Below are 57,671 nucleotides of genomic sequence, written 5' to 3'. Positions count from 1 at the left end.
CGTCGATGTGGTCGGCGAGCTTGCCCAGCGTCGGGCTCTGGTAGAGGTCGGCGACCGCGATGCTGGGGTGCTTCTCGCGGATCTTGGACACCAGTTGCGCGGCGGACAGGCTGCCGCCGCCGTTGGCGAAGAAGTCGGCCTTCGGACTGCTCACCGACACCCCGAGCAGGTCCCGCCACAGCTCGGCGAGCCAGCGCTGGGTATCGGTCAGGGCCGCCGTGTCGACGTCGGAGGTGTCCAGGTCCAGCGGCCACGGCAGCGCGTTGCGGTCCACCTTGCCGGAGGTCCGCGTGGGCAGCGTGTCCACTACGGCGATCAGCGGGACCAGCGCCGCGGGCAGCTCAGCGCGCAACCGCTCGATAGCGACATCCGCGTCGAAGCCGTCGGAGACGACGACATAACCGACCAGGAGCTGGTTACCGGCCGAGGTAGTGCGAACGGCGGCAGCCGCGCCTGCCACGTACGGCAGGGACTGCAGCGCCGCGTCGACCTCACCCAGCTCGATACGCCGACCGCCGAGCTTGATCTGCTCGTCCGCCCGGCCCAGGAACAGCAGCCCCGCCGACTCCGCCTTGACCATGTCGCCGCTGCGGTACGCGCGGTCCCACGACAGCGCGGGCAGCGGCGCGAACTTCTCGGCGTCCTTCACCGGATCGAGGTACCTGGCCAGACCGGCGCCGCCGATCACCAGTTGCCCGACCTCGCCCATCGGCACCAGCTCGCCCGCCTCGTCGACGACGGCCAGCTCCCAGCCGTCCAGCGGCAGCCCGATCCGCACCGGGCCCTCGCCGGTCAACTGGGCGCCGCAGGCCACCACGGTCGCCTCGGTCGGGCCGTAGGTGTTCCACACCTCGCGGCCCTCGATGGCCAGCCGCTCGGCCAGCTCAGGCGGGCACGCTTCGCCGCCGAAGATCAGCAGCCGGACGTCGTCGAGCGCGTCGGCAGGCCACAGCGCGGCCAGCGTCGGCACCGTGGACACGACGGTGATGCCCTTCTCCACCAGCCACGGCCCCAGGTCGACCCCGGTGCGCACCAGCGCGCGCGGCGCGGGCACCAGGCAGGCCCCGTTGCGCCAGGCCAGCCACATCTCCTCGCAGGAGGCGTCGAAGGCGACCGACAGGCCCGCCAGCACCCGGTCGTCCGGGTTGATCGGCTCGTCGGCCAGGAAGAGGTCGGCCTCGGCGTCCACGAACGCGGCCGCGCTGCGGTGGCTGACCGCCACGCCCTTCGGCTTGCCGGTCGACCCCGAGGTGAAGATGATCCAGGCGTCGTCCTCCAGGCCGGGGGTGCCCGGCAGCCCGACCGGGCTGCTCCGGTGGGTGACCGAGCGGCCACCGCCGAGCACGGCGCAAGCGTTTGCCTCGCCGAAGACCAGGTCCGCCCGCTCGTCCGGGTCGTCGAAGTCGACCGGCACGTAGGCCGCGCCCGCGACCAGGGTGGCCAGGATCGACACGTACAGGTCGGCGGTGCCGGACGGGACCCGCACACCGACCCGGTCGCCCCGGCCGACCCCGGCCAGGGTGAGGGTGGCGGCCAGCGCGTCGACCTCGGCCAGCAGCGCGCGGTAGCTCAGCACGGTGGTGCCGTCGTCGAGGGCGTCGGCGTCCGGGTGGCGCGCGGCGGTCGAGCGGAGGACGTCGACCAGGGTGCGCGGGGCGCTCTCCGGTCCGGCGCGGAACACGGCGAGCCCGCGCGCGGCGGCCTCGGCCAGCGGATCGATAGCGGTCAGCAGAGGGGTCGGGTGGTGGACCATCGTCATCGCGGCGAACGCATTTCTCACCTTTTCGGTGTGTCCCTGTGGGCGGTTCCTGCGGTCACGGGCCTCAACGGCACCCGCGACCAGAGCACGTTACCGGTCATGTCATCGACCTGTCTCGTCGATCTCTTACCCACGTGTCGCGGTTCACATCCTTGTGTACCAACGGTTTTGCTATCGAGATCAGATATCACCCACCGATAAGTACAGCATTTTGGCTTCTTGTGCTGCGGATTTGATCAGACTTGGCTCGCGATATCGAGGCACGATATTGTGGACCGATGGATGTGGTCCGGGAGTTCGCCAACGGGGCGCTGCGGCTGCGGGTGCTCAGGTACGCGGCGGCCGAGGAGGTGCACGGGGCCTGGCTGACCGAGGAACTGGCCGCGCGTGGGCATCGGGTGTCGCCCGGCACGCTGTACCCGCTGCTGCACCGGCTGCAGGAGGCCGGTCTGCTCAAGTCGCGCACCGAGGTGGTCGACGGCAGGCGGATCCGCCGCTACCGGACCACCAAACGGGGGAAGCGCGTGCTCGCCGACTGCCGCGTCGTGCTCACCGAGTTGGCCGAGGACATGGCCTGAGCGCCGACCGGGTGACCTGGGGCACACTGCCTGGGTGACTCCGGTCGACCCGCTGCCCGGTCTCGTCGGCTTCGCCGCCGCGTTGCGAGCCGCCGGGGTGGCCTGCGGCCCGGATCGCGTCCAGGCCTACCTCGCCGCGGTTGAGCTCGTCGACCTCGCCGACGTGAGTCAGGTGTACTGGGCAGGCAGGCTCACCTTGTGCGCGGAGCCGGACGACCTACCGCGCTACGACAACGCCTTCCACGCGTGGTTCACCGGCGACACGCCGCGTGCGCCGAGACCCACCAAGGAGACACGCCCCCAGCGCGGCCACATCGCGTCTCTCTCACCCACAAGTGCCGGTACGGGTGACAACGCCATGCACGTCGACCGCTTGGCCAGCTCGCAAGAGGTCCTACGCCACCGGGACATCGCTGATCTCACCGCCGCCGAGCGCGCGCACCTGCGCGAGATGATCGACCTCTTGCGCCCCGAACCACCCCTACGCGCGGCCGTTCGGTGGCGACCGGCTCCACGCGGTCGGATCGATGACCGGCGCACCCTGCGGCTGATGCGGGCCACCGGCGGCGAACCCATGCGGCTCGCGCGCAAGCGCCGCGCCAGGAAGCCCCGTCGAGTCGTCCTGCTGATTGACGTGTCGGGCTCGATGGCCTCTTACGCCGACGCGCTCCTACGGTTCGCCCACGCCATGGCTCGCCGGTCGCCCACCGAGATGTTCACCCTCGGAACCCGCCTGACCAGGCTCACGCGGCAACTCCGTCAACGCGATCCGGAACTCGCCCTGGCAGCCGCCGCGCGAGCCGTCCCCGATTACGCGGGTGGGACCAGACTCGGTGAGACCCTGAGGACCTTCCTGGACCGTTGGGGTCAACGGGGTGTTGCCAGGCAAGCTGTTGTTGTGCTGTTTTCCGACGGGTGGGAGCGCGGCGACACCACGCTGCTCGGGACGCAGATGGCCCGGTTGAGCAGGCTCGCCCACCGGGTCCTGTGGGTGAACCCGCACGCGGGATCGCCGGTGTACCAACCCGTCCAGTCCGGCATCGCGGTAGCGCTACCGCACATCGACAGCTTGCTCGCGGGCCACAGCGTGGCCACACTCGATCTCCTGCTCCGGGAGGTACGCCGTGCGTGACGTGCTCGACGAGGTGCTTCGCCGCTACCAGGCGGGTGAATCCGTGGCCGTCGGCACCGTCGTCGCCACCTTCTCGTCCGCCCCACGTGCGCCCGGCGCCGCCATGGTTGTCGCCACCGATGGCACCGTCACCGGCAGTGTCTCCGGCGGGTGCGTCGAGGGAGCGGTGTACGAACTCGGCCAGGAAGTCCTCGCCAGTGGGCGGCCGGTGCTGCAGCGCTACGGGGTCAGCGACGACGACGCCTTCGCGGTCGGCCTGACCTGCGGCGGGATCATCGACATCTACGTCGAACGGGTCGACCGCGCGTCGTTCCCCGACTTCGAGCTGCTCGCCGAGTCGGTGCGCGGCGAGGTCCCGGTCGCCGTCGCCACCGTCGTCGCTCACCCTGATCCGGACCGCCTCGGCAAACGGGTACTGGTCTGGTCGGACCGGCACACGGGTGGCACCGGCTCCGACCGGATCGACGCCGCGATCGTGGACGACGCGCGCGGCCTGCTCGCCACCGGGCGCACCGCGATGATCGGCTACGGCCCGGACGGCGAACGCCGCGGCGAGGGCATGGGCGTGTTCGTGACCTCGTTCGAGCCGCCGCCCCGGATGCTCGTCTTCGGCGCGATCGACTTCGCCGCCGCGATGGCCCGGATGGGTGCCTACCTGGGCTACCGGGTCACCGTGTGCGACGCGCGGCCGGTCTTCGCGACCACCAGCCGGTTCCCCAGCGCGCACGAGGTCGTCGTCGACTGGCCCCACCGCTACCTGGAACGCGAACTCGCCGAGGACAGGGTGGACGAGCGCACCGTGGTCGCCGTACTCACCCACGACCCCAAGTTCGACATCCCCGTCCTGCGGGTAGCACTGCGCAGCCGCCTGGGCTACGTCGGTGCCATGGGTTCCCGTCGCACCCACGCGGACCGGCTGGAGCGGCTGCGCGAGGCGGGCCTGTCCGAGGCCGAGCTCGGCGCGCTCGCCTCGCCGATCGGCCTCGACCTCGGCGCGCGCACCCCGGAGGAGACGGCCGTGTCGATCGCGGCGGAGATCATCGCGACCCGCTGGGGCGGCGGCGGCCAGCGGCTGTCCGTCCTTTCCGGACGCATCCACGGCTAGTCCTGTCGAGCCTGTTGACGGCTCCGACCTGGGTATTTCGTCCATTGGCGACCGAGTTGTCCACAGGCGGGCGGATCGGGCTTGTCCGGATCGGCCAACGAGGGCAGGCTGGTTGTGAGCCCGATCACGGATGCGGGCTCGTCAGGGCGGAACCGAGCGAGGGCTGGGAGGCAGGATGCGCATCACCGTCACTGTCGACGGGACCACCTACCGCGATGAGGTGGCGCCACGCCAACTGCTGGTCCACCACCTGCGGGAGGCGATCGGCAAGACCGGGACCGTCGTCGGCTGCGACACGAGCAACTGCGGCGCCTGCACCGTGCACCTCGACGGGCAGAGCGTGAAGTCGTGCTCGGTGCTCGCCGTGCAGGCCGACGGCGCCGAGATCACCACCGTCGAGGGGCTGGCCCGCGACGGCGTGCTGCACCCGCTGCAGCAGGCCTTCCACGACAACCACGCCCTGCAGTGCGGCTTCTGCACCCCGGGGATGATCATGCAGTCGATCGACCTGCTCGCCGACAACCCCGATCCGGACGAGCAGGCGGTGCGGCACGGCCTCAAGGGCAACCTGTGCCGCTGCACCGGCTACCAGAACATCGTCCGCGCGGTCCTGGACGCCGCCCAGCGGCTGCGCCCGGACCCGGCTCCGACCGGGGCCACCGAAGCCACCGAGGCCACTGCGACCCCCGGTGAACTGGTCGGGGGTGAGCGGTGACCGCCACCATCGAGCCCGAGGTCGGCCGGGCCAGGCCGCGCAAGGAGGACGCGCGGCTGGTCACCGGCCGCACCCGGTGGACCGACAACCTCACCGTCCCCGGCCTGCTGCACCTGGCCTTCCTGCGCAGCCCGGTCGCGCACGCCAAGATCACCTCGATCGACGTCGAGGCCGCCCGACGCGCGCCCGGGGTGGTCGCGGTCTTCACCGGCCGCGACATCGCCGACGCGCAGGGCAGCCTGCCGTGCGCCTGGCCGGTCACCGCCGACCAGGTGGCGCCCGCCGCGCCGTCCCTGGCTGTCGACCAGGTCAACTTCGCGGGTGAGGCGGTGGCCGTCGTCGTCGCCCGGGGCAAGGCCGAGGCGCACGACGCGCTGGAGGCCATCGACGTCGACTACGACGAGCTCCCCGTCGTGCTCGACCTGCGGGCCGCCATCGCCGAGGACGCCGACGTGGTCCACCCGGATCTGGGCACCAACCGGTCCGCGCACTGGGTGTTCGACTCGGCCGAGGCGGGCACCGGCGGCGATGTCGAGCAGGCCATCGCCGAGGCCGAGGTGCTCATCGAGCGCACCTACCGGCAGCAGCGGCTCATCCCGGCGTTCATGGAACCCCGGTCCGTGCTGGTCGATCCCACCGGGGAGCAGACCACCGTCTGGTCGGCCACCCAGATCCCGCACATCCTGCGGCTCATGCTCGCGCTGACCACCGGCGTCCCCGAGCACAAGCTGCGCGTCATCGCCCCCGACGTCGGCGGCGGGTTCGGCGGCAAGCTCCAGGTCACCCCCGAGGAAGTCGTCGCCCTGGTGGTGGCCACCCGGCTGGGCAAACCGGTGAAGTGGACCGAGTCCCGCTCGGAGTCGCTGCTGTCCGCGCACCACGGCCGCGACCAGCTCCAGCGGCTCACCCTGGCCGCCCGCCGGGACGGCACCGTCACCGGCCTCAAGGTCGACCTGCTCGCCGACATGGGCGCCTACCTGCGATTGGTCACCCCGGGCGTGCCGATCCTGGGCGCGTTCATGTTCAACGCCATCTACAAGTTCCCGGCCTACCGGTTCGCCTGCACCAACGTGTTCACCACCAAGACCCCCACCGACGCCTACCGGGGCGCGGGCAGGCCGGAGGCCACCTTCGCCATCGAACGGCTGATGGACGAGCTGGCCGCCGAGCTCGGCCGCGACCCGATCGAGCTGCGCGAGCAGAACTGGATCAAGCACGACGAGTTCCCGTTCACCACCGTCTGCGGCCTGGAGTACGACTCGGGCAACTACGAGGCCGCCACCGCCCGCGCCAAGGAACTGTTCGGCTACGACGAACTGCGCGCCGAGCAGCGCGAGCGCCGCGACCGGGGCGACTCGGTCCAGCTCGGCATCGGTACCTCCACCTTCACCGAGATGTGCGGCCTGGCCCCGTCCCGGGTGCTCGGCTCGCTCTCGTACGGGGCGGGCGGCTGGGAGCACGCCGCGATCCGGATGTTGCCCAGCGGCAAGGTCGAGGTGGTCACCGGGTCGTCCGCGCACGGCCAGGGCCACGAGACGGCGTGGAGCCAGATCGTCGCCGACCAGCTCGGCGTGCCGTTCGAGGACGTCGAGGTCCTGCACGGCGACACCCAGTCCTCGCCCAAGGGCCTCGACACATACGGCTCCCGCTCGCTCACCGTGGGCGCCATGGCGGTGCTCAAGGCGGGCGAGAAGGTCATCCGCAAGGCCCGCCGGGTGGCCGCGCACATGATGGAGTGCGCCGAGGACGACCTGGAGTTCACCGGCGGCCGGTTCACCGTGCGCGGCACCGAGCGGTCCACCGGCATCACCGAGGTCGCGCTGGCCGTGTTCGCCGCGCACGACCTGCCGGACGGGGTCGAGCCGTCGCTGGACTCGGCGGCCACCTTCGACCCGGACAACTTCTCCTTCCCGCACGGCACCCACCTGTGCGCGGTCGAGGTCGACACAGAGACCGGGTTCGTCAAGATCCGCAAGTACGTCTGCGTCGACGACGTTGGCGTCGTGGTCAACCCGGTCATCGTCGAGGGCCAGGTCCACGGTGGACTGGCGCAGGGCATCGCCCAGGCGCTCTACGAGGAGGCCGTGCACGACGAGAGCGGCACGTTGACAACGGGAACGTTCGCCGACTACCTGCTCCCGTCCGCGGTGGACCTGCCGCACTTCGACACCGACCGCACCGAGACGCCGTCGACCACCAACCAGCTCGGCGTGAAGGGCGTCGGCGAGGCGGGCACCATCGCCTCGACCCCGGCCGTGGTCAACGCCGTGGTCGACGCGGTGCGCCACTTCGGAGTCGACGACATCCAGATGCCATGCACCCCCATGCGAGTCTGGACAGCGATCAACGGCGGCCCCACCGACGCGGGTGGCCCCGGGGGCGAGGCAGGCGGCGGACTCGGCTCCATCGACTCGACCGGAGGTGCCCTGTGATCCCGGCGGCGTTCGACTACACCGCACCGTCCACTGTGGAGGATGCGGTCCGCGCACTCGCCGAATCGGGTGAGGATGCCAAGGTGATCGCGGGTGGGCAGAGCCTGATTCCGGTGCTGCGCATGCGATTGGCCGCCCCGACCACCCTCGTCGACATCGGCCGCGTCCCCGAGTTGCGTGGTATCCGCGACGATGGTGACGAGCTGGTGATCGGTGCGACCACCACCCACTACGAGGTGCAGCGCGATCCGCTGGTCCGCGTGCACGCGCCGCTGCTGCGGGCCGCCACCGACACGGTCGCCGACCCGCAGGTCCGCCACCGCGGCACCTTTGGTGGCGCGCTCGTCCACGCCGACCCGGCGGGCGACCTGCTCGCCCCAACCCTCGCCCTGGACGCCGAACTGGTCCTGCACGGCCCGGCGGGCCGCCGCACCGTCGCCGCGGCGGACTTCTTCACCGACTACTTCACCACCGCGCTCCGCCAGGACGAACTCCTGGTGGCGGTGCGGATTCCCAAGCACACCGGCTGGGGCGCGCACTACGAGAAGTTCAGCCGGGTCGCCCAGGCCTGGTCGATCGTGGCCGTCGCGGTCGCCGTCCGCGTTGAGGGTGGGGTGATCGCCGAGGCCAGGGTGGCGTTGACGAACATGTCCGCGGTGCCGGTCCGCGCGGACGCGGTCGAGCGGGCCCTGGTCGGCAGCCCGGCCACCGCGGAGTCGATCAAGGCGGCCGCCGCGCACGCCGCCGAGGGCACCAGCCCCACCGCGGACGGCGACGCCGATGTCGCCTACCGCCAACACCTGGCCCGCGTGCTCACCTCGCGCGCCGTCACCGCCGCCGTCGGCGCGTAGGAGGTCGATGTGAAACTGGAACACCGGTTCACCGTCCCCGCCCGGGTCGGCGAGGTCTGGGCCGCCCTGCTCGACCCGCACCGGGTGGCGCCGTGCCTGCCCGGCGCCACCCTTACCGAGGTCACCGGCGACACCTTCGAGGGCACCGTGAAGGTCAAGCTCGGCCCGATCTCCCTGCTGTACAAGGGGAACGGCCAGTTCCTCGAACGCGACGACGACGCGCACAAGCTCGTCATCAAGGCCTCCGGCAAGGACTCCCGCGGCAACGGCACCGCCGCGGCGACCGTGACCGTGACCCTGGTCGACGAGGGCGACGCCACCGGCGGCACGGTGGTCAGCAACCTCGCCATCACCGGCAAACCCGCCCAGTTCGGCCGCGGGTTGATCAGCGAGGTCGGCGGCAAGATCCTCGACACCTTCGCCACGTGCCTCGCCGACAAGCTCGCCCCACCCACGGGCGAACAGGACGCCACCCCAGTTGCCGAACCCGATCCGCCGCAAGCACAAGACACCGGACAAGCCGCACCAGAACCAGGAGAATCGACTGAGCCAACCGAAGACGCGGCCACCGAACAGTCGCAACCGCCCGCAGAGTCGACGGACAGCCCCGAGCCGGTTGGCGAGAAGCAAGAAGACCAGCCCGAACCGGAACCGCGTCCGGACGTGCCCCGACCGGCCGACGACGAAGCCGAGAAACCGCAAGGAGCTCCGGTGCGCTCGGCACCGGAAGCCGAGTCAGGTGACGGTGGTGCCGCGTCAGCCGAGGTGAGTGGCGCGGAGTCGCGTGGTGGTTCGGATCTGGCGCGCTCGGTGTCGGATGTCGAGCCGGATGCGGGTGTGGTTCTACCGGTCGGGGTGAGCGCGGCGAAGTCACGTGGTGGTTCGGGTCCGGTGCGCTCGGTGCCGGAAGTTGAATCGGGTGACGGTGGTGCTGCGCCAGCCGGGGTGAGCGGGGCGGAGTCGCGTGGTGGTTCGGGTCCGGTGCGCTCGGTGCCGGAGGCTGAACCGATCGATCTGTTGGAGTTCGCCGGACCGTCGTTGGCTCGGCGGGTGGCGCCGGTGTTGGTCGCTGTGTTGGTCGCCCTGATCGTGCTGGCTGTTCGGCGACGGGGGAGGTGATCGCGCGGATCGGGTTGTGGTGTCCCGGTGCCGGGTCGGCGCGGGGTGGTTGGCAAGCGGCCATTAGGGTTGGGTCGCAGCGACCGCTGTGGGTGTGAGGCCTGCGTCGACGGGAGTGCTTGTGCGGGACATCGCCTTGTTCGGGGGGAGCGCGCACCCGGCGCTCGCCCAGGAGATCTCCGAGCACCTCGGGGCGCCGCTGCACCCGGTGCGGGTCCAGCGGTTCGCCAACGACTGCCTCGAGGTGCAGCTGCAGGCCAACTGCCGGGAGCGGGACGTGTTCCTGATCCAGCCGCTGGTGCAGCCGGTGCAGGAGAACCTGGTCGAGTTGCTGCTCATGCTCGACGCCGCGCGTGGGGCGTCGGCGGGGCGGACGACCGTGGTGCTGCCGCACTACGCGTACGCGCGGTCGGACAAGAAGGACGCGCCGCGGATCTCCATCGGGGGGCGGCTGGTGGCCGACCTGATGGTGGCCGCCGGGGCCGACCGGGTGCTGACCATGACCCTGCACTCGCCGCAGGTGCACGGGTTCTTCAGCGTGCCCGTCGACCACCTGCACGCCCTGCGCGAGTTGGCCGGGCACTTCAGCACGCTGGACCTGTCCACCACGACCGTCGTCTCGCCGGACCTGGGCAACGCCAAGGAGGCCGCCCGGTTCGCCCGGCTGCTCGGCGTCCCGGTGGCGGCGGGCGCCAAGCAGCGCTTCGCCGACGACCGGGTCGCCATCTCCTCGGTCATCGGCGATGTGGACGGCCGCGACGTCATCGTCCTGGACGACGAGATCGCCAAGGGCAGCACGGTGATCGAGCTGCTGGCCCGGCTGCGCGAACACGACGTCCGCTCGGTCCGCGTCGCCTGCACGCACGGCCTGTTCGCCGCCGGCGCCCTCAAGCGGATCGGCGACCAGCCCGAGGTCCTGGAGATCGTCTGCACCAACACGGTCCCCATCCACGAGCACTCCGACAAGCTCACCGTCCTCTCCGTCGCGCCCGCGCTCGCCGAGGCCGTCCGCCGCATCCACAACGGTGAATCGGTCAGCGCCCTCTTCGACGCCCCGTGACCCGGTCCCACAGACGCCTCGGTTCAGCCACACTCGCCGGGGTACTCTTCCTGGCTGCCTGCACCGGTGATCCCACGGTCGGGCAGGTCCCCGAGGTGACAGGCACGACCCCGCCACAGGCCACGACAACAACCCAACCCGCCACCCCGCGCTCACCGAGCAGGCCACCGCCGACGGGCACGGCACCCGCGACTACGCCCCGCTGCCGGCCGGGATCAAGCCGGTCGCCGAGGCCGCCGATGTCGCCGTCTGCCACCTGGAGACGCCGATCGCGCCCGCAGCCGGGCCGTTCCTGGGCTACCCGAGGTTCAGCGTCCCGCCCGAGATCGCGTCCGCGTTGGTGCAGACCGGTTTCGACACGTGCTCCACCGCGTCCAACCACACCCTCGACCGCGGCGCGACCGGCGTCACCAGCACCCTCGACACCCTGGACGCCGCGAAGATCACCCACACCGGTTCGGCGCGGTCCGCTGCCGAGGCGGCCCGGCCGCTGCTGCGGGACGTGGCTGGTGTCAAGGTCGGCTTCGTGTCGTTCACGTTCGGGCTGAACTCCGGCACCTCCCGCCCGCCGGGTGCGCCCTGGACGGCGAACCTGCTCACCACCGACGCCGTGTTGGCCGCGGCGAAGGCCGCGAAAGCGGCGGGCGCGGAGGTCGTCGTCGCCAGCCTGCACTGGGGTGTCGAGGGCAGGCACGAGGCGACCGCCGACCAGGTACGGACCGCGAAGGCGCTGCTGGCGGACCCGGCCGTCGACCTGATCATCGGCCACCACGCGCACGTCGTGCAGCCCATCGAGAAGGTCAACGGCAAGTGGGTCACCTACGGCCTCGGCAACATGGTCGCCCGCCACGAAGAACCCCGTGGCGACACCGAAGAGGGCGTCCTGGCCCGCTTCCACTTCACCAAGTCCGCCACCGGCTGGACCGCGGACCGCGCCGAATACCTCCCCATCCTGGTCGACCTCGGCCCGCCGATCCGGCTGCGCGACCTCAGCACCGACCCCGCCACCCCGGCCGCCCGCAAGGCGGAAGCGCTCACCCGAACCGACGGCTTCGTCCTCAGCCGGGGCGCCGCCAAGGACGGTCTCACGCGCCCCGGGAGCTGAGGGCGGTGACCCGGGCGAGGCGGGACAGCCAGCGGTCGCGGGTGCGGGGGTCGGCGTCGGGGAGGGCGTCTGGTTCGGGTGCCACGCGGGGTACGGGCAGCCAGCCGCCGACGGGGTGGAGGGGGTCGACGGCGGCATCGGCCGTCAACAGGGACAAGGTGCCCAGGCCGCACGCGTAGTCCAGTTCCGGAAGGGCCCCCGCGAGCGCGAGACCAGCCGCGATACCCACGCTCGTCTCCAGCGCCGACGACACCACGCACGGCAGCCCAGCGGACTCGGCCACCGCGAGCGCCCGGCGGACCCCGCCGAGCGGCGCCACTTTCAGCACCGCGATGTCGGCCGCCCCCGCGACGGCCACCCGCAGCGGGTCCTCCGCTCGCCTGATCGACTCGTCGGCGGCGATCGGGACATCGACTCGACGGCGCACGGCGGCCAGTTCCTCGATCGTCCGGCAGGGCTGTTCGACGTACTCCAAACCGCCCGCCGCCCGGTCCAGCGCGGTGATCGCGGCGACCGCCCGGTCCACGTCCCACGCCCCGTTCGCGTCCACTCGAACCCGGCCGGACGGTCCGAGGGCCGCGCGCACGGCAGCCACCCGGTCGACGTCTTGCCCCAGCGTCGACCGCGGGTCCGCCACCTTCACCTTCGCCGTCGTACACCCCGAGGCCCGGACGATCTCGGCCGCGCGCTCCGGGTCCACCACCGGCACGGTCGCGTTCACCGGCACCCGGTCCCGCACCGGCGCGGGCCAGCCGATGTCAGCCGCCTCGCGGGCGCAGGCGAGCCAGGGCACGGATTCGGTGTCACTGTAGTCGGCGAACGGGCAGAACTCGCCCCAGCCCGCGTCGCCGCGCAGCAGCAGGCCCTCGCGGACAGTGATGCCGCGGAACTTCGTCCGCATGGGGATGGCGTAGACACGCGTCTGCTCGGCGAACACCCCCGCATCGTCGCAGACCGCGCTGACAGAAGCTCACGATCGCCGAACAAGTGGCTCGACCCAGGGGGTTGGTTGGGTATCGGCCTGTCCACGGCGTTCCTGGCAAGGCGCCGGAACGGCCTCGTACTGGGCGTACTCGGTCGTTTCGGCAACGCGGCCAGGGACGTCGTGGGCAGGTCGAGACCCTGCCAACCCCCTGGGTCGGGTCACTAGGCTTGGTGCCATGCACAGCCTGGACGTGGTGGGGCGCTGGCCGGTGGACAACGCGGCCGCGGCGGTGGTGGCGGCCGACGGGACCGTGCTGGGGACGTTCGGCGAGCAGACCCGCCGGTTCCCGCTGGCCTCGGTGACCAAGCCGCTGTCCGCGTACGCCGTCCTGGTCGCGGTCGAGGAGGGCGCGGTCGAGTGGGACCAGCCCGCCGGGCCCGCCACCGTGCGGCACCTGATCGCGCACGCCTCCGGGCTGGCGTTCGACTCGATGACCCAGCAGGCCGAGCCCGGGACCCGCCGGATCTACTCGAACACCGGGTTCGACGTGCTCGCCGACACCGTCCACAAGGCGACCGGCATCCCGTTCGCCCAGTACCTCACCGAGGCCGTGTTCGAGCCCCTCGGCATGTCGGATTCCGCGCTGGAGGGCTCCGCGGGCGCTGGCGCGGTGTCCACCGCCGCCGACTTGGCCAAGTTCGCCGCCGAACTGCAGCGGCCGACCCTGGTCGCGGGCGAGACCGTGGCCGAGGCGACGACGGTGGCGTTCCCCGGCCTCAACGGTGTGCTCCCGGGTTACGGCATGCAGAAGCCGAACGACTGGGGACTGGGCTTCGAGGTCCGCGGCACCAAGAGTCCACATTGGACCGGAGAACGCAGCTCGCCGCGAGCCTTCGGCCACTTCGGCCAGTCCGGCACGTTCCTCTGGGTCGACCCGGAGCACGCGCTGGCCTGCGTCGCGCTCACCGACCGGCCGTTCGGCGAGTGGGCCGTGCTGGCGTGGCCGCCGTTCACGGACGGGGTTCTGGCGGACCGCTGAACTGTTCGCTCATGGCACCGGGGGTTCCCGGTGCCATGAGCGCGGGAACTCACCCGGGCAGCGGCGGTCCGAGCAGGTCGTCGGCGTCGCAGATCCGGTACGCGTAGCCCTGTTCGGCGAGGAACCGCTGCCGGTGCGCGGCGTACTCGGTGTCCAGGGTGTCCCGGGCGACCACCGAGTAGAAGTGCGCCTGCCGCCCGTCGCCCTTGGGCCGCAACAGCCGACCGAGCCGCTGCGCCTCCTCCTGGCGCGACCCGAACGTCCCGGACACCTGCACCGCGACCGACGCCTCCGGCAGGTCGATGGAGAAGTTCGCCACCTTCGACACGACCAGCGTCCGCAGCTCACCCCGCCGGAACGCGTCGAACAGCTCCTCGCGGTCCTTGTTCTTCGTCGCGCCCTGGATCACCGGCGCGTCCAACGCCTCGCCCAGCTCGGCCAACTGGTCCAGGTACGCCCCGATGACCAGGGTCGGCTCGTCCGGGTGCCGGTCCAGGATCGACTTGACCACCGGGATCTTGGTGCGCGCCGTCGAGCACAGCTTGTACCGCTCGTCCGGCTCCGCGGTGGCGTACTCCAGCCGCTCGTTGTCGGTGAGGGTGACCCGGACCTCGGTGCACTCGGCGGGCGCGATCCAGCCCTGCTCCTCGATGTCGCGCCACGGCACGTCGTAGCGCTTGGGGCCGATCAGCGAGAACACGTCGCCCTCCCGGCCGTCCTCGCGGACCAGGGTGGCGGTCAGCCCGAGGCGGCGGCGGGACTGCAGGTCCGCGGTCATCCGGAACACCGGTGCGGGCAGCAGGTGCACCTCGTCGTAGACGACCAGGCCCCAGTCGCGGGAGTCGAACAGTTCCAGGTGCTTGTACTCGCCCTTGGACTTGCGGGTGACCACCTGGTACGTGGCGATGGTGACCGGCCGGATCTCCTTGCGCTCACCGGAGTACTCGCCGATCTCGTCCTCCGTGAGCGAGGTGCGGGCGACCAGTTCGCGCTTCCACTGCCTGCCCGCCACCGTGTTCGTCACCAGGATCAGCGTGGTGGCCTGGGCGTGCGCCATCGCCGCCGCGCCGACCATGGTCTTGCCCGCGCCGCACGGCAGCACGACGACACCGGACCCGCCCGCCCAGAAGGACTCGGCGGCCATCCGCTGGTAGTCGCGCAGTTGCCACCCCTCCTCGACCAGGGCGATCGGGTGCGCCTCGCCGTCGACGTACCCGGCGAGGTCCTCGGCGGGCCAACCGACCTTGAGCAGCACCTGCTTGAGCCTGCCGCGCTCGCTGGGGTGCACGATGACCGTGTCGTCGTCGATCCGCTCACCCAGCATCGGGATGATCTTCTTGTTGCGCAGCACCTCGGTCAGCACCGCGCGGTCGATCGAGGTCATCACCAGCCCGTGCGCGGGGTGGTTGTGCAGGGTGAGCCGCCCGAACCGGCCCATGGTGTCCACCACGTCGATCAGCAGCGGTTGCGGCACCGGGTAGCGGGAGTAGGTGGACAGCGCATCCACCACCTGCTCGGCGTCGTGCCCGGCCGCGCGCGCGTTCCACAGCGCCAGCGGGGTGATCCGGTAGGTGTGCACGTGCTCGGGCGCGCGCTCGAGTTCGGCGAACGGCGCGATGGCGGTGCGCGCGTCGCCCGCGCTGGGGTGGTCGATCTCCAGCAGCAGGGTCTTGTCGGACTGCACGATCAGCGGGCCGTCTGTCACCACCCCAGTGTCGCAAACCCGACGGGCAGGCAGGGGACGGGCAGGCAGACGGGCAGGGGCGGGCACGGTGCGGGGGCGGGCACAGTTCGGTAACCGCCGCCCGTCGCCCGCGGTGCCGCCCGCTACCGTCCACGGGCATCGAACCCGCACCACTGGCACCTGGGGCAGCATGAGCAAGCCGGAAGGGCCGGAGACCCCGGTCGACCAGCCGACGCCGGAGGAACACCCGCTGGACATCTTGGCAGGCGGTGACCTCGACCCCGAGCGCGGCGAACCCGAACCCGGTGACCACGAGCGCAACCGGTTCGAGTCCGATCCCGGGCAGCGCAAGGTGTTGCCGCTGTGGGCGGTCGGGTTGATCGCGCTGCTGATCGCCGGGGTCGGGTTCGTCGTGTTCCGGTACGTGCTCGGCGACGACTCGTCGAGCGGCGCCGGGTGCGCGGTGGTGACCGGCACCAACGAGCACGCCGAGGTCCGGTTCGTCGGCTGCGACGCGGGCTCGGCGACGTTCCGGGTCGCGTCCCGCAAGGGGTTGTCGGTGGCGGGCTGCGCCGAGGGCGCCTACCGGGAGGTGCGGACGGACACGGAGCTGCTCTGCCTGATGCCGAACTTCCGGGCGGGCAACTGCTACGTCGCCGACGACGCCGACCAGGCCTTCGAGGTGGGGTCCTGCGACGCGCCGGAGGCGATCAAGGTCACCGACGAGCTGGCGAACACCACCGACTCGTCCAGGTGTCCGGAGAGTAGCGGTTTGGCCTATGCCGAACCGCCGGTCGTGTTCTGTTTGGCGCCGCCGACCCCTGCAGGCCGGTAACCACCGGGTAGCTAGTTACACAAAGTAATCTCGGTCCCAATTGTGGGGTTTCCGTTACGTCCGTTCGAGCTACGGGTTAGATTGCACCGCCGCACCAGCCGCGTCCCCAGGGGGGATGGTGCAGGCCCAGTCGCTTTTGGATCCCATGAGGTGCACATGTCCAACCCGCAGCAGCCGGGTCAGTTCGGTCCTCCGCAGGGCCAGCCCTTCCCGCAGGGTCCGGGAACCCCGCCCGGCGGTCAGCCCTACCCGCAGCAGGGCCCGGGAACCCCGCCCGGCGGCCAGCAGTTCCCGCCGCCGCCCGGCCAGGCGCCGCCGCCCCCGTTCGGGCAGCCGCCGGTCGGCTACCCGGCCGCGCCGCCGCAGGTCGCCCCGGCCAAGCGGGGTGGCGGCAAGAAGGTGCTGCGGATCGTGCTGATCCTGATCGTGCTGCTCGTCGTGGGTGGTGGCGCGGTCTACTACTTCACCAAGTCGCCCGCGACCGCCTCGGTCGGCGACTGCATCAAGATCAACAAGGCCAGCGCGACCAACGCGGACGTGGAGAAGATCGACTGCGGTGACCCGGCCGCGCTGTACAAGGTCGGCAAGAAGCTGGACAGCTCGTCCTCCAGTTGCCCGTCCGACAGCGACTTCACCGAGTTCCAGCAGACCGGCAGCAACGGCTACGTGCTCTGCCTGGCCTACAACGTGAAGAAGGGCGACTGCGTCGCCAACTACAAGGACGACGAGAAGGCCCGCAAGGTCACCTGCGGCGGCTCCGGGTCCGACCTGGAGGTCGTCGACGTGATCGACGGCAAGGCCGACCGGGAGGGCTGCGCGGACAACGTGCCGCTGGTCTACAACGAGCCGACCAAGTTCACCCTGTGCCTCAAGGTCGACGCCTGAGCCCGACCTGAGCCGGACAACCGAAGGCCCCGCCGGAACTCTGGCGGGGCCTTCGTGCTGTGACCGGTGGACTACCGAACGGTGACCGGACCGCCCTGCAACATCCCGGCGACCCTGGCCCGCAGTTCGACGAACTGCTCGCTCGCCCGGGTGGTGATCTGGTCCCGGCTGGACCCGAGCGGCACGTCCAGGTCGGCCACCACGCACGCGGGGGACTTCGACAGCACCAGCACCCGGTCGCCCAGGTACACGCTCTCGTCGATGTCGTGGGTGACCAGCAGGACGGTGGTGTCCTGCTCGCGCCGCACCCGCAGCAGCAAGTCCTCCAGTTCGAACCGGGTCTGCGCGTCCACCGACGCGAACGGCTCGTCCATCAGCAGCAGCGCGGGCCGGTAGGCCAGCGCCCGCGCGATGGCGACCCGTTGCTGCATGCCGCCGGAGAGTTGCCACGGGTACTTCTTGCCCGCCCCGCCCAGCCCCACGGCATCCAACGCCTCACCCGCGCGTGTGGACCGCTCCGAGCGCGACAGCCGCCGCAGCGGGAACTCCACGTTCCGCGTGACCGACAGCCACGGGAAAAGCGAGCGGCTGTAGTCCTGGAACACCACGGACAGGTCGGACGGCACGCCGTCCACCCGGTTGCCGTGCAGGCTCACCGTGCCGCGCGACGGCCGCAACAGACCCGCGATCGACCGCAGCAAAGTGGACTTACCGCAACCAGACGGCCCCACCACGCACACCAACTCGCCCATGCCAACGGTGAAGCTCAGCCCGTCGATGGCGGTGTAAGCGCCGTCCTTGCCTTGATACGTGTGGCCGACCCCGTCGACCTCCAACATGTTCACGTCAGCCTCCGGTGGCGATCGCCTGCGCTTCGAGCGAGTGCCGTGGCTGCCACGCCAGCGCGCGCCGCTCGAACGCCAGCAACAGGGTGTTGAACAGGTAACCGAGCACGCCCAGCAGCACGATCCACGCCCACATGTCCGCGGGCTCGTAGTCGCGCTGGGCGAGCACCAGTTGGTTGCCGATGCCGTTGGCCGAACCGACCAGCTCCGAGATCACCATCAGGATCAGCGAGATGGACAGGCTCAACCGCAGTCCCGCGAACACCTTCGGCAGCGCCGACGGCAGCACAACGCCGACGAGCCACTGCGACCGCGACAGCCGGAACACCCGTGCGGTGTCCACTTTGGTCGCGTCCACCGAGCGGGCGCCGTCCACGGTGTTGAGCAGCACCGGCCAGATCGCGCCGAACACGATGGTCGGCAACTGCATGCTGGTCGCCCCGACGCTGGCCACGAAGAACGGCACCAGCAGCGGTGGCGGGATGGACCGCAGGAAGTTGAACACCGCGCCCAGGTAGGCCATCGCGCCGCGCGAGCGGCCCAACAGGACACCCAGGGCGACGCCGATCACACCCGCCAGCGCCCAACCGCCCAGCATCCGGCTGACCCCGGGGACGATGTGGTCGCCGAACGCCGAGGAGAACCACAGCCTGCCCGCGGCGCCCGCGATCTCCGACGGCGGCGGGAAGAAGAAGCTGATGCTCGTGTCGCCGGAGCGGGCGGCGCGGGTGACCAGCTCCCACACCCCGACCGCGACGACGAGCACGACCCAGCGCTGCGCGACCCCGCTCAGCCGGTTCACTTGTCACCGCCCCTGGGCAGGTTCCACGCGAACAGCTTGCGGTGCGACCACTCCAGACCGGCGTTGGCGCCGAAACCGATCAGTCCGGCCAGGACGGTGCCCGCCAGCACGGTGTCCATGTTGAGGCCGCCGCCGCTGGCCACCTGCACGACCTGGCCGAGGCCGACCGTGCCGCCGGAGAACAGCTCGGTGCTGATCACCACGCCCAGCGCGATCGCGAACGAGAGCCGGACGCCGGTGAGCACGAACGGCGCCGCGCTGGGCAGGGCGACCCTGGCCAGCACGGCCACCCGGCCGCTGCCGAACGCCCGAGCCGTCTCGACGTGCAGCGGGTCGACCTCGTCGAGCGCGTACATGGTGTTGAACAGGATCGGCCACACCGCGCCGTAGACGGCGAGCGCGACCTTGGTGTCCGGGCCGGTGCCGAAGGTCAGCAGGGCCAACGGGATCAGGGCGACCGACGGGATCGGTCGCAGGAACTCGACAAGGGTCATCACGGCCCGCCGGACCGGCGGTACGCTTCCTAGAATCAGTCCAGCCGGTACCGCGACCAGCGTCGCGATGACCAGGGCGAGGACGGTGGCGGCGAACGTCGCCACCGCCGCCCGCACGAACTCGGGGTCGCCGAGGAGGCTGACCAGCTTGGGCAGCACGACACTCGGCGGCGGTAGGTAGTACTCCGGAACGAGATCGGTCCGGCTGGCGACTTCCCACACGGCGAAGAAGCCGGCCAGACCGATCAGGCTCGCGGGCACCCGGGGAGCTCCGCTCACGGTGATGTGTGGGCTCCCCCGGCGGGGAGCCCGCCTCCAGACCTACTTGTTGCCCGCCGAGTTGCCGCTGTTGCCGTTGACGATCATCGTGGACACGTCCAGGTGCCCCTTGATCACGCCGAACTCCTCCATCAGGTTCGCCACCCGCTGGATCCGGTTCGCCTCGAGCGAGGTCGAGTAGGTGGCGATGGTGACCAGCTTCGCGGTCTCGGCGTCGATCTTCGCGTACTTGACGAACATCGGCTCCACCTTGGACCGGTCGGTGGCCTCCGCCTGCGCCTTGGCCAGCGCGCGCTGGAACGCGGCCACGGTGTTCGGGCTGGTGGTGGCGAACTTGCCCTGGCCGCCGATGGCGACGTAACCGGACATCGGCATCTCGGCGGTCGGGCCGGACGCGCCGTCGAACACCGGGATCGCGCCGAGCTTCTTCTCCGCGGTGGTCACCCACGGCTCCACGACCACGGCGCCGTCGACGTCACCGCGCTGCATCGCCGGGATCATGTCCGGGAAGTTCATCTCGCGCCACTGGATCTGGGTGTAGTCGACGTTCTGGGTCTTGAGCACCGACATCGGCGCCAGGTCGGTCATGGTGTTGCGGGCGGTGATCGCGATCCGCTTGCCCGGGGCGTCGGTGGCCTTCTTCAGCGGCGAGTTCGGCGGCGCGACGACCACGATGTGACCGGGCTTGGCGGCCAGCGCGTCCGCGACGATCTTGAAGTCGGCGAACTTGCGGCTCTGCGCGAGCAGCGGTGCCGGGTAGGACGAGAACGCGATGTCGATGTCACCGCTGAGCACCGCGTTGATCGACGCCGCGCCGCTCGCCTCGACGACCGGCTCGACGTCGAGGCCCTGCTCCTTGAAGTAGCCCTGCTCGATGGCCCGGTAGAACGGGGCGACGTCCACGACCGGCAGCACGCCGACCTTGATCTTGGCCTTCTCCACCGCGCCGGTGCCGCTGTTGTTCTGCCCGGAGGGCGACCCCGAGTCATCGCCGCCGAGCAGACCGCAGCCGCTGAGCGTGGCGAACAGGGTCAAGGCGAGAGCGGCGATCGGCAGACGGACCCCGGCGGTCCGTCTGGTGGCAACGCGTCGAAGCATTTGGAGCCTCTCCTCGTAGGAGGTCGGTATTTGTCGAGGTGGGTGCAAGTCCCCCTGCGGAACCAAGGACGCACTCTAGAGACCAAGGGGTGCAAGTCACAATGAGTGCGCACAAGATGCCTTGCGGTGAACTCTCTCACTGATTCGGGCGGTCCTGTTGAGCCAAGTGGGGGAACTCTGCGGCCGCCCTGACCTGGGGTTACAGTCGGTAGCTGAACATCGGGATGGTTAGAGATTGCTCATCCATATGGACGATGGTGAACATGGGGAAAACCACCACAACATCACCCTGATGAAATGTTGCCGGGGCTAACTAGCGGATACTGGCTGTGATGATGCCCTGTAAGGGTTACATCGTGACGGAGAGTTCGCTACCTTCTGTGTCCACACAGTGAGGCGCTCAACCGAGCGGTAGGGGAGAGCTGGCGCCATGGTCGCGAGTAACGTTGGACCCTCCCGGTCCGACATCTTGCGGGCAGCCGCGCCACGCACCGAGCGTCCGCGACGTGCCGCGTCCTTCACTGGGGTAGCTGTCCGTTGGAGCAGGCCTGCTGGGTAACGGGCTACTGGCTCAGATGCAGGGAGTGTGCTGGCTGTGCCCGACCACACCACTGGGGTGCACTCAGGCCCAGGGAAAGACGGTGGTGCCGCCGTGTCCGAACTAGACGCAGGCGCGCCCCCCGCCCCGAGGCCCTCCGGTCGCAAGACCGTGGAGGGCGGCTCGCGGTGGCGGCTGCGCAACTGGCGGCTGCGGACCAAGCTCGTCGCGGTGCTGCTCGTCCCGGTCATCACCGCGGTCGCGTTGGGCGTGCTGCGCGCGACCAACGAACTCGACCGGGCCGACACCTTCGACCAGGCCGCCACCAGCGTCACCGCGACCCTCGACGTCGTCGCCCTCGTGCACGAGATGCAAAGCGAGCGCAACGTCATGGTCGCGTTCGTCGCGGGCGGCCGCACCGGTGACACCGCCCCGGTGCAGGGGCAGATCCAGAAGACCAACGCCACCCTCACCCGCCTCAAGCAGGCCGTGACGAAGGTCTCCACCACCAACGCCGACCTGCTCGCCTCGCTGGCCACCCGGCTGGAGGCGGTCGACGCGGTGCGCTCGGCCGCGCTGTCGAGCCTCTACCCGGACGTCGGCGTCTACCAGTCCTACACCGCGCTGCTGGAGAACGTGCTGGCCGCGGGCTCCGAGTTCACCTCGTCGCTGGCCCAGCCCGAGATCGCCCGGCTGGCCGCCGCCTCGCTGAGCATCGTCGAGGCCAAGGAGTACCTGGGCCGCCAGAACGCCATCCTGCTCATCGCGGGCGCCCGCAACGCCTTCCCGTCGAGCATGCTCGACCAGGCCCGTGCCGCCGAGGCCAGCTACAACGCCTCGATCGCCACCTTCCGGGCCAACGCCGACGTCAGCGAGGCGCAGTTCTTCTCGGACACCTTCTCCGGCGCCGAGGTCGACGACCGGGAGCGGATCAAGCAGACCGCGTTCGTCCGCGCCGAGTCGCCCACCGGCGGCGACCTCGGCATCCAGATGGACCAGCTCACCGCGGACGCCAAGGCCACCGCGACCGCGCTGCAGAAGGTCGAGGTGACGCTGCTGGGCAAGCTGCGCACCCTGGCCAGCCAGTCCGCCGACGACGCCAAGGCCAACGCCTGGCGGGACGCCATGATCGTGCTCGCCGCGATCCTGATCGCCCTCGTCGTCACCTTCATCGTGTCCCGCTCGCTGCTGGTGCCGCTGCGCGTGCTGCGCCGCGACGCCCTGGACGTGGCGAACCGGCGGCTGCCGGAGACGGTGCAGCGCATCCTCGCCGACCCCGACCCGGTCGAGGCGTCGAAGAACGCGGTGGAGCCGGTGCCGGTGTTCACCCGCGAGGAGACCGGTCAACTGGCCCGCTCCTTCGACGCGGTGCACGACCAGGCGGTCCGGATGGCGACCGAGCAGGCCCTGCTGCGCGACAACATCAACTCGATCTTCGTCAACCTGTCCCGCCGGTCGCAGACCCTGGTCGAGCGCCAGTTGTCGCTGATCGACCGGCTGGAGCAGGACGAGCAGGACCCCGACCAGCTCGCCAGCCTCTTCGAGCTCGACCACCTCGCCACCCGGATGCGGCGCAACTCCGAGTCGCTGCTGGTGCTCTCCGGTTCCGGCCTGTCCCGCCAGTTGTCCCGGCCGGTGCCCGCCGCCGAGGTCGTCGGCGCGGCCGTCTCCGAGGTCGAGCAGTACGCCAGGATCGACGTTCTCTCCGCCCCCGAGGTGTCGGTGCAGGGCCGCGCGGTCTCCGACCTGGTCCACCTCATCGCCGAGCTGCTGGACAACGCGACCTCGTTCTCCGAGCCGGAGAAGAAGGTCTACGTGCGGATGGCCGTCACCCGCAAGAAGGAACTGGCCATCCAGATCACCGACTCCGGCGTCGGCATGAGCGACGAGGAGATCGAGACCGCCAACGGCCGCCTCGCCGACCCGCCGGACATCGACGTCGCGGTGACAAGGCGGATGGGTCTGTACGTGGTCGCCCGGCTGGCCAAGCGGCACGACATCAAGGTCAGGCTGCGCGACAACGAGGACATCGAGGGCGGCCTGATCGCCCGGATCACCGTCCCGGCCAACCTGGTCCAGACCTCCAGCTCGGCCCAGCCGACCAGCATCGTCGCCCAGACCCCCAGCCTCGGCGACACCGCGGCCAAGGCCAGCGGCATCGCGGGCGCCTTCACCGGCAGCATGCCCCGGTCCCGCCCGGACACCGCGGCCCCGGTCGGCGACTCCCAGGTCGACCGCGCGGGCGAGGAGGTCGCCGGGTACCCGGCGTTCGACCCGGCCGCGTTCGCCCGCGACGGCAGCCCCGAGGACACCGGCGGCTGGGGCCCGCCCGCGTCCCCCGAGGAGATCCGGTCCCGGCTCAACGGGCACCTGGTCGACAACGCCGTCACCGGCTCCCTGTTCGGCCTCCCGCTCCCCGAGCCGGAGGACCCGCCCCGGCACGAGGCCCGCAACGGCGCCGTGCCGCACACCCCGGTCACCCCCCGCGAGGTCGACCGGTCCATCGACGCCCCCACCGAGCGGCTGCCGATCTACGAGGCCGTGCTGTCGCAGTGGTTCGAGGCGGGCGACACCGGCTCCACCCCGGTCACCAACGGCCACCTCGTCCCCGAGGAGACCATCGAGCCGGTCGAGCCGGAAGCCGTCGCCGTGGCCCCGGTGCACCCCGAGGTCCAACCCGAGACCGAGGCCGAGCTCACCGGGCACGTCGAGCCGGTACCGGCCGAGGAGCCCGAACCCGAACCTGAACCCGAGGTCGACGCCTGGCGCTCGCCGGGCGACGACGGCTGGCAGCGCGCCCGCGCACTGCTGGACACGACCGCGGACACCATCACCACCGCGGGCCTGCCCAAGCGCGTCCCCAAGGCGCACCTGGTGCCCGGGTCGGCCGGTCCGCGGGAGACCACGGCGGAGCAACCCGCCGTGCCCGCGCTACCGCCCCGCTCGGCCGACGCCATCCGCGGCCGCATGTCCAGCTTCCAGCAGGGGGTCCGTCGGGGCAGGCACGCCTTGATCGACGCCTACGCTGGTGACCAGACCGGTTCAGACGAGAGCCGCCAAGACGAGGAGCAGGAGTGACAACCGCGTCCGTACAGCAGCCCGGAAGCTTCGGGTGGCTCATCACCGACTTTGTCCGACAGGTCCCTGGCGTCGCGCACGCCGTGGTGGTGTCCGCCGACGGGTTGCTGCTGGCCGGTTCGCAGGGGCTGCCCCGCGACCGCGCCGAGCAGTTGTCCGCGGTCGCCTCCGGCCTGGTCAGCCTCACCGCCGGGGCCGCGAGGTGCTTCGAGGCGGGCGGGGTGAACCAGACCGTGGTCGAGATGGACCGCGGCTACCTGTTCCTCATGTCCATCTCCGACGGCTCCTGCCTGGCCGTGCTCGCCGCGCCCAACTGCGACATCGGGCTGGTCGCCTACGAGATGACCCTCCTCGTCGAGCGGGTCGGCCAGCAGATGACCCCGGAGCTGCGCGCGCAGCTCCAGGGCTCGCAACGCAGGTAAGACCGGGCGGAACGGCGGGGTGACGACGCGATGAGCACGGGCCGCAGACCAGCGGGCAGACGGACCGAGGACGACTTCTCCTATCGGGACCTGTTCGAGCCGGACGCCGCCTACGGTGCCCCGGACACCGAACACCCCCGGGACCAGCTTGTTGACGAGCCCGAGCGGAGGCTGCCGGAGATGACCGAACGAGGGTGGGACGAGCTGTCCGAACCCGGCCTCGGCGACCCGCCGAACCGGTTCGACATCGACGGGTTCCGGGCCAGGCTGTTCGGCGGGCCGAGCGCCACCCTCTACGGCGACCCCGGCATCCCGGCCCAGTCCGACTGGGACAGCAAGGAGATCCCGGCCGTCGAGCTCGAGCCGGAACCCGACCCGGACGAGCCCGCCCCGCACGAGACCGGGTCCCTGGTCCGCCCGTACACCAAGACCGGCGGCCGCACCCGGTCCGACTACGATCTCGCGATCGAGGCATTGGTCTCCACCAGCGACCGGGGCAGGCTGCCCGACGCCGCGGTCCGCCCGGAGCACAGGTCCATCTGCGGCCTGTGCCTGGACACCCGGTCGGTCGCCGAGGTCGCCGCCCACCTGCGGCTGCCGCTGGGGGTGGCCAGGGTCCTGATCGGCGACATGGCGGGCATGGGCCTCGTCTCGATCCACCAGAGCGGCATGGTCGTGGGTGACCGGCCGTCGATCGAATTCATGGAAAGGGTGCTCAGTGGGCTCCGCAGGCTCTAGTCCTCTCAGCGCGCGCGGCGCTGCCCCGCAGCCGACCACCTCGGCGAAGATCGTCGTGGCCGGTGGGTTCGGCGTGGGCAAGACGACCCTGGTCGGGTCGGTCTCGGAGATCGTCCCGCTGACCACCGAGGCCGTCATGACCGAGGCCAGCGTCGACGTCGACGACCTGTCGTCGACCCCGAACAAGGTCACCACCACCGTCGCGATGGACTTCGGCCGCGTGTCGCTGGACTCCGACCTGATCCTGTACCTGTTCGGCACCCCAGGCCAGCACCGCTTCTGGTTCATGTGGGACGACCTGGTCCGCGGCGCGATCGGCGCCATCGTCCTGGTCGACACCCGCCGGTTAGCGGACGCCTTCGCCTCCATCGACTTCTTCGAGGACCGCGGCCTGCCCTACGTGATCGCGCTCAACTGCTTCGACCGCGTCCTGCACCACCGCATCGAGGACGTCCGCGAGGCCCTCACCGTGGAACCCTCCGTCCCCATCGTCACCACCGACGCCCGCGACCGCGACTCCACCAAGGAAACCCTGATCACCCTGGTCGAGCACGCCATGCACCAACGCATGTCCCGCGCCGTCTGAACGTTCGCCGCATCGACGGCCCTCGGGTTCTCCCGGGGGCCGTTGCCCGTTTCCGCACCACATTTCGTGGGGCAGCAGCACACCGGTGGTGCCGGTGCGAGCCGTCATCACCGGGGAGGTCGTTGCGCCCGACCGCCCTGTCCGACGTTCTGAGAAACGCTTCCCACCACAAGCATGATCTTTCCGGGCGGAATTCCAGCGACCTGCGGTTTCTCCGCCAAGTTATCCACAGCCTGCCCAACGCCCCTCGCCCCTGCCCTTGTCAGCCGGTAGACTGGCCTCGGGGACGCCCCCCGGTGAGGGTGGGGGCCGGGCTGCGCCCGGGGGGTGCGCTAAGGGCGTTGGTGGGGGTAAGAGGTCGCGGGGCAAGGCGGTGGGTGGGGACGACCAAGTGGTCAAGTCCGCCCATGGCTGCCGGAGACAAGACACGGCGTTGAGGGTGAAGACGCCCCGTGGCTATCGGGGGTGCGGCGACGCTGGGGTGATTGTGCCGGGGGTCTGTAGGCACGGCGGAGCGAGCACCGAAGAGGCGAAGGGGGTCCTTGAGGCCGCGTGGGCGGGCGGCCTCAAGGACGGGGTGGTCAGCGGTTGATCTCGGTGACCGGGTGCACGTACGGGACCGTGTCCAGGGGGAACGTCACGTCCCCGAAGGGGGAGAGGGCGCCCTGGCGGTCGGAGGTCAGCTCGGTGACCGGGTGGGAGCCGTTGTCGTCGTCGCCGCGCCAGGTCGGGTCGACGCGGGCGGGTTTGGCGGTCTTCGCCACTGGTCCTCCTCTTGTCACGAACACTGCCGAGGTTACTGGACGGGGTCGCCGTATACCGTGGTCAGGGTGTCCGGCACCACGCTCACCGACTGGCTCCGCGCGGGGGACGACGACAGGCTCGCCGCGGTGCTGCGCGCCCGTCCCGACCTGGCCACGCCGCGGCCTGCGAACTCCACGGTCCTCGCCACCAGGGCCGCGACCAGGGCGTCGGTGGCGCGCGCCGCCGAGGGGCTGGACACGTTCACCCTCGCGGTACTCGACGCGTTCTTGGCGGCGGGCGCCGATCAGGAGCCGGTGCCGAGCGGTGCGATCGATCTCGGGGTACCGCCCGAACGAGTCTCGGCGGCAGTTGAGCAGTTGCGGCTGTTGGCGATCGCGTGGGGCGATGACGACGGGGTGTCGCTGGTACCGGCCGCGCGGGAGGCGGGTGGGCTGTTCCCGGCGGGGCTGGGGCGGCCGTCACCCGGGTTGGACGGGGTCGACGTGCGGGCGGCCGTGGCGGAGCTGCCGGAGGACGAGCGCAACGTCCTGGGCAAGCTGTCCGAGGTCGGTCCGGTCGGCAACACCAAGGACGCGGCGGCCGTGCTGCCGTTGGCGGAGGCGGTCACGCCGATCCAGCGGCTGCTGGCGCGTGGCCTGCTGACCCGGGTGGACGCGACGACGGTGGAGCTGCCCCGGCAGGTCGGGTTGGCGTTGCGCGGCGACACGGTCGTCATGGACGAGCCGGTGCCGCGGACCAAGGCGCACAAGGCCGTCGACTCGACCGCGGCGGGCGCCGCCCTGGAGTTCCTGCGGCACATGCAGACGTTGCTGCGGATGTGGTCGGACGAGCCGCCGCAGGTGTTGAAGTCCGGTGGGCTCGGTGTGCGCGACGTGCGGAAGCTCACGAAGGCGCTGGACATCGGGGAGCGGGACGCGGTGCTGCTGGTCGAGTTGGCCGTCGGCGCGTCGCTGGTGGCCGACAACGAGGCGGCGGCCAACCCCGAGTACGTCCCGACGACGCACAGCGACTTGTGGCAGTCCGCGTCCCCGGCCAACCAGTGGGCGACGCTGGCCACGGCGTGGCTCGACCTGCCGCGGCTGCCCGGTATCGGTGGTCTGCGGGACGCGAAGGAGCGGGTGCTGGCGCCGCTGTCGGAGGACCTGCGCAGGCCGGTCGCGCCGCTGGAGCGTGGTCGGGTGTTGCGGGTCCTGGCCGACCTGCGGGCGGGTACCGGCATCGTCGACCCGGATGAGCTCGCTGCGCTGCTGGCGTGGCGTGCTCCCCGCCGGGGTGGGCGGCTGCGCGACGAGATCGTCCGCTGGACGCTGGCCGAGGCGACGGCGCTGGGCGTGGTGGCGCACGGCGCGTTGAGCGGACCGGGGCGGGCGCTGCTGGAGGAGGGCACGGCGCCGTCGGCCAAGCGGATGGCCGAGGTGATGCCCGAACCGATCGACCACGTGCTGGTCCAGGCCGACCTGACCGTCGTCGCCCCCGGCCCCCTGGAGCCGCACCTGGCGGCGCGGATCAGCGAGGTCGCGGACATCGAGTCGGCGGGCAGCGCCACCGTGTACCGGGTCGGTGAGATCTCGCTGCGGCGGGCGCTCGACGCGGGCCGGTCCGCGGGCGACCTGCACGAGCTGTTCCGGGTCCACTCGCGCACCCCGGTCCCCCAGTCCCTCACCTACCTGATCGACGACGTCGCCCGGCGGCACGGCAGGCTCCGCGGCGGCGCCACCGCGTCCTTCCTGCGCTGCGACGACCCGGCGCTGATCGCCGAGGTCGCCGCCAGCCCCGCCGCCGTCGCCCTGCGGCTGCGCCGGATCGCGCCGACCGTGCTGGTCAGCCCCGTCCCGATCACCGAGATCCTGGACGACCTGCGCGCCGCCGGGTTCGCCCCCGCCGCCGAGGACGCCGAGGGCCAGGTCGTCGACCTGCGCCCCACCGGCCGCCGCGTGCAGGCCCCCGTCCGCGCCGTCCGCCGCACCGCCCCCAAGGCCCCGGACGACGACCAGATCACCGACATCGTCCACACCATGCGCGCGGGCGACCGCGCCGCCGACAGCAAACGCGGCCGATCGGTCACCGCGGCGGCGGGCTCGGGGGCGAACACCGCGGAAACCATGGCCCTCCTCCAGGAAGCCGCCCGCGCGCACACCACCGTGTGGGTCGGCCTCGTGGACGCGCACGGGGTGGCCCGACAACGCGTCCTGGAGCCGCTGCGAATCGGCGGGGGCATCCTGGAGGGCCGGGACCCGACGACCGAGGAGATCACCCGGGTACCCCTGCACCGCATCACCCAGGCCGCCCTGGTCGACCCGTCCCCCTGATCGGTCCTCCGCCGGTTTGTCCACAACGGCGCCAGTTGTCCACAGCCCACCCATGTCAGCCCTTGACAACCCGCGTTCCGCGCTACCGTCAGGAATGGGCCCCGGCGCCCCGGGTGGGTGGGGTGCTGCGTAGCCGCCGGGTGGCGAGCCGGTCAAGCGAACAACCCGGCTCGTACGGGTGTTGTGGGGGAATCCGGTGGACGCGTAGCGGTCGGTGGTCGGGGTTGTCGGCGGGAAGGTGTGATCAACGAGAGGTCGGCGCGGGGGTCGGGATCGCGCGGGGTTAGGCTCTGTGCCGATTCAGTGAATTACGTCCCATCGGGAGTGTCCGCGATGCCCGTCCCCGGTCCCGGCTATTCGATCACCGTCCGGGTTGAGGCGCCGCCGAGTGCCAGTGCGGCGGGGGATCTGACGAGCGCGGTGGGCCGGGTCGGTGGGGTGATCACGGCGTTCGACGTGGTCGAGTCGCACAGTGATCGGGTGGTGGTCGACATCACCTGCAACGCGATGTCCGCCAACCACGCGAAGGACATCACCTCCGCGTTGGAGGCGCTGCCCGGGGTCGCCGTGCGGAAGGTGTCGGACCGGACGTTCCTGATGCACCTCGGCGGCAAGATCGAGGTCACCGCGAAGGTCGCGCTCCGCAACCGCGACGACCTGTCCCGCGCGTACACCCCGGGGGTGGCGCGGATCTGCACCGCGATCGCCGAGAACCCCGATGACGCGCGGCGGCTCACGATCAAGCGGAACACGGTCGCGGTGGTGACCGACGGGTCCGCGGTGCTCGGCCTCGGCAACCTCGGTCCCGCAGCGGCCCTGCCGGTGATGGAGGGCAAGGCGGCGCTGTTCAAGAAGTTCGCCGGGGTCGACGCGTGGCCGGTGTGCCTGGACACGCAGGACACCGAGGAGATCATCCGCGCGGTGGAGTTGATCGCCCCGGTGTACGGCGGCATCAACCTGGAGGACATCGCGGCGCCCCGGTGCTTCGAGATCGAGGCGCGGTTGCGGGACAAGCTGGACATCCCGGTCTTCCACGACGACCAGCACGGCACCGCGATCTGCGTGGTCGGCGCGCTGCGCAACGCGCTGCGGGTGGTCGGCAAGGACATGGCGAAGACCAAGATCGTGGTCTGCGGGGTCGGCGCGGCCGGGTCGGCGATCATCCGGTTGCTGCTGCAGCGCACCCCGGGCGACATCGTCGCGGTCGACATCGACGGCATCGTGCACCGCGACCGGGTGAACATGGACGCCAACATGGCGTGGGTGGCGGCGAACACGAACCGGGAGAACCGGACCGGCACCCTGCACGACGCCCTGGTCGGCGCGGACGTGTTCATCGGTGTCTCGGCGCCGAACCTGTTCGGGGCCGAGCAGGTCGCCACCATGGCCGAGGGGGCGGTGGTGTTCGCCCTGGCCAACCCGGACCCGGAGATCGACCCGCTGGAGGCGCAGCGGCACGCCGCGGTCGTGGCCACCGGCCGGTCGGACTACCCGAACCAGATCAACAACGTGCTGGCCTTCCCCGGCGTGTTCCGCGGCCTGCTGGACGCGCAGGCCAGGGGCATCACCGACGCCATGCTGCTGGCCGCCGCCGAGGCGATCGCCGACATCGTGGACGGCGACCGGCTGAACCCGTCGTTCATCGTCCCGAGCGTCTTCGACGCCGCCGTGGCACCCGCGGTGGCCGACGCGGTCCGAAAGGCCGCGCAGGCGAGCCACTAGCATCAATGTCGTGGGTGAGTTCAGCCATGTGGACGTGACCGGCGCGGCCCGGATGGTGGATGTCTCGACCAAGGCGGTGACCGCCAGGACCGCCGTGGCCAGTGGTGTGGTCCGCACCACCGCCGAGGTCGTGGCCCTGCTGCGCCGCGACGGGCTGCCCAAGGGCGACGCGCTGGCCACCGCCCGGATCGCCGGGATCATGGCGACCAAGCGCACCCCGGACCTGATCCCGCTGTGCCACCCGCTGCCCATCTCGGGGGTCACCGTCGACCTGGACCTGGGTGCGACCGACGTCACCATCACCGCCACCGTCCGCACCACCGGTCGCACCGGTGTCGAGATGGAGGCGTTGACCGCCGTCGCGGTGGCCGGGCTGACCCTGCACGACATGATCAAGGCGGTCGACCCGTCGGCCGTCCTCGACGCGGTGCGCCTCGACCGCAAGGAGGGCGGCAAGTCCGGCCCCTGGACCAGGGAGACGCCATGACGCGCACGGCCCGGGTGATCACCGCGTCCAACCGGGCGGCGGCGGGGGTGTACGAGGACCGCACCGGTCCCCTCATCGTCGCCTGGCTGCGCGGCCGCGGCTACGAGACGCCCGACCCGGTCGTGGTTCCCGACGGTGTCCCGGTCGAGCGGGCGTTGCGGGACGCGGTCGGGGTGGACGTGATCATCACCACCGGCGGGACCGGCATCAGCCCCACCGACCGCACCCCCGAGGCCACCCGCGCGGTGATCGACCACGACGTCCCCGGTCTGGCCGACGCGATCCGGGCCGCCGGGCTGCCGAAGGTGCCGACCGCCGTGTTGTCCAGGGGGGTCGCCGGCGTCGCCGGTCGCACGCTGGTGGTCAACCTGCCCGGTTCGACCGGTGGTGTGCGGGATGGACTTGGTGTGCTGGAAGGGGTTCTGGACCACGCGGTCGACCAACTCGCCGGGGGTGATCACGTGCGCGTGGCCCCGCCGACCGCCGTGGTGTTGCGCGCCGAGGTCAGCGAGGCGCCGATTTCCGTTGTGGAGCACGAAGATCTGGTCGCCCACCGGGCGGCGGGTGCCGTCGTCGGGTTCGCGGGCGTCGTCCGCGATCACGACCACGGTCGCGGTGTCATCGGGTTGACCTATGAGGGGCACCCCAGCGCCAAGGACGTGATCGCCGAGGTCGCCGCGGATCTGGCGAAAACCGAAGGGGTGCGGGCGATCGCGGTCACGCACCGGATCGGGGACCTCGCGATCGGTGATGTCGCCCTGGCGTGTGCCGTCGCCGCCGAGCACCGGGCCCAGGCGTTCGGCGCGTGCGCCCGGTTGGTCGACGAGGTCAAGGCGCGGTTGCCGATCTGGAAGCACCAGCGGTTCACCGACGGCACCGACGAATGGGTCAACTGTCCTTAGTGGACCGAGGGGCTACCGGCGGATCCACAGGCAGAACGGGTGTCCGGCCGGGTCGAGGTAGACCCGGACGTCCTCTTGCGGTTGGTACTCGGCGAGCACGGCGCCCGCGGCGACCGCGCGCCGCCCGGCCGCGTCCAGGTCGGCGACCTCGATGTCCAGATGCGACATCATCTGCTGCTTGCCCCGGCGGGTCGGCCAGGTCGGCGGGGTGTATTCGGGTTCACTCTGGAAGGACAGCCCGGTGCCGCCGCCGGGCGGGCGGAGGGTGACCCAGTCCGGGTCGTCCGCGCCACGCGGCCAGCCGAGCAGCCGCTGGTAGAAGCCCGCCAGTTCGCGGGCGTCCCCGGAGTCGAGCACGGCGGCCGTCAGCGTCATCCACGGTCTCGATGCCATGCCGCCAGGTTAGGCCGGTTCCCGACCGGGCACCGGACGCGGCCGGGCCGCCACCGCACAACCCTTAAGAGGAGTGCGGTGACGGCCCGGGACAACCGCGCGGACGCGTCTTACTTGGTGGCGATCTTCTGACCGACCAGGATCAGGTTCGGGTCGCCGATGTACGCCTTGTTCAACTCGTGCAGCGCCTGCCAGCCGCCCGCCACACCGTGCGTGGCGGCGATCTTGGACAGGGTGTCGCCCGCGACGACCGTGTAGTCGCCGTTCGGGTTCGACGCGGCCAGGGTGGCCACGGCCACCGGGGCCACCGGGGCCGCCTTGGTCACCGGGGCGGCGGCGGGCTTCGGCGCCGCCTTCGGGGTGACCTTCGCGGTGGTGGTCTTCTTCGGGGCGGCGGCGGCCTTCTTGGGGGCCGCGGCCTGGGCGGAGCCGCCGTGCTTGCCGCAGACCGGCCAGGCGCCGATGCCCTGCGACTTCAGCACGTTCTCGGCGACGCGGATCTGCTCCTCGCGGGAGGCGTTGTGCGCGCTGCCGGTGCCGCCGTTGGCACGCCAGGTGCCGGGGGTGAACTGCAAGCCGCCGTAGTACCCGTTGCCGGTGTTGATGTTCCAGTTGCCGCCGCTCTCGCACTGGGCAACAGCGTCCCAGTTCACGGTGTCGGCAGAGGCGGGTGTCGCGGCGATCGCCAACGGGGCGCCGACCGCGACTCCTGCGACGAGGACGCGGGCGATGGTGCGCTGAGCGGCGTTCTGCTTGCGGTGCTTGCCTCGGTACGACATTTGGGTCTCTCCTCCCGCGCCTGCGCCTGGTGCGCTCTGGGCGGGCCTCGTGGGCCCGGCCGGTTCGCCTAGGAATCCGGCCACCACGCCTCGCGGCGGATTTTCACCGCTTTCCACTCGTCGTGGTCCCTCGCCCCTGTCCGGGAGTTCGCTTTCGCTCGGGGTTGGTTCCCGAGAGCCCGCCGGACAGGGTTTGGCGGTGCGAACTCCCGGGTCGTGCCGACTGGTCGGGGCCAGCCGGAAGCGACGGTACGTAACCGCGAGTGGAATCGAAAACTCCAAGGAGCGTGACCGTCATCACAGTAACGCCGCGCAACCTTCTGCGATCCCCACGTTCGCGCAGGTCAGGCCAGTCAACTTGGGCGTTACCCGGCCGTGTCCGGGCCGAGATATTTAACCGTCGGTGAGGTCTGGCTCACGTCGAATTCTGCCGCTGGGCCATCCGGGAATGGTGATTCAGCCGCCCGCGAACGGTGGCAGCACATCGAGCGCGGCACCGTCGAGCGGTCGAATTGCGAAATTCCGGACCGCGATCCCGTCGAGCAGGAAGCTCGCCGCGCTCAAGACGCGAGTGAGGGCTTCTCCATGAAGATGCTCGATTGTCGTAAGAACGTCGCGAACGGTCCCGGCCTCCGGCAGGTCCACCTTCTCTTCGTGCACGCCCGCGGCCGCGCGCGCGCCCGCGAAATACCGCACCGTCACCAGACCCACCAGGGTCACCCCCCGATCGCGCTCATCGGCCGCAGCGGCTGCGCGAACCCGGCCTCGTTGATGGTGTGCCCGGCGAGCTTGGCCCACATCGCCGCCCGCCACAGCTCGGCGATCTCCCCGTCGTCCGCGCCCGCCCGCAGCGGCCCGCGCAGGTCGGTCTCGGTCTGGCTGAACAGGCACGACCGCAGTTGCCCGTCGGCGGTCAGCCGGGTGCGGTCGCAGTCGCCGCAGAACGGCCGGGTGACCGACGCGATCACCCCCACCTCCGCCGGTCCACCGTCCACCAGCCAGCGCTCGGCCGGGGCCGCGCCGCGCGGGGTCGGGCTGGGGGTGAGGTCGAAAGCCTTGCGCAGTTGGGAAAGTATCTCCGCCGCGGTGACCATGTCCGCCCGGTTCCAGCCGTGCTGCGCGTCCAACGGCATCTGCTCGATGAACCTGAGGTGGTAGCCGTTGTCGAGGCAGTACCGCAGCAGCGGCACGGCCTCGTCGTCGTTGCGGCCCCGCACCAGGACGGCGTTGACCTTCACCGGGTTCAGGCCGGCGTCGCGCGCGGCGGCCAGACCGGCCAGCACGTCCTCAAGCCGGTCGCGGCGGGTCAACTCGCTGAACCTGTCGCGCCGCAACGTGTCCAGCGAGACGTTGATCCGGTCCACACCGGCATCGGCCAGCGCTGCCGCCCGCCGCGCCAGCCCGATCGCGTTGGTGGTCATGGAAATCCGCGGTCGCGGTGCCAACGCCGCGGTATCGGCGATGATCTGCTCGATGCCCTTGCGCAGGGTCGGTTCACCGCCGGTGAACCGGACACTGGTGACCCCCAGCTCCCGCACCGCCACCCGAAGTACCGCGCCGATCTCCGCGTCGGACAACATCTCCGCGCGCGGCATCCAGTCCAACCCGGCCGCGGGCATGCAGTACGTGCACCGCAGGTTGCACCGATCCGTCAGCGAGACGCGCAGATCGGTCGCGACCCGGCCGAACCGGTCGAGCAGGAGCGGGGAATCCGGGCGGTCCGCGCTGGGAGCCGTGACCCGGAGCCTGGGGATGCCGAGGTCGACCGCGCTCACCGGGCCCAGCGTAGTCCCCGAACCGAACCCCGTGGCCGGTTCCCGCCCGGATACCCGGTGATCTCGGCGCGATCGTGACCGTGCGTGCCGACAAGGTCGCACCTGCGGGGATACTGTCTGGGCCATGCCGTATTTCAGGGTCGCCGAGGCCGCCCGGCTGCTCGGCGTGAGCGACGACACGGTCCGCCGCTGGGTCGACCACGGCCACCTGGCCGCCGAGGTCGACGGCGCGGGCCGCAAGGTCGTCGACGGTGCCGCGCTGGCCCGGTTCGCCCGCGACCAGGCCACCGAGGTGCCCGATCCGAGCGGGGTCGGCCGCTCCGCCCGCAACCGGTTCGTCGGCCTGGTCACCGCGATCGTCGCCGACCAGGTCATGGCCCAGGTCGAGCTGCAGTGCGGCCCGCACCGGGTGGTCTCGCTGATGAGCACCGAGGCCGTCCGCGAGCTCGGCCTGGTCCCGGGCACCCTCGCGGTCGCCTTGGTCAAGGCGACCCAGGTCATCGTGGAGACCCCTGGGTAGCCTCACGCCATGACCGGGCGGTGGACGTACCTGATGGACATGGACGGGGTCCTGGTGCACGAGGAGCACCTGATCCCCGGCGCGGACGAGCTGATCGCGGAGCTGACCACGACCGGCACCCCGTTCCTGGTCCTGACCAACAACTCCATCTACACCCCGCGCGACCTGCGCGCCCGGCTGCTGCGCACCGGCCTCGACGTGCCGGAGCCGGCCATCTGGACCTCCGCGCTGGCCACCGCCAGGTTCCTGGACAGCCAGCGCCCCGGCGGGTCCGCGTTCGTCATCGGCGAGGCCGGGCTGACCACGGCGCTGCACGAGATCGGCTACGTGCTCACCGACCGCGACCCGGACTACGTGGTCCTCGGCGAGACCCGCACGTACAGCTTCACCGCCATCACCCGGGCCATCCGGCTGGTCGAGGAGGGCGCCCGGTTCATCGCCACCAACCCGGACGCCACCGGCCCCAGCCGTGAGGGCTCGCTGCCCGCCACCGGGGCGGTGGCCGCGCTGATCGAGCGGGCCACCGGCCGCGCCCCCTACTACGTCGGCAAACCCAACCCGCTGATGATGCGCTCGGCGCTGCGGCGGCTCGGCGCGCACTCGGAGAGCACCCTGATGATCGGCGACCGGATGGACACCGACGTGCGCAGCGGACTGGAGGCGGGCCTGAACACCATCCTGGTGCTCTCCGGGATCTCCGGGGAGCGCACCGCCGAGCTGTTCCCGTACCGACCGACCAGGGTCATCGGCTCGGTCGCCGACCTGGTCGGCCGCACCGCCGACCCGTTCCCCGAGGCGTAACCCGGACGAGGGGGTCACGATGAGCCGCCGTGGGATGAACCGGCGTGGTCGCGCGATCACTGCGCGTCGCCGCCGCCGCTCGCCTATCGTCGTCGCTGTGGAGCAAGACCCCCGGTCGACCTACGTGGTCGGTGACATCCACGGTCACCGCGCGGAGCTGCTCGACGCCCTGCGCGCCGTGGGTCTGGCCGACGAGGACGGGGCCTGGGCGGGCGGCACCGACCACCTGTGGTTCCTCGGCGACTTCGTCGACCGCGGCCCGGACGGCATCGGCGTCATCGACCTGGTCCGCACCCTCGCCGCGGGCGCGGAGGCGGCGGGCGGCCGGGTCGAGACGCTGCTCGGCAACCACGAGATCCTGCTGCTCGGCATGCACCGCTTCGGCGAGGAGGAGGTGCCCTCCGACTACGGCCAGCGCAGCTTCGCCCGCAGTTGGGCGATGAACGGCGGCATCGCCACCGACCAGGAGTCGCTGACCGACGCCCACGTCGAGTGGCTCACCTCCCGCCCGGTCGTCGCCCTGGTCGGCGACCACCTGCTGATGCACTCCGACACGACCGAGTACCTCGGCTGGGGCACCGACATCGACGCCATCAACGCCGGTGTCCAGACCGTCCTGCGCTCCGACGACCTGGTCGAGTGGTGGGAGGTGTGGCGGCGGATGACCACCCGGTACGCCTTCCGCGGCCCGGAGGGGGAACAGGTCGCCGACCTGCTGCTGTCCACTTTGGGCGGTAGCCAGGTGGTGCACGGGCACAGCGTCATCGCCGACCAGATCGGCGTCCTGCCAACCCAGATCGAAGGCCCGCACAGCTACGCCAACGGCAAGGCCCTGGGCATCGACGCGGGCCTGTTCGTCGGCGGCCCCTGCCTGATCGTCAACATCGACTAGACGTGCTCGGGTCGGCGTTCACCCGAGGTGGGACTGCAGCCAGGCAGGGAACTCGGTGAGGCTGCCCAACACCACATCCGCGCCCGCGGCCAGCAGTCGCGCCTCGTCGTACGGGCCGGTGGTGACGCCGACGGCGGTCGCGCCCGCCACCCGGGCGCCCGCCACCCGGGCGCCCGCCATGTCGCCGCCGTGGTCGCCGACGAAGACCGTGGCGCCGTGGTCGAGCAGGGTTTCGCCCTTGGCGGCCGACCAGCGCTCACCGACCAGGACGTCCACCTCCCAGCCCAGCGCGACCAGGTGCTTGGCGGCGTTGGGGCCGTACTTCCCGGTGATGACCAGGGTCCGGCCGCCCACCGCGCGCACCGCCGCGAGCGCGTCGGCCGCCCCGGGCAACGCGATCGTCGACGGGATGACGATCTCCGGGTAGAGCGCGCGGAACCGGTCGACCAGGCCGGGGATGCGTTCCTCCGGGGCCTCGAACCCGCGCAGCACCATGTCCAACGGCGGGCCCAGGTTGGCGGCGAAGTGCGCGCCGTCCAGCGTGAGACCGGACTCCGCCGCCAGCGCGTCCATCGCCGCCGCCATCCCCGGCCGCGGATCGATCAACGTCATGTCCAGGTCGAACCCGACCGCCAAGCCAGCCACGGCACCAAGTTACCCGTGCTGTCGGGCGCGACCGAGCAGTCGGGCCGACACCTCGCGCATCTCGACCTTGCGAACCTTGCCGGTCACCGTCATCGGGAACTCGTCGACCACGTGCACATAACGGGGGATCTTGTAGTGCGCGAGCTTGCCGTCGCAGAACGCGCGGACGCTGTCGACATCAAGGGGCGCAACACCTTCACGCATCCGCACCCACGCCATCAACTCCTCGCCGTAGCGCTCGTCGGGCACACCGATCACTTGCGCGTCAAGGATGTCGGGGTGTGTGTAGAGGAACTCCTCGACCTCGCGCGGGTAGATGTTCTCGCCGCCGCGGATGACCACGTCCTTGATACGACCGGTGATGGTGAGGTAACCGTCGTCGGTCATGACCGCGAGATCCCCCGTGTGCATCCACCGCGCGCTGTCGATGGCCTCCGCTGTCTTGTCCGGCTCGTCCCAGTAGCCCAGCATCACCGAGTAGCCCCGCGTGCAGAACTCGCCCGGAGTGCCCCTGGGGACGGTTAAACCGGTGTCGGGGTCGATGACTTTGACCTCGAGGTGCGGGTGCACCCTGCCGACGGTCGACACCCTCAGGTCCAGCGCGTCGTCGGCGCGGGTCTGCGTGGAGACCGGGGACGTCTCGGTCATGCCGTAGCAGATGGTCACCCCCGCCATCCCGAACCGGTCGATGACCTGCTTCATGACCTCAACCGGACACGGCGAGCCCGCCATGATGCCGGTCCGCAGCGTCCCCAGGTCCAGCTCGGCCACCTCGGGCAAGGCCAACATCGCGATGAACATCGTCGGCACCCCGTAGAGCGAGGTGCATTTCTCCTCGGCAACAGCCGTGAGCGTCGCTTTCGGATCGAAACCCGGAGCGGGGATCACCAGACAAGCGCCGTGCGAGGTGCCTGCCAGATTTCCCATGACCATTCCGAAGCAATGGTAGAAAGGAACCGGAACGCAGATGCGGTCTTGTTCGGTATACCCGCACAGCTCGCCGACGAAATAGCCGTTGTTGAGGATGTTGTGGTGCGACAGCGTGGCGCCCTTGGGAAAACCGGTCGTCCCCGAGGTGTACTGGATGTTGATCGGGTCGTCCGGCGACAGCGGGATCTCCGGCAGCTCCCCGGTTCCCGCCCTGAGCGCGTCCCACGACTCGGTACCGATGAGCACGACGTCCAACAGCGCCAGGCACCGCGGCCGGACCTCTTCGATCATCGCCGCGTAGTCCGACGTCTTGAACGCGGGTGCCGCGACGAGCGTCCGCACACCGGACTGGTTGAGCACATAGCCGAGTTCGTGCACCCGGTAAGCCGGATTGATGTTGACCAGGATCGCCCCGATTTTCGCGGTCGCGTACTGGGTCAACACCCATTCCGCGCAGTTCGGCGCCCAAATCCCCACCCGGTCACCCTTGACCACCCCGAGCCGGGTGAGCCCCAACGCGACCGAGTTCACCTCCGCCACCAGTTCCCGGTACGTCCACCGCCTGCCCGTAGCGCTCTCGACAAGGGCATCCCGATCCGGGAACGCGGCCGCGGTCCGATCAAGGTTGCCGCCGATGGTGTCCCCGAGCAGCGGTACGGCGGAAACCCCGGACGTGTAACTCGGCAACGGCATGACAACCCCTCACTGTGGCTCGGGTCACCATCCTGCAACCGTCTGCCCCGATCCCTCCACCCCCGTGGCCGGGTTGGGCCAAACTGGACACCGTGCGCCTGCTGCTGAACCTCGTCTGGCTCGTCCTCTGCGGCCTCTGGATGGCGATCGGCTACCTGATCGCGGGCATCATCTGCTGCGCCCTCGTGATCACCATCCCGTTCGGCCTGGCGTCGTTCCGCATCGCCAACTACGCCCTCTGGCCCTTCGGCCGCACCATCGAACCCCGCCGCGACGCGGGCGCCGCCTCCGCCATCGGCAACCTCATCTGGATCATCTTCGCGGGCTGGTGGCTCGCCATCGGCCACCTCGTCACCGGCGTCCTGCTCTGCCTCACCATCATCGGCATCCCCCTCGGCATCGCGAACTTCAAGCTGATCCCGGTGTCCCTGGTCCCCCTGGGCTCCCGCATCGTCCCGGCCCCCTGACCGCTCACCGCCCGGCCGCACTCCTGGTTGTTGACCGCCGCGTCGAGTGCGTTCTTTTGTCTGCCGCTGTGCGCCTTTGCCGGTTGTCAGTCCCGCCTGCCCGTGTGAGGCTCGGCTCTCGGGCGCTTGTGCCCATTTCCGGCGTGCGTCTTCGACGCCGGCCCTTTTGCTTGCCGTGTGGGTTCTGATCGCTGCCTTGCCAACTCGACCCCTGGCCAACGACTACGCCGTCCGCTGTGCCGCCCGCCTCTGCCTTCACCAGCGCGCCGCGCCACCTCACCAGCGCGCGCCACCCCCACAACTGCCTGCGCCGCAGGCCACTCCACCCCATAGGCCATCCCAGCCCGTCACCCGAGCCGACCTCCCCCGCGACCCCCATCACCTCATTCGGCTGAAGTCCCCACCCAGCCCACCCCACACCCCGCCCGACCTGCGCGCCAAGTTATCCACAATCCCCCCACCCATCCCCAGTCCAGCCGCCCCCCTGTTCCGCACCGCCAGAACCGGTAGACTGGCACCGGGGACGCCCCCCGGGAAGGGTGGGGGCCGGGCTGCGCCCGGAGGGGGTGGCGTAAGGGGTTAGCGGCGGCGGATGGTGTGGAGGAGGGCGACGGCGAAGCCGGTGGGGAAGGCCATGGTGATGGGCCAGAGCCAGGGGGCGTGCAGGTTGAACGCGGCCAGCACGAAGATGGCGGCGACGGCGGTGAGGCCCACCGCGAACAGCAGGAATGCCAGGCGCAGGGTGGGGGACGGGTGGGTTTGGGCGGGCATGGGAACAGGATAGGCGTCCCGTGCGTTTCGCCCTCAGCGAAGAGGCGGAGGTAACGCGGGGGCGGGGCGGAGGCGACCTAACCGCAGGTGCCTGGTTTGGCTTAGGCTGAGGGGACGCGTCCCGGGTACCCCTGGGGCGCGTTCGTCTTGCGCGGACGTGTTGCGCGGGGCGACTGGACGAATGAGGGAACGGTGGGATTGTGCCGACCGGCAAGGTCAAGTGGTACGACTCGGCGAAGGGCTTCGGGTTCGTCACGCAGGACGGGGGCGAGGACGTCTACGTGCGCGCGTCGGCGCTGCCCGCGGGGGTGGCCGGGCTGAAGGCGGGCCAGCGGATCGAGTTCGGTGTCGCCGACGGGCGTCGCGGGCCGCAGGCGCTGTCGGTGCGGTTGGTGGACGCCCCGCCGTCGGTGGTCGAGGCGCGGCGCAGGCCTGCCGAGGAGTTGCACGGGCTGGTCGAGGACATGATCAAGATGCTGGAGTCCACCGTCCAGCCCGACCTGCAGCGCGGCCGCTACCCGGACCGCAAGGTGACCAAGCGCATCGCCGAGGTCGTGCGGGCGGTGGCCAGGGAGCTCGACCCGTAGGTCGACGCGGGTAGGCGGATCGTCGAGGTGACCCGTGCGGGCATGACCGGCCGCACGGGTCACTGCTCGTGTGGCCAGTGGTCAGGACCGCAGTTCGGTGCTCAGCGCCCAGATGCCGGAGTCGACGAGTTTGCTGCCGTCGATGACCTCGGTCTTGCGGACCTCGACGTAGATGAGGCGGTCGGTGGGGGCGGGCAGTTTCAGCGTGTAGGTGAGCTGCCCGCTGCTGGGGAAGATCGCCCGGCTGCTGGCCACCTGCTGTTGCCCGTTGGCGTCCACGTAGGAGAACACGACCCCCCACGGGGTGCTGGCGACCTTCTCGGACACCGAGATCTGCACCGGCTGCCCGAGCCGGGTCTTGAGGTTGGCGACCGCGTCGGGGTCTTCGAGGCAGGTGGGTTTGCCGATCTCGCACAGCAGGCGCGGGGAGACGGCGGCGCTGTTGCCGTCGGTGTAGAAGGTCACCTCGGGGGGTGGCGGTGCCGAGCACCCGGCCACGGCGACTGCGGCACCCGCGAGTGTGACGGTCAGGGCTTTGCGCACGCCGCGACCCTACGTGTCGTCGCGCATGGGGCGTGGTGCGGGGCGGAACCGGCGCAGGGCGGCGGCGACGCCGTCGACCGCGCGTTGCCCGCCGAAGCCGGGGATCAGGGTGCTGCCGCGGCGGGTGAGCACGGTTTGCGCGAACCCGACGGCGAGCAGCACCGTGACGACGAGGAAACCGACCCACCAGATCGGCGGGAGCAGCACGCCGACCGCGCCGCCGAGGACCCAGCCGAGCTGCAGGACCGTCTCCGACCGGCCGAACGCGGACGCCCGCGATTCCTCCGGCAGGTCGTCCTGGATGACGGCGTCGAGGCTGTTCTTGGCCAGGGCGCTCGCGACCGAGCCGACCAAGCCCACCATGGTCGCCGCGAAGATGCCCGCGGTAAGAGTGGCCACGATCGTTGACGCCAACGCCGCGATCACGCAGCCCAGCACCACCTGCTCGTGATTACCTATGTGGACACGCGCGCCGACGGCGTTGCCCGCGAAGCTGCCCAGGCCCGCCGCGCCCGCGATGAGCCCCAGCAGCAACAACTGCTGGACCGGCGCGGCCTCGTTCTGCGCGCGCACGGCGAACGCGGCGAACATCATCAGGAACCCGGTGAGTACCCGGATCGTGCCGTTGCCCCACAGCGAGACGACGACGTGCCGACCCATCGGTTGCCGCCGCGTCGTCGGCAGCGGCATCCGGGCGCTGATCGACGCGGGCACCTCGCCCTCGGTGACCTCCACCCACGCCGGGATGCGCAGCGCCTGCACCGCCCCGACGACGCTGATCACCACCGTGAACCACAGCGCGCCCGGGGAGTCGAAGATGTTCGCGAACAGCGCCGCGACCGCGCCCCCGCCCGCGCCCGCGGCGAGCCCGAACACGGTCAACCGGGCGTTGGTCTTGGCCAGGGTGATCTCCGGCGGCAGGACTCTCGGCGTGATCGCCGCCTTCAGCACGGTGAACGACTTGGACAGCACCATCTTCCCCAGCGCCGCCGGGTAGAGCATCCAGTCGTTGAAGTGGATCGCCATGATCACGCACATCAGCGCCTGACCGGCCGACGCCGCGCACATGGCGAGCCTGCGGCCGCGCTGCAACCGGTCCAGCATCGGCCCGATGACCGGCGCCAGCAGCGCGAACGGGGCCACCGTGATCAGCAGGTAGAGCGCCACCTTGCCCTTGCTCTCGCCGCTGGCCGCGGAGAAGAACAGCGTGTTCGCCAGCGCCACCGCCATCGCCGCGTCACCGGCGTAGTTGAGCATCGTGGCGTAGGTGAGCGAGGTCAGGCCGGACTTGTCGGCACCGTCGGCGTTCGCGGCCCTACGGAACGCGGTCATCGCCTGCGCGGTCAACTGCTTGCCGCGGATGGCGGCGACCCGGGTCACGGTCAGCTTCTTCGGGTACCCGGCGGGCGGGCCGTCCCGACGCGCCAGTTCCGTCGCGGGTTCCGCACCGGGGTCACGGCGGTGCTCGTCCCGGTCGTACCCGCGATCGTCCCGGTAGTCCCGGTCGTCGCCATGATCACGGGGATCTCGGGGTTCACGGTGATCTCGCGGATCGCGGTAATTCCGGTCGTCGCGGCGATCACCGTGGTCGGGGTCGTCGCGCCGGTAGTCGCGCGAGTCGCGGTAGGCGGGGTGGTCGCGGAACGGGCGGTCGGGCTCGCGGCGGCCGTAGCGGTCGGGGTCGCGGTCGCCGTAGGTCTCGTACCGGGGTTCCTCGGGCTGCTCCAGCGGCCGGGTGCGCGGCGGCTGGGCCAGCGGGTCGCGCCGGTGCGGGGCGTGCGGGGGCAGCGGCGGGTTCTGCCGGGGGATGCCCCCGGTGGGGGGCTCCTGCTCGCGCCAGCTCGGTTGCCGGACATCGGTCCAGCCCCGCTTCGCCTTCCGGCCCGAGCGGCGGCCGGACGGTGGCTGATCAGCGGGGTTGCGAATCACGAGTCCATCCTGCCGTATGGCGGCCTGTTCTGGGGGTGGTTGACCGGGCCAGGTGGACAGTCTCGGCCGGTTAGCCCGCGGTCGCGAACCGGACTCGGAACAACTTGGGCCACAACTTGCCGGTCACGAGGAACTCATCGGTCCCGGGGACCGCGGCGATACCGTTGAGCACGTCCGCGTTGGCGCGGTCGGCCTCCGGCAACAGCCCGGTCAGGTCGACGACGGCGGTCACCGCGCCCGACCCGGGGTCGATCCGGACGATCCGGTCGGTCTGCCACACGTTCGCGTAGACCGCGCCGCCGACGCATTCGAGCTCGTTGAGCATGGTCATCGGGCCGTTCGCGTCGTGCACGTGGACCTCGCCGGTCGCCGCGAACGTCCGCGGGTCGCGGAAGGTGAGCTTGTCGGTGCCGTCGCTCATCACGAGGCGCTTGTCGTCGTGGCAGAGGCCCCAGCCCTCACCCTGGTAGGCGACCCGGCGGCGTTCGGCGAGGGTGTTCCGGTCGCGCTCGATGGCCACACCCTCCTGCCAGGTGATCTGCCAGATCCGATCACCCACCACGGTGATGCCCTCGCCGAACAGATCACTCGACAGGGTTACCCGCTGCCGGACCGCCCCGGTCGCCGGGTCGGTGGCCCGCACCTCCGAGTGGCCGCGCAGCCCGGTGCCCTCGTAGAGGACGCCGTCGGCGATCTCCAGGCCCTGGGTGAAAGCGTCCCGGTCGTGCGGGATCTCGGCGAGCACGGTCGGCCTGAGCCGGACCACGTCCTGGCCGGTCGGCGCGGGTGGCGCCTGCCCGCCCGCGCACCCCGCGGCCAGGCAGGTGACGGCGGCGACGACGGCGGTCAGGCGGGCGAGCACCCCGCAAGCGTGACACGGCTGTATCACCCGCTTCGGGCGTGGGGCACAATCACCGGTGATGACCTCGACCCCAGCACCAGAAGCCGTGACCGACCCCGCGTTGATCGCCGCGGTCGAGTTCGCGCGCGCCGCCGCGCGCGACCAGGCCGGGGCCGAGGTCGGCGCGCACGTCGAGGTGCGGGCCGAGGACTCGGCGTCGGCGACGCACCTGTTCGACGCGGACAAGCCCGGCTACCGCGGTTGGCGGTGGGCGGTGACCGTCGCCAGCGCCGGACCGGACGACACCGTGACCGTCAGCGAGGTCGCGCTGCTGCCCGGCCCGGACGCCCTGGTCGCCCCGGCGTGGGTGCCCTGGCAGGACCGGGTCCGCGCGGGTGACCTCGGCGTCGGCGACCTGCTGCCGACCGCCCCGGACGACCCGCGCCTGGTGCCCGGCTACGCCCAGTCCGACGACCCCGCGGTCGAGGAGCTGGCCGTGGAGGTCGGGCTCGGCCGGATCCGGGTGCTGTCCCGGTTCGGTCGCCTCGACGCCGCCGACCGGTGGCAGCTCGGCGAGTTCGGCCCCAACGCGGACATGGCCCGCGGCGCCCCCGCGTCCTGTGGCACGTGCGGGTTCTATCTGCCGGTAGCAGGCTCGTTGGGGGCTGCTTTCGGTGTGTGTGGCAATGAGATCGCGCCCGCGGACGGTCGCGCCGTCCACGCCGCGTACGGCTGCGGCGCGCACTCCGAGGCCGATGTCGAGCAGGTGTCGCCGGTCTTGGTGGCCGACCTCATCTACGACGACGCCCAGTTGGACGTCGAGAGCAACGAACTGAGCGCTGAGTCGGTCGAGCAGGCCGTCGACGCGCTGGTCCAGAGCGAGGTGGCAGGCGAGCCGTCCGGCCAGCCCGAGTCCGACCCGGCCGAGTGAGCGCCGCCGACCCGTTCGGCACCGCCGCGCTGCGTGCGGCCGTGCTCAGCGCCTGGACGACCTCGCCGACCCGGTTCCGCGAGGACGCCAACGCCGAGGAAGACCTCTACCTCGGCGGATACCGGGACCGGCTGCTGGTCGAGTTGGCGCAGAACGCCGCCGACGCCGCCGAGGGCACCGGCACGCTCCGGGTGTCCCTTGTGGACGGTGAGCTGCGCGCCGCCAACACCGGTCGCCCGCTCGACGCCGACGGGGTCGCCGCGCTCGCGTCCTTACGGGCGTCGGCCAAGAGCCCGGCGCAGGGGGTGGGTCAGTTCGGCGTGGGTTTCGCCGCCGTGCTCGCCGTCACAGACGCTCCGACAGTCTTGTCCGCGAACGGCGGTGTTGCGTTCTCCGCTGAAGACACCCGTGCCGCCATCGCCGATCACCCCGACCTCGCCGCCAAGGCCGCCGAACGCGGTGGGCGTGTACCGGTCCTGCGCATGGTGTGGCCTACCGAGACCGAGGTCCCCGTCGGGTTCGCGACCGAGGTACGGCTACCGCTGCGCGGCGACGTCAACGGTAAGAGGCTGCTGGCCGATTTCGCCGCTCAAGCCGCCGACCTCCTCCTCGCCCTCCCCGGTCTTGACCGGATCGAGATCGGCGACCAGGCGTGGTGGCGGGTCGAGAACGGCGCCCGAGTCGAGGTCCACGGTCCGGACGGCGTCGTGTCCTGGCTGGTGCACCGCGTCCACGGCACCCTCGCCGACGACCTGGTGGCGAACCTGGGGGTCGAGGCCCGCGAACGTCGCGAGTGGACGGTCTGCTGGGCCGCTCGGGTCGACGCCGACGGGCTCCCGCTGCCCCTCGGCGACGACGTCCTGCACGCCCCCACCCCCACCGACGAGCGGCTTTCGCTGCCCGCCCGGCTCGTCGCGACGCTGCCCATCGAACCGACCCGGCGCCGCCTGCACTCCGGCCCCGCCGCCGAGGCCGTCCTCGCCGCCGCCGCGGCCGCCTACCCCGAACTGGTCCGGCTGATCCCGGCCGAGCACCGCACCGCGCTGGTCCCGCTCGTCGGCTTCCCGCTGTCCGAGGTCGACGACCGGCTGCGCGACCTGCTCGTGTCGGCCCTGCGCCAGGCCACCTGGCTGCCCGCCGCCGACGGCGACGACCTCGCCCCCGCCCGCGCCGAGGTCCTCGCCGTCGAGGCCGACGGGCTCGCCGACCTGCTCGCCGAGATCGTCCCGGACCTCGCCGCCGGGTGGCTGTCCGCCCAGCGGCACGCGGGTGCGCTCACCGCTCTCGACGTCCGCGGTCTCGGCCTGTCCGAGGTGGTCGAGATGATCACCGGCCGGGCTCGCCCGCCGGAGTGGTGGCACCGGCTCTACACCGCGCTCGCCCCCGTCGTGGACACCGACGGCACCGCCCGGATGGAACTCGGCGGCCTCCCGGTCCCGCTCGCCGACGGCCGCACCCTGCCCGGTCCGCGCGGTGTGGTCCTCGTCGAGGACGCCGAACTGCTGGAACTGCTCTCGCACGCCGAGGTCGGCGTCCTGCACGTCGTGCACGCCGAGGCCGCGCACCCCGTCCTGGAACGGCTCGGCGCGCACCGCGGCGGCCCGGTCGACCTGCTCGACGCGGGCGGCCTGCAGGACGCCGTGGAACGCAGCCTGGACGACGTCGAGTCCGGAGTGGACATCACCGGCCTGGTCTCGGTGGTGCTCCGCCTGGTCCGCGACGCCGGCGTGCGCACCGGCGAGCGGCCCTGGCTGGGCGCCTTGGCCCTCAAGGACTCCGTGGGCGACTGGCGGCGCGCGGACGAACTCGCGCTGCCCGGGTCACCGCTGCTGGACGTCCTCGACGAGGACGCCCCGATCGGCGCGTTGTCCCCCGAGGTCGCCGCCGAATGGCCCGACCACGTCCTCTCCGCCGTCGGCGTGCTCGACGCGTTCGCCCTGGTCGCCGACGAGGCCCCGACCGGCCCGGACCACGGCCTCGCCGACGAGGCCGAGTGGTGGGACGCCCAGCCGGAGCCGCCCGCCCGGGTCCTCGCCGTCCGCGACCTCGACCTGGTCACCGACGACGCGTGGCCGCGCGCGCTCGCCCTGCTCGCCGCCGAACCGGACACCTGGCGGGCGCTGCTGGAACCGGACGGCTACACCGGCTGGTGGATCGCCCGCAACGCCGTCATCGCCGGTGCCGCCCCCGCCGACTGGCGCCTGCCCGACGCCGACGACCTCGCGGGCCTCTACGACGTCGTGCCCGACGTCGGCGTCGATCCCCGGGTCCTCGCCGCCATCGGGGTGCGCACCGGCCTGCGGGTCGACAACGCCGACGACGCGGAAGACCTGCTGCTGCGCTTGGGCGACCCGGACCGCGGCTTGCACCCGGGCGCTGTCCTGCGCACCCACGCCGCGCTCGCCGAGGCCGTCGCCGACGAGCTGTTCGACCCCACCGAGGTCCGCCTCCCCGAGACCACCCGCACCCTCGCGGGCACCGTCGCCGCCGACTGCGCCGTCCTCGACGCGCCCTGGCTGCTGACCGTGCTGAGCGAGGACCAAGTCATCGCCGCGGGCCCCGACTTCGCGCTGGCCGAACCGCTCGCCGAACTGCTCGACCTGCCACTGGCCACCGAGGAGACCGGCGGCGAGATCGTCTCCGCCGCCGACCCGGTGCCCTGGTCGGACCTGGGCGCCGTCGCCGCGGCCTGCGAGCTCCTCGACGTCCCCATCCCGGCGGGCAGCCTGCTCGTGCACGACAAACTGGTGGTCCGCACCCCCACCGGCGACCACAACGTCCCCTGGTGGGTCCTCGACGGGGTCGTGCACTGCGAGGACACCCCCGAGGCGCTGGCCCGCGCGCTGGCCTGGACCACCGACTGCTGGCCCGACCGGCACACCTTCACCGCCCTGATCGAGGAACCAGCGCATTATGTGACTTAATCCACGCGCTGCGCTGCCTTCGACCCGCGCCGCCCGGCGTTGCGCTGCCACACCATGATCAGCGCGCCGATGACGCCCAGTCCGCCGCCCGCCAACGCCGTCCACGTCCAGATCGCCGGAACACCAGCGACGGCCAGGACCACGCCGACCACGAACCAGGCGGCGGTTCCGGTGTAGACGATCGGCCCCATCGCCAACAGCCGCGGCGGGAGCGGCGGGGGTGGGCGCAACGCTGGTTCAGTCGGACCGGACATGGGGCCAGGCTATCCCACGCCGCCATTGTCAACGTATAGCGCACCGGGGGGCTTGCGGCAAGACCCCGGTCGTACCGCAGAATCCACGCCCGTGGTCGACATTCGAGGAATTGGGGGCGGAATGGACGCGGACGTCGTCGTGGCTGGCGCAGGGCCGACCGGATTGATGCTGGCAGCCGAATTGCGTTTGGCGGGCGTGCACGTGCTCGTTCTGGAACGGCAGCCCGCGGTGTGGGCGGTCCCGAAAGCCAACGGCATCGCGGGTCAAATCCTGGAACTCTTGCGCTACCGGGGTTTGCTGGACCGAATTGAAGCGGAGGGCGGCGCCACCCATCCGGCGCCCCGGTACCCGTTCGGTGATGTCCACGTCGACTTCTCGTCCCTGGCGGACCCACCGCTGCGCGGTGTGACAATTCCGCAACCGCGCCTGGAGACACTGCTCGACGAACACGCGCGCGAACTCGGCGCCGAGATCCGACGCGGACACGAGGTGGTCGGGTTCGTGCAGGATGACGCCGGGGTCACCGTGGACGTCGGCACGTACCAGGTCACCGCTCGCTACCTCGTCGGCTGTGACGGCGGCCGCAGCCGAATCAGGGAACTCGCCGGAATCACGTTCCCCGGCACCACGTATCCGGAGGTCAACCGACTCGGCCAATTCGCCTACGACGTCGAGGTTCCCGGTCTGACCAGCGGCACTTTCACCCGTACGGACACTGGTCTTTTCGGTTTCGGCCACCTCGCCCCCGGCGTCACGCTGATCTCCACCGCCGAAGACGAACCCACCGAATACGACGACACCCCGATGACCCTCACCGAGTTCCAGCACAGCATCCGCCGCGTCCTCGGCACCGAAATCCCGCTGAAAGATCCCATCCGGCTGTCCCGCTACCAATCCCAGTCCCGCCAAGCCCCGAGCTACCGCGCGGGCCGCGTCTTCCTCGCTGGCGACGCCGCCCACCAATTCCCCACCACCGGCATCGGCCTCAACGCCGGAATGCTCGACGCGGCGAACCTCGCCTGGAAACTCGCCGCCACCGTCCACGGCTGGGCCCCGACCGACCTCCTGGACACCTACCACGGCGAACGCCACCACGCCGGTACCCGCGCCATGCTGCACAGCCAGGCCCAGGTCGCCCTCCGCCGCACCCACGACGCCGCAGGCCAGGCGCTGCGCACCCTCTTCCTCGAACTCCTCACCGACCCCCAACCCCTCCACCGCCTCGGCGCCATCATGGCGGGCACCGACCTCCGCCACCCAACCGACGACAACCACCCCCTGACCGGCACCTTCGCCCCCGATCTCCCCCTGCACACCGCCACCGGCCCCACGACGGTCGCCACCCTCATGCGCCCGGCCGGGCCCGTGCTCCTCGACCTCGCGGACACCCCTGCCCTCCGCGCCATGGCCCACCCCTGGCGCGACCGAGTCGACATCCACACCGCCACCACGCCCGTACCCCCCGCCCCAGCCCTCCTCCTCCGCCCCGACGCCCACATCGCCTGGACCGCCTCCCCGACCGCCCCGCCCCTGCAGCACGCACTTCACACCTGGTTCGGCCCACCACTCGACGCCACGCGTTGACGTTGTTCCGCGCGAGGACCGCTTGCCTGCGGCTTCACCGAGCCAATGCCGGCACCGAGTCAACGCCCCGGCACGAGCGCTTTCATCCACAACGGACTCACTCATCCACAGGCAGCCGGCTGGTCCTCTTGACAAGCCGCAGTTCGCGATACGGTCAGGAATGGGGCCCCGTGGCCCCGGGTGGGAGGGGTCCGGCTTGGCCAAGGGCGGTGCTGAAGTCAAGGTTGGTGCCGCGAGTTTTCATTCGCTGTGATGGAGTCGCTGTGTCGGCGTTTCGAGTTTGTCGCTGATTTCGCTGCTGGGTCGGCGGTGTTCCTGGCAAGGCGTCGGAACGGCCTCGTGGGCGTACTTGGGCGTTTCGGCGAGCAGCCAGGTGCGGGCGTGGTTGCTAGAGGTCGAGGGTGTAGCGGAGTTCGCGTAGGGGTGGGGTTTCGCGGTCGTCGTCGAGGGTTTCGCCGGTGGGGGTCCAGCCGTGGTGGGTGTAGAAGGTGGTGGCGCGGGTGTTGCCTTCGGCGACCCACAGGTAGGCGTTGGTGTGGCCGAGTAGGCGGAGTTCGTCGAGGCAGCGGGTGAGCAGGGCGGTGCCCGCGCCGGTGCGCCAGTGGTCGGGGTGCACGTTGACCATGCGGACCTCGCCCGCGCCCGGGGGTGCCGGGTGGCGGGGTGGTCCGGCGGTGGCGATGCCGACGATGGTGCCGTCGTGGTCGGCGACGAAGGTCCTGGCCTCGGACGGGGATGTGACGATCGTCTCCCACCGTCGGGCGAAGGCGCGTTCGGAGAGGTTCGCCAACCGGTCGTCGCCCATGATGCCGCGGTAGCCGACGCGCCAGGCGGCGACGTGGACGCGGGCCATGCCGGAGCCGTCCCCGGGGCGGGCGCGGCGAACCTGCATAGATCAACTTTACCGCGTCGTGTGATGTCGGCGTGAGTTCGTGGCCCGCCGACATATTAGTGAGGTATGCTAACCATTGTGTCCGAGTCCGCTGAGCGCGCGCTGACCAGCCGGTTGCGGCTGGCGGTGGTGCGGCTCAACCGGCGGCTGCGGGCGCAGCGGACCAACTCGTCGGTCACCCTGACCCAGATCTCGGCGCTGTCCTGCCTGCACAAGTGCGGGCCGTTGACGCCGGGCGAGTTGGCCGCCAAGGAAGGGGTCCAGCCGCCGTCGATGACGCGGGTCATCGCGGCGCTGGAGGAACTGGGGTACGCGAGCCGGAGCCCGCACCCGAGCGACGGCAGGCAGGCCATCGTCGCGTTGACCGACGACGGCCGGGCCTACATCGAGGCGGACATCTCCGCCAGGGAGGCGTGGCTGGACAAGCGGTTGGCGGAGCTGGACGACGAGGACAGGGCGGTCCTCGCCCGCGCCGCCGACATCATCGACAGGATGGCGGGGAACCAGAACTAGATGCCGACACACGCGGGTGGTACCCGAGAGCAGACCCAACTCACTCCCTCGACACCCCCGCGGCGACGGCACAGCCCTGCCCCGGTGTCGAGCGCCGAACCGAAGTCCACTGTGGACCCGAAGCCGGGCATGTTCTCCTCGCTGAAGGTCCGCAACTACCGGCTGTTCGCGACCGGCCAGGTCGTGTCCAACGTGGGCACCTGGATGCAGCGCATCGCGCAGGACTGGCTGGTGCTCGTCCTGTCCCACAACAACCCGGTGGCGCTGGGGATCGCCGCCGCGCTGCAGTTCCTGCCCACGCTGCTGTTCTCGCTGTGGGCCGGTGTCCTGGCCGACCGGCTGGACAAGCGCAAGCTGCTGGTGGCGGTGCAGGCGGGCCTGGCCTGCTGCGCGCTGGTGCTCGGGCTGCTCGACGTGACCGGGGTCGTGCAGGTGTGGCACGTGTACGTGCTGTGCTTCGTGCTCGGCACGTTCTCCGCGGTCGAGGTCCCGGTGCGGCAGTCCTTCGTGGCCGAGATCGTCGGCCGGGCCCAGGTGGCCAACGCGGTCGCGCTGAACTCGACCAGCTTCAACCTGGCCCGCATCGTCGGCCCGGCCATCGCGGGCGTGATGATCACCCTGGTCGGGACCGGTTGGCTGTTCCTCGGCAACGCCCTGTTCACCGTCGCGGTGATCGCGGGCCTGCTGCTGATGGACCCGGCCAAGCTCATCCTCGGCCCGAAGGTCCCGCGCGCCAAGGGGCAACTGCTGGAGGGGCTGCGTTATGTCTGGGGGCGCAAGGACATCCTGACCGTCATGGTGCTGGTGTTCTTCGTCAGCACCTTCGGCATGACCTTCTTCGTGACCCTGGCCGTCGTCGCCGCCAACGTGTTCGGGCGGAACGCCGACGGGTACGGCCTGCTGTCCACGACCCTGGCGATCGGCACGCTGGCCGGGGCGCTGTGGGCGGTGCGGCGCAGTTCGCGGGGCAAGCCGCGGACCCGGTTGCTGCTCGGCTCGGCGCTGGCGTTCGGCCTGCTCGAGGTGCTGGTCGGGTTCATGCCGACGTACGCGTCGTTCGCGGTCGCGCTGATCCCGGTCGGCCTGTGCCTGATGACCTTCATGACCACGGCGAACTCCACCGTCCAACTCTCCGTCGCCCCGGAGATGCGCGGCCGGGTGATGGGCCTCTACATGCTGGTCTTCGTCGGCGGCAACCCGCTGGGCGCCCCGATGGTCGGCTGGATGGCCGACGAGTGGGGCGGCCGGTCCCCGTTCGTCGTCGGCGGTGCCATCGCCGCGCTGACCGCGGTCGTCAGCGGTCTGGTCCTGTTCCGCCGCGGCGGCATCCAGCGGCCGGTCACCGGCTGGGGCCGGTTGTTGCTGCGCCGCCCCGGGTACGCGCGCGGCGGCCCGAAGTCCCCTCTTGCCTCGTGACAGAGGTTAGGCTAACCTAACTCTCAACCGCTTCGTGGTGGGAGCGGCAGTCAGTTCGGGAACAGCGAGACCCCCGCACCAAGCGTCCGGTGCGGGGGTCTCGCGCATCCGGCGGGAGCTTGTCGGAGCATCCTGCCGGGTGTTCGCGGGGCCGGTCAGGCCGTCGGAGCCGGGGGTCGCAACCCGTTGACCCCGGCGCGCGCCGCGTCGAACCGCGCGGCCACGTCGGCCCAGTTCACGATGTTCCAGAGCCGGTCGATGTAGTCGGTCTTCACGTTCTTGTACTGCAGGTAGTACGCGTGCTCCCAAGTGTCGAACACCAGCAGCGGCGTGCTGGCGATCGACAGGTTCGAGTGGTGGTCCTTGAGCTGTTGGGTGATCAGCCGGGAGCCGAGCGGGTCCCACGCCAGCACGCCCCAGCCGGAGCCCTGGATGGTGCCGGAGACCGCGTTGAGCTGGGCGCGGAGCTTGTCGAACGAGCCGAAGTGCTCGTCGACGGCCGCCGCCAGCTCACCGGTCGGCTTGTCGCCGCCGTCCGGGCTCAGGTTCTCCCACCACTGGGTGTGCAGGGTGTGCCCGGCCAGGTTGAACGCCAGCGTGGTCTCCAGGCCGACGATCGAGCCGAAGTCGCCCTTGTCCCTGGCCTCCTCGATCTTGTCCAGGGTGTCGTTGGTGCCCTTGACGTAGGCCGCGTGGTGCTTGCCGTGGTGGAGTTCGTTGATGTCGCCGATGATCACCGGCTCGAGTTGCCCGTAGTCGTAGTCGAGTTCGGGCAGGACGTACTGAGCCACCTGCGCTCCTTGATGCCAGTCGGTACTACTTGCAACATACTGGCAGTAGCCCTGGTCGTGGGACCGGCCCTCACACCGGCCAGGTGTGAACCGGGTCACCGGCGTCGCTGAGTTCGATGTAGCGGCGGAGCATGCCGACGAGTGCGGCGTCCCGGTCGAGGCCGCGGGACTCCAGGGTGGCGACAGTCTCGCGTTGCCAGGTGGAGCCGGTTCGCCGGGCGACGCAGCGGGCCTCGATGACGCCGAGGTAGCGCTCGCGGGACTCGTCGGACACGCCGCAATCGCGCAGGCCCTCGTGTGCCATCGGCAGCAGGCGGCGCAGGACCAGTTCGTCCGGCGGGATCCAGCCGATGCCGGGCCAGTAGAGCTGGGCGTCGAAGGCGTGCCGGGCACCCGCGTGCAGGTTCTCCTCGGCGGCCTGGAAGGACATCTTGGTCCACAGTGGACGGTCTTCGGCGGTCAGCGCCCGCTGCGCGCCGTAGAAGAAGGCCGCGTTCGCGATCAGGTCGACCACAGTGGGACCGGCGGGCAGCACCCGGTTCTCCACCCGCAGGTGCGGGACGTCGTCGGCCACGTCGTACACCGGGCGGTTCCACCGCCAGATGGTGCCGTTGTGCAGCCGCAGCTCGGCCAGCCGCGGCGCGCGGCCGGAATCCAGGGCCTCGAACGGGTCCTCGTCGTCGACCTCCGGCAGCAACCCGGGGAAGTAGCGGACGTTCTCCTCGAACAGGTCGAAGATCGAGGTGATCCAGCGCTCGCCGAACCACACCCGCGGCCGCACCCCCTGGTTCTTCAGCTCCTGCGGGCGGGTGTCGGTCGCCTGCAGGAACAGCGGGATGCGGGTCTCGTGCCAGAGCGCCTTGCGCAGCAGGAACGGCGAGTTGGCCGCGATCGCCACCTGCACCCCGGCCAGGCACTGCGCGGCGTTCCAGTTGGCGGCGAACTTGTCCGGCGCCACCTGCAGGTGCAGTTGCGCCGACGTGCACGCCGCCTCGGCCACGATGGAGTCCTGCAGGCACCGCAACCGCTCCGCGCGCTGGCCGGGCAGCGGGACGCCCTCCATGTGCAGCAGCAGTTCCTCGCCGCGCAGCGCGAAGATCTGGTCGTTGAGCTGGCGGTAGCGCGGGTTCTGGGTGATCCACTTCACGTCGAAGTGCTCACCGCGCAAGGTGGGCAGCGCGCCGATCATCACCAGGGTGGCGCCCGCGTCCTGCGCCTTGTGCCCGGCGGTGGCCAACGAGTGCCGCAGTTCGGCTTCCAGGTCGGTGGACTGCTCGTCGCGCAGCGGCCGCGGCCGCACGTTGAGCTCCAGGTTGTGCTGCCCGAGTTCGGTCGTGTAGCACGGGTCGTCGATCTTCTCCAGGACCGTGCGGTTGAGCATGGCGGGCGCCAGCGCGTCGTCGACCAGGTTCAGTTCTATCTCCAGGCCCATTCTCGGGTGCTCGTCGGCGAAACCACCCTCGGCCAGCATGCGCTCCAGCGCGTCCAGGCACCGGCGCACCTTCTGGCGGTAGCGTTGCCGGTGTTCTCGGCTGAAAGCGTCGATGCGTACGTCCTGCCCCATGCCGCCCTCCCGTCTGGCCGGATTTCGCGTCCGGCACACGCGCGGGGAGCCAACGTTCGCACAGCCAACCCGGTCGGGCTAGCGCCCAAACTGGTGCAGTGCGTTATCGCTCCGTGACACAGAGCGAGCAGGGGGCGACCGGGCTACCCGTTCGCCGCAGGCGTGCGAGACTGCCCCCGTGGCGCAGGTGATCGAGGTGAGCGACCCGGCGGATCCACGGCTGGACGACTTCCGCGACCTGTCGACCGCCGACCGCCGTCCGGACCGCCCAGGCGGCCGTGGACTGGTCGTCGCGGAGGGTGTCGTGGTGGTGCGACGCCTCCTCGCCTCGCCGTACCCGGTGCGCGCCCTGCTCGGCGTCGCCCGCCGAATCGACTCGCTCGCCGAGGAAATCGCCGAATTGGACGTACCGGCGTACGTGGCCAGTGCGGAGGTCATGGCCGCCGTCGTCGGATTCCACCTGAATCGTGGTGTGCTGGCCACCGCCGATCGGGCACCCGCACCGGAACTGGCGTCGTTGACCGGGAAAGCCCGGACCCTGGCCGTCCTGGAAGGCGTCGGCGACCACGAGAACCTGGGCGCCCTGTTCCGCAACGCCGCCGCCCTCGGCGTCGACGGAGTGCTCCTCGGACCGGGCTGCAGCGACCCGCTCTACCGGCGCAGCGTCCGGGTCTCCATGGGGCACGTGCTCGCCATCCCGTTCACCGCAGTCGAACCCTGGCCGGACGGCCTGAAGTGGTTGCGCGACAGCGGCTTCCGCGTCCTCGCGCTCACCCCGGCTGCGGACGCGGTACCGCTGTCCGAGGCTGTCGGCGCGGACGAACGGGTGGCGGTGTTGTTGGGGTCAGAAGGCCCCGGCCTCACCCCCGAGGCCATCGCCGCCGCCGACACCGCGGTGTGCATCCCGATGTCCCGCGGCGTCGACTCGCTCAACGTGGCCACCGCCGCCGCGGTCGCCTTCTACGCGCTCGCCGAGAGGGGCACCGATGCGCCTGCGTGCCACCGCTGACCGCGCCGTCCTGGCGGATGACGATCTTGAGGTCGATCCGCACTCGCTCGCCTTGGGCGGTGATCTCGCCACCGCCCTGCACGAGTGGGCGAAGGTTGTGGCGGCCGTCCGCCGCAGCGAGGACGCCGCGGCGGTGGAGCTGGTCAACCGACGAGGGCACCAACTCGCCGAACGCGTCGCGAACGTCATGGGAACCTCGGTGCAGTACGAGGATCCGCTCACTGGAGAGGTGACCACCGTGCAGCCGACCGAGACCGTCGCGCCTGTTGTTCCAGACGAGCCCACGCCGTGGGGGGTGGGGCTGGTCGTGGCGGCGTTCACCGGCGCGCTGGTGCTGTTCGCCGTGGTGACATTGGCGGCGACGCTCTACGAGACGACACCGTTGTTGGCGGTGGCGTCGAATCTGGTGGTCAGTGCGGGGTTGCTGCCGTCGGTGTGGTTGGCGCGGAAGGTACCGACGTGGCGGTGGGTCGCGGTGGGGGTGGCGGGGGGGATCGCGTTGGGGTGGTTGATCTTGCCGTTTATTGTGTTTGGGGGGTGAGGGTTGTTGCTTGGCGGCTGTCGGTGGCGGGGTGGCGGGGTGGTGGGGACTGTCGGTGGGGCCGTTTAGGCTGTGAGGGTTATTCACGCTTGCCTGTAGAACTGTAGGCCGAGGACTGCGGAGATGGTGGTGGCGAAGGTGTCGATGGGGCGTCGGTAGTCGGTGTGGAGGATGCGCCAGGTTTTGAGGTTGGCGATGGCGTGTTCGACGATGACTCGCTTCTTGTTGTGGTGGTGGTTGAAGTCCTTCTCCCAGTCGAGCAGGTCGCGGTGTTTGGGTTTCCTGATCGGTGTCAGCATCCCGGTGCCGACATAGCCCTTGTCGCCCATCCAGGCGGTCACGTCACGGTCATCCAGCATTCCGGATTCTCTCAGGCAGTGCGAGTCGTGTCGGCTT

Annotated in this window: 54 protein-coding genes and 1 pseudogene (1 of these 55 running past the window's edge); 32 read left to right on the top strand and 23 right to left on the bottom strand. The window is 71.1% G+C overall.

What is annotated here, in order from left to right; genetic code table 11:
* A protein-coding gene (locus H504_RS0112160; RefSeq protein ID WP_026422987.1) for a Pls/PosA family non-ribosomal peptide synthetase crosses the window boundary here: on the bottom strand, positions 1-1,759 show its 5' portion. Its footprint begins 2,114 nt before the window's first position; 1,759 of the gene's 3,873 nt are visible here — the first part of the coding sequence; its start codon is at positions 1,757-1,759; its stop codon lies beyond the left edge, outside the window.
* Positions 1,760-2,037: 278 nt separating this feature from the next.
* On the opposite strand from H504_RS0112160, the gene H504_RS0112155 reads away from it, so the two are divergent.
* From H504_RS0112155 to H504_RS34680, 9 genes and pseudogenes are all read left to right on the top strand, one after another.
* Positions 2,038-2,337: a PadR family transcriptional regulator gene (locus tag H504_RS0112155; RefSeq protein ID WP_026422986.1), complete on the top strand. Its 300-nt coding sequence runs from the start codon at positions 2,038-2,040 to the stop codon at positions 2,335-2,337.
* Between the two features lie 34 nt (positions 2,338-2,371).
* Positions 2,372-3,469, top strand: a complete 1,098-nt coding sequence (locus H504_RS0112150) for a vWA domain-containing protein (RefSeq protein ID WP_026422985.1) — start codon at positions 2,372-2,374, stop codon at positions 3,467-3,469.
* Positions 3,462-4,574, top strand: coding sequence for an XdhC family protein (locus H504_RS0112145; protein WP_026422984.1), 1,113 nt, complete (start codon positions 3,462-3,464; stop codon positions 4,572-4,574). Before H504_RS0112150 ends, H504_RS0112145 begins: the two co-directional genes overlap by 8 nt.
* Positions 4,575-4,749: 175 nt before the next feature.
* The gene (locus H504_RS0112140) at positions 4,750-5,289 is read left to right on the top strand and encodes a (2Fe-2S)-binding protein (protein ID WP_026422983.1); all 540 of its coding nucleotides are present in this window, start codon (positions 4,750-4,752) and stop codon (positions 5,287-5,289) included.
* On the top strand, positions 5,286-7,721 hold the full coding sequence (locus tag H504_RS0112135) for a xanthine dehydrogenase family protein molybdopterin-binding subunit (protein ID WP_026422982.1): 2,436 nt from the start codon (positions 5,286-5,288) through the stop codon (positions 7,719-7,721). Before H504_RS0112140 ends, H504_RS0112135 begins: the two co-directional genes overlap by 4 nt.
* On the top strand, positions 7,718-8,572 hold the full coding sequence (locus H504_RS0112130) for an FAD binding domain-containing protein (protein ID WP_026422981.1): 855 nt from the start codon (positions 7,718-7,720) through the stop codon (positions 8,570-8,572). The genes H504_RS0112135 and H504_RS0112130 overlap by 4 nt, the downstream gene beginning before the upstream one ends.
* Positions 8,573-8,581: 9 nt before the next feature.
* Positions 8,582-9,016, top strand: a pseudogene (locus H504_RS43035) (SRPBCC family protein); the annotation flags it as partial.
* 796 nt (positions 9,017-9,812) lie between these two features.
* A complete protein-coding gene (locus tag H504_RS0112120; protein WP_026422979.1) occupies positions 9,813-10,751 on the top strand; it encodes a ribose-phosphate diphosphokinase in 939 nt (312 codons plus the stop codon).
* Positions 10,752-10,953: 202 nt separating this feature from the next.
* On the top strand, positions 10,954-11,856 hold the full coding sequence (locus H504_RS34680) for a CapA family protein (RefSeq protein ID WP_084467592.1): 903 nt from the start codon (positions 10,954-10,956) through the stop codon (positions 11,854-11,856).
* On the opposite strand, the gene H504_RS0112110 is transcribed toward H504_RS34680, so the two are convergent.
* Positions 11,837-12,793 carry an o-succinylbenzoate synthase gene (locus tag H504_RS0112110; RefSeq protein ID WP_026422978.1) on the bottom strand — a complete coding sequence of 319 codons (957 nt, stop codon included), beginning with the start codon at positions 12,791-12,793 and terminating at the stop codon, positions 11,837-11,839. The genes H504_RS34680 and H504_RS0112110 overlap by 20 nt on opposite strands.
* 223 nt (positions 12,794-13,016) lie before the next feature.
* Here H504_RS0112110 and H504_RS0112105 point away from each other — a divergent pair, with 223 nt between their 5' ends.
* The gene (locus H504_RS0112105; protein WP_026422977.1) at positions 13,017-13,820 is read left to right on the top strand and encodes a serine hydrolase domain-containing protein; all 804 of its coding nucleotides are present in this window, start codon (positions 13,017-13,019) and stop codon (positions 13,818-13,820) included.
* Positions 13,821-13,869: 49 nt separating this feature from the next.
* Here H504_RS0112105 and H504_RS0112100 read toward each other — a convergent pair whose 3' ends face one another.
* Positions 13,870-15,525 (bottom strand): DNA repair helicase XPB, encoded by a 1,656-nt coding sequence (locus tag H504_RS0112100; RefSeq protein ID WP_026422976.1) that lies wholly within the window; start codon positions 15,523-15,525, stop codon positions 13,870-13,872.
* 169 nt (positions 15,526-15,694) lie between these two features.
* On the opposite strand from H504_RS0112100, the gene H504_RS0112095 reads away from it, so the two are divergent.
* Positions 15,695-16,339 carry an LppU/SCO3897 family protein gene (locus H504_RS0112095; RefSeq protein ID WP_026422975.1) on the top strand — a complete coding sequence of 215 codons (645 nt, stop codon included), beginning with the start codon at positions 15,695-15,697 and terminating at the stop codon, positions 16,337-16,339.
* Positions 16,340-16,495: 156 nt separating this feature from the next.
* Positions 16,496-17,224 carry an LppU/SCO3897 family protein gene (locus H504_RS34675; RefSeq protein WP_051385763.1) on the top strand — a complete coding sequence of 243 codons (729 nt, stop codon included), beginning with the start codon at positions 16,496-16,498 and terminating at the stop codon, positions 17,222-17,224.
* 71 nt (positions 17,225-17,295) lie between these two features.
* Here H504_RS34675 and H504_RS0112085 read toward each other — a convergent pair whose 3' ends face one another.
* Genes H504_RS0112085 through H504_RS0112070 form a run of 4 tightly spaced genes read right to left on the bottom strand, consistent with a single transcriptional unit; the run spans position 17,296 to position 20,742 of the window.
* Positions 17,296-18,063 carry an ABC transporter ATP-binding protein gene (locus H504_RS0112085; RefSeq protein WP_026422974.1) on the bottom strand — a complete coding sequence of 256 codons (768 nt, stop codon included), beginning with the start codon at positions 18,061-18,063 and terminating at the stop codon, positions 17,296-17,298.
* Positions 18,064-18,070: 7 nt separating this feature from the next.
* Positions 18,071-18,871, bottom strand: a complete 801-nt coding sequence (locus H504_RS34670; protein ID WP_035304138.1) for an ABC transporter permease — start codon at positions 18,869-18,871, stop codon at positions 18,071-18,073.
* Positions 18,868-19,644 (bottom strand): ABC transporter permease, encoded by a 777-nt coding sequence (locus H504_RS0112075; RefSeq protein WP_245614209.1) that lies wholly within the window; start codon positions 19,642-19,644, stop codon positions 18,868-18,870. Before H504_RS0112075 ends, H504_RS34670 begins: the two co-directional genes overlap by 4 nt.
* A gap of 42 nt (positions 19,645-19,686) precedes the next feature.
* Positions 19,687-20,742: an ABC transporter substrate-binding protein gene (locus tag H504_RS0112070; protein WP_026422972.1), complete on the bottom strand. Its 1,056-nt coding sequence runs from the start codon at positions 20,740-20,742 to the stop codon at positions 19,687-19,689.
* A 652-nt stretch (positions 20,743-21,394) separates the two neighbouring features.
* On the opposite strand from H504_RS0112070, the gene H504_RS34665 reads away from it, so the two are divergent.
* Genes H504_RS34665 through H504_RS0112045 form a run of 4 tightly spaced genes read left to right on the top strand, consistent with a single transcriptional unit; the run spans position 21,395 to position 26,104 of the window.
* Positions 21,395-24,358 carry a sensor histidine kinase gene (locus H504_RS34665; RefSeq protein ID WP_157440361.1) on the top strand — a complete coding sequence of 988 codons (2,964 nt, stop codon included), beginning with the start codon at positions 21,395-21,397 and terminating at the stop codon, positions 24,356-24,358.
* Positions 24,355-24,780 (top strand): roadblock/LC7 domain-containing protein, encoded by a 426-nt coding sequence (locus H504_RS0112055; protein ID WP_026422971.1) that lies wholly within the window; start codon positions 24,355-24,357, stop codon positions 24,778-24,780. Before H504_RS34665 ends, H504_RS0112055 begins: the two co-directional genes overlap by 4 nt.
* Before the next feature lie 30 nt (positions 24,781-24,810).
* Positions 24,811-25,518 carry a DUF742 domain-containing protein gene (locus tag H504_RS41960; RefSeq protein ID WP_026422970.1) on the top strand — a complete coding sequence of 236 codons (708 nt, stop codon included), beginning with the start codon at positions 24,811-24,813 and terminating at the stop codon, positions 25,516-25,518.
* Positions 25,499-26,104, top strand: coding sequence for a GTP-binding protein (locus H504_RS0112045; protein WP_026422969.1), 606 nt, complete (start codon positions 25,499-25,501; stop codon positions 26,102-26,104). The genes H504_RS41960 and H504_RS0112045 overlap by 20 nt, the downstream gene beginning before the upstream one ends.
* 581 nt (positions 26,105-26,685) lie before the next feature.
* On the opposite strand, the gene H504_RS0112040 is transcribed toward H504_RS0112045, so the two are convergent.
* Complete coding sequence (locus H504_RS0112040; protein ID WP_026422968.1) at positions 26,686-26,868, bottom strand: hypothetical protein; 183 nt, start codon at positions 26,866-26,868, stop codon at positions 26,686-26,688.
* Positions 26,869-26,934: 66 nt separating this feature from the next.
* Here H504_RS0112040 and H504_RS0112035 point away from each other — a divergent pair, with 66 nt between their 5' ends.
* The 4 genes from H504_RS0112035 (at position 26,935) to H504_RS0112020 (ending at position 32,289) form a co-directional block, all read left to right on the top strand.
* The gene (locus H504_RS0112035; protein ID WP_026422967.1) at positions 26,935-29,178 is read left to right on the top strand and encodes a helicase-associated domain-containing protein; all 2,244 of its coding nucleotides are present in this window, start codon (positions 26,935-26,937) and stop codon (positions 29,176-29,178) included.
* Between the two features lie 333 nt (positions 29,179-29,511).
* Positions 29,512-30,900 carry an NAD-dependent malic enzyme gene (locus H504_RS0112030; RefSeq protein ID WP_026422966.1) on the top strand — a complete coding sequence of 463 codons (1,389 nt, stop codon included), beginning with the start codon at positions 29,512-29,514 and terminating at the stop codon, positions 30,898-30,900.
* Between the two features lie 52 nt (positions 30,901-30,952).
* The gene (gene moaC / locus H504_RS0112025; RefSeq protein ID WP_051385767.1) at positions 30,953-31,387 is read left to right on the top strand and encodes a cyclic pyranopterin monophosphate synthase MoaC; all 435 of its coding nucleotides are present in this window, start codon (positions 30,953-30,955) and stop codon (positions 31,385-31,387) included.
* Positions 31,384-32,289 (top strand): molybdenum cofactor biosynthesis protein MoaE, encoded by a 906-nt coding sequence (locus H504_RS0112020; protein ID WP_026422964.1) that lies wholly within the window; start codon positions 31,384-31,386, stop codon positions 32,287-32,289. Before moaC ends, H504_RS0112020 begins: the two co-directional genes overlap by 4 nt.
* Before the next feature lie 12 nt (positions 32,290-32,301).
* Here H504_RS0112020 and H504_RS0112015 read toward each other — a convergent pair whose 3' ends face one another.
* The 4 genes from H504_RS0112015 to moaA all read right to left on the bottom strand — a co-directional run bounded on the left by H504_RS0112015 (position 32,302) and on the right by moaA (position 35,236).
* Entirely contained in the window at positions 32,302-32,664 is a 363-nt protein-coding gene (locus tag H504_RS0112015) for a VOC family protein (protein ID WP_026422963.1), read from the bottom strand.
* A gap of 128 nt (positions 32,665-32,792) precedes the next feature.
* The gene (locus H504_RS43615) at positions 32,793-33,461 is read right to left on the bottom strand and encodes a LysM peptidoglycan-binding domain-containing protein (RefSeq protein WP_026422962.1); all 669 of its coding nucleotides are present in this window, start codon (positions 33,459-33,461) and stop codon (positions 32,793-32,795) included.
* Positions 33,462-33,917: 456 nt separating this feature from the next.
* Positions 33,918-34,172 (bottom strand): MoaD/ThiS family protein, encoded by a 255-nt coding sequence (locus H504_RS0112005; protein WP_169735374.1) that lies wholly within the window; start codon positions 34,170-34,172, stop codon positions 33,918-33,920.
* Between the two features lie 5 nt (positions 34,173-34,177).
* On the bottom strand, positions 34,178-35,236 hold the full coding sequence (gene moaA, locus H504_RS0112000; protein ID WP_026422960.1) for a GTP 3',8-cyclase MoaA: 1,059 nt from the start codon (positions 35,234-35,236) through the stop codon (positions 34,178-34,180).
* Positions 35,237-35,360: 124 nt separating this feature from the next.
* Between moaA and H504_RS0111995 the strand changes: the two genes are divergently transcribed.
* The 3 genes from H504_RS0111995 (at position 35,361) to H504_RS0111985 (ending at position 37,449) form a co-directional block, all read left to right on the top strand.
* The gene (locus H504_RS0111995; protein WP_026422959.1) at positions 35,361-35,756 is read left to right on the top strand and encodes a TOBE domain-containing protein; all 396 of its coding nucleotides are present in this window, start codon (positions 35,361-35,363) and stop codon (positions 35,754-35,756) included.
* Between the two features lie 9 nt (positions 35,757-35,765).
* A complete protein-coding gene (locus tag H504_RS0111990; protein ID WP_026422958.1) occupies positions 35,766-36,557 on the top strand; it encodes an HAD-IIA family hydrolase in 792 nt (263 codons plus the stop codon).
* 97 nt (positions 36,558-36,654) lie between these two features.
* Positions 36,655-37,449, top strand: coding sequence for a metallophosphoesterase family protein (locus H504_RS0111985; RefSeq protein ID WP_035304133.1), 795 nt, complete (start codon positions 36,655-36,657; stop codon positions 37,447-37,449).
* Positions 37,450-37,467: 18 nt separating this feature from the next.
* Here H504_RS0111985 and H504_RS0111980 read toward each other — a convergent pair whose 3' ends face one another.
* The gene (locus H504_RS0111980) at positions 37,468-38,094 is read right to left on the bottom strand and encodes an HAD family hydrolase (protein ID WP_281173615.1); all 627 of its coding nucleotides are present in this window, start codon (positions 38,092-38,094) and stop codon (positions 37,468-37,470) included.
* A 9-nt stretch (positions 38,095-38,103) separates the two neighbouring features.
* Entirely contained in the window at positions 38,104-39,717 is a 1,614-nt protein-coding gene (locus H504_RS0111975; protein ID WP_026422955.1) for an AMP-binding protein, read from the bottom strand.
* 92 nt (positions 39,718-39,809) lie between these two features.
* Between H504_RS0111975 and H504_RS0111970 the strand changes: the two genes are divergently transcribed.
* Complete coding sequence (locus tag H504_RS0111970) at positions 39,810-40,184, top strand: YccF domain-containing protein (protein WP_026422954.1); 375 nt, start codon at positions 39,810-39,812, stop codon at positions 40,182-40,184.
* A gap of 579 nt (positions 40,185-40,763) precedes the next feature.
* Here the strand turns inward: H504_RS0111970 and H504_RS0111965 are convergent.
* Positions 40,764-40,955, bottom strand: a complete 192-nt coding sequence (locus tag H504_RS0111965; RefSeq protein ID WP_026422953.1) for a hypothetical protein — start codon at positions 40,953-40,955, stop codon at positions 40,764-40,766.
* 200 nt (positions 40,956-41,155) lie between these two features.
* Here H504_RS0111965 and H504_RS0111960 point away from each other — a divergent pair, with 200 nt between their 5' ends.
* Positions 41,156-41,542, top strand: a complete 387-nt coding sequence (locus H504_RS0111960; protein ID WP_026422952.1) for a cold-shock protein — start codon at positions 41,156-41,158, stop codon at positions 41,540-41,542.
* A gap of 81 nt (positions 41,543-41,623) precedes the next feature.
* Here the strand turns inward: H504_RS0111960 and H504_RS34660 are convergent, their stop codons facing one another.
* The 3 genes from H504_RS34660 to H504_RS0111945 form a co-directional block, all read right to left on the bottom strand.
* Positions 41,624-42,085 (bottom strand): DUF2771 family protein, encoded by a 462-nt coding sequence (locus H504_RS34660; protein ID WP_051385761.1) that lies wholly within the window; start codon positions 42,083-42,085, stop codon positions 41,624-41,626.
* A gap of 9 nt (positions 42,086-42,094) precedes the next feature.
* Positions 42,095-44,014: an MFS transporter gene (locus tag H504_RS34655; protein WP_084467589.1), complete on the bottom strand. Its 1,920-nt coding sequence runs from the start codon at positions 44,012-44,014 to the stop codon at positions 42,095-42,097.
* A 70-nt stretch (positions 44,015-44,084) separates the two neighbouring features.
* Positions 44,085-44,876 (bottom strand): glutaminyl-peptide cyclotransferase, encoded by a 792-nt coding sequence (locus H504_RS0111945; RefSeq protein WP_026422951.1) that lies wholly within the window; start codon positions 44,874-44,876, stop codon positions 44,085-44,087.
* 58 nt (positions 44,877-44,934) lie between these two features.
* On the opposite strand from H504_RS0111945, the gene H504_RS34650 reads away from it, so the two are divergent.
* A complete protein-coding gene (locus H504_RS34650) occupies positions 44,935-45,786 on the top strand; it encodes a DUF3027 domain-containing protein (protein ID WP_084467588.1) in 852 nt (283 codons plus the stop codon).
* On the top strand, positions 45,783-48,710 hold the full coding sequence (locus H504_RS0111935) for a sacsin N-terminal ATP-binding-like domain-containing protein (protein ID WP_026422950.1): 2,928 nt from the start codon (positions 45,783-45,785) through the stop codon (positions 48,708-48,710). Before H504_RS34650 ends, H504_RS0111935 begins: the two co-directional genes overlap by 4 nt.
* Here H504_RS0111935 and H504_RS0111930 read toward each other — a convergent pair.
* On the bottom strand, positions 48,707-48,964 hold the full coding sequence (locus H504_RS0111930) for a DUF2530 domain-containing protein (RefSeq protein WP_084467587.1): 258 nt from the start codon (positions 48,962-48,964) through the stop codon (positions 48,707-48,709). The two genes, H504_RS0111935 and H504_RS0111930, sit on opposite strands and share 4 nt — an antisense overlap.
* Before the next feature lie 121 nt (positions 48,965-49,085).
* On the opposite strand from H504_RS0111930, the gene H504_RS0111925 reads away from it, so the two are divergent.
* Entirely contained in the window at positions 49,086-50,549 is a 1,464-nt protein-coding gene (locus H504_RS0111925) for an FAD-dependent monooxygenase (protein WP_026422948.1), read from the top strand.
* Positions 50,550-50,937: 388 nt separating this feature from the next.
* Here H504_RS0111925 and H504_RS38615 read toward each other — a convergent pair whose 3' ends face one another.
* Positions 50,938-51,441, bottom strand: coding sequence for a GNAT family N-acetyltransferase (locus tag H504_RS38615; RefSeq protein WP_051385760.1), 504 nt, complete (start codon positions 51,439-51,441; stop codon positions 50,938-50,940).
* 78 nt (positions 51,442-51,519) lie between these two features.
* Here H504_RS38615 and H504_RS0111915 point away from each other — a divergent pair, with 78 nt between their 5' ends.
* Together H504_RS0111915 and H504_RS34640 are read left to right on the top strand one after the other, a co-directional pair.
* Entirely contained in the window at positions 51,520-51,954 is a 435-nt protein-coding gene (locus H504_RS0111915) for a MarR family winged helix-turn-helix transcriptional regulator (protein ID WP_026422947.1), read from the top strand.
* A gap of 129 nt (positions 51,955-52,083) precedes the next feature.
* On the top strand, positions 52,084-53,370 hold the full coding sequence (locus tag H504_RS34640; RefSeq protein WP_051385765.1) for an MFS transporter: 1,287 nt from the start codon (positions 52,084-52,086) through the stop codon (positions 53,368-53,370).
* 155 nt (positions 53,371-53,525) lie between these two features.
* Here the strand turns inward: H504_RS34640 and H504_RS0111905 are convergent, their stop codons facing one another.
* Together H504_RS0111905 and H504_RS0111900 are read right to left on the bottom strand one after the other, a co-directional pair.
* Positions 53,526-54,161, bottom strand: a complete 636-nt coding sequence (locus H504_RS0111905) for a superoxide dismutase (RefSeq protein ID WP_026422946.1) — start codon at positions 54,159-54,161, stop codon at positions 53,526-53,528.
* Between the two features lie 70 nt (positions 54,162-54,231).
* The gene (locus H504_RS0111900; RefSeq protein WP_026422945.1) at positions 54,232-55,725 is read right to left on the bottom strand and encodes a glutamate-cysteine ligase family protein; all 1,494 of its coding nucleotides are present in this window, start codon (positions 55,723-55,725) and stop codon (positions 54,232-54,234) included.
* 178 nt (positions 55,726-55,903) lie between these two features.
* Between H504_RS0111900 and H504_RS0111895 the strand changes: the two genes are divergently transcribed.
* Positions 55,904-56,734, top strand: a complete 831-nt coding sequence (locus H504_RS0111895; protein WP_035304129.1) for a TrmH family RNA methyltransferase — start codon at positions 55,904-55,906, stop codon at positions 56,732-56,734.
* On the top strand, positions 56,712-57,275 hold the full coding sequence (locus tag H504_RS0111890; protein ID WP_026422943.1) for a DUF2537 domain-containing protein: 564 nt from the start codon (positions 56,712-56,714) through the stop codon (positions 57,273-57,275). Before H504_RS0111895 ends, H504_RS0111890 begins: the two co-directional genes overlap by 23 nt.
* Positions 57,276-57,358: 83 nt before the next feature.
* Here the strand turns inward: H504_RS0111890 and H504_RS0111885 are convergent.
* On the bottom strand, positions 57,359-57,671 hold a 313-nt coding region (locus H504_RS0111885), incomplete at its 5' end, for a transposase family protein (protein ID WP_026422942.1).

It is taken from the genome of Actinokineospora inagensis DSM 44258, assembly GCF_000482865.1.
Classification (GTDB): Bacteria; Actinomycetota; Actinomycetes; order Mycobacteriales; family Pseudonocardiaceae; genus Actinokineospora; species Actinokineospora inagensis.
Note: the sequence above shows the minus strand (reverse complement) of the source record. Positions and strands in the feature narration are given on the sequence as shown.

Bases quoted from the DNA above. Each gene is read 5' to 3' on its own strand.
- H504_RS0111930 (WP_084467587.1), bottom strand. From the start codon at position 48,964: ATGTCCGGTCCGACTGAACCAGCGTTGCGCCCACCCCCGCCGCTCCCG.
- H504_RS0112085 (WP_026422974.1), bottom strand. From the start codon at position 18,063: ATGTTGGAGGTCGACGGGGTCGGCCACACGTATCAAGGCAAGGACGGC.
- H504_RS34675 (WP_051385763.1), top strand. From the start codon at position 16,496: ATGTCCAACCCGCAGCAGCCGGGTCAGTTCGGTCCTCCGCAGGGCCAG.
- H504_RS38615 (WP_051385760.1), bottom strand. From the start codon at position 51,441: ATGCAGGTTCGCCGCGCCCGCCCCGGGGACGGCTCCGGCATGGCCCGC.
- H504_RS0111990 (WP_026422958.1), top strand. From the start codon at position 35,766: ATGACCGGGCGGTGGACGTACCTGATGGACATGGACGGGGTCCTGGTG.
- H504_RS0112140 (WP_026422983.1), top strand. From the start codon at position 4,750: ATGCGCATCACCGTCACTGTCGACGGGACCACCTACCGCGATGAGGTG.
- H504_RS0111975 (WP_026422955.1), bottom strand. From the start codon at position 39,717: ATGCCGTTGCCGAGTTACACGTCCGGGGTTTCCGCCGTACCGCTGCTC.
- H504_RS34650 (WP_084467588.1), top strand. From the start codon at position 44,935: ATGACCTCGACCCCAGCACCAGAAGCCGTGACCGACCCCGCGTTGATC.
- H504_RS34640 (WP_051385765.1), top strand. From the start codon at position 52,084: ATGTTCTCCTCGCTGAAGGTCCGCAACTACCGGCTGTTCGCGACCGGC.
- H504_RS0112030 (WP_026422966.1), top strand. From the start codon at position 29,512: ATGCCCGTCCCCGGTCCCGGCTATTCGATCACCGTCCGGGTTGAGGCG.
- H504_RS41960 (WP_026422970.1), top strand. From the start codon at position 24,811: ATGAGCACGGGCCGCAGACCAGCGGGCAGACGGACCGAGGACGACTTC.
- H504_RS0111925 (WP_026422948.1), top strand. From the start codon at position 49,086: ATGGACGCGGACGTCGTCGTGGCTGGCGCAGGGCCGACCGGATTGATG.
- H504_RS0111965 (WP_026422953.1), bottom strand. From the start codon at position 40,955: ATGCCCGCCCAAACCCACCCGTCCCCCACCCTGCGCCTGGCATTCCTG.
- H504_RS0112095 (WP_026422975.1), top strand. From the start codon at position 15,695: ATGAGCAAGCCGGAAGGGCCGGAGACCCCGGTCGACCAGCCGACGCCG.
- H504_RS0112070 (WP_026422972.1), bottom strand. From the start codon at position 20,742: ATGCTTCGACGCGTTGCCACCAGACGGACCGCCGGGGTCCGTCTGCCG.
- moaC (WP_051385767.1), top strand. From the start codon at position 30,953: ATGGTGGATGTCTCGACCAAGGCGGTGACCGCCAGGACCGCCGTGGCC.
- H504_RS0112020 (WP_026422964.1), top strand. From the start codon at position 31,384: ATGACGCGCACGGCCCGGGTGATCACCGCGTCCAACCGGGCGGCGGCG.
- H504_RS0111890 (WP_026422943.1), top strand. From the start codon at position 56,712: ATGCGCCTGCGTGCCACCGCTGACCGCGCCGTCCTGGCGGATGACGAT.
- H504_RS0112015 (WP_026422963.1), bottom strand. From the start codon at position 32,664: ATGACGCTGACGGCCGCCGTGCTCGACTCCGGGGACGCCCGCGAACTG.
- H504_RS0111900 (WP_026422945.1), bottom strand. From the start codon at position 55,725: ATGGGGCAGGACGTACGCATCGACGCTTTCAGCCGAGAACACCGGCAA.
- H504_RS43615 (WP_026422962.1), bottom strand. From the start codon at position 33,461: ATGTCGTACCGAGGCAAGCACCGCAAGCAGAACGCCGCTCAGCGCACC.
- H504_RS0112155 (WP_026422986.1), top strand. From the start codon at position 2,038: ATGGATGTGGTCCGGGAGTTCGCCAACGGGGCGCTGCGGCTGCGGGTG.
- H504_RS0112105 (WP_026422977.1), top strand. From the start codon at position 13,017: ATGCACAGCCTGGACGTGGTGGGGCGCTGGCCGGTGGACAACGCGGCC.
- H504_RS0111995 (WP_026422959.1), top strand. From the start codon at position 35,361: ATGCCGTATTTCAGGGTCGCCGAGGCCGCCCGGCTGCTCGGCGTGAGC.